The sequence below is a fragment of the Kribbella jiaozuonensis genome (assembly GCF_005233875.1).
Classification (GTDB): Bacteria; Actinomycetota; Actinomycetes; order Propionibacteriales; family Kribbellaceae; genus Kribbella; species Kribbella jiaozuonensis.
Map to the genome: position 1 here is coordinate 224,405 of NZ_SZPZ01000003.1, position 55,661 is coordinate 280,065.

Consider the following 55,661-nt stretch of genomic DNA (forward strand, 5'->3'; position numbering starts at 1 on the left):
GTGGTATCGCGTCCACCCCGGTCGCACCGAAAGGCCACAAGCTCACCAACGACGCCGTACCGAGTACGGCGGGCAAGCTCTTCTTCACCGACAACGGGCTGAACTACGTCTGCTCGGCGTCGACGATCAACAACAACTACAAGAACCTGATCATCACCGCCGGCCACTGCGTACACAGCGGCGCCGGCGGTGCGTGGCACTCGAACATCGTGTTCGCGCCGGCGTACTACAACGGCGAGTCCGGGTACGGCCTGTGGAACTGGAGCCAGGCGCGCACGTTCAACTCGTGGATCAACAGCAGCGACTTCACCCACGACCAGGCGTTCGTCACGCTCCAGCAGCGCAACGGCGCCAACCTGATCGACACGGTCGGCGGAAACGGCCTGGTCTGGGGTAACAGCCAGAACCAGCCGGGCACCCGGATCTGGGGCTGGCCGGCCGAACCGCCGTACAACGGCGAGGTGCCGTACTACTGCGACGGCGACACGTACGCCTGGGGCTCGGACGCGGCCCTGACCTGCTCGATGAACGGCGGCGCCAGCGGCGGCCCCTGGCTCAAGGACCGCATCGACACGAACCTCGGCTACGTCTTCGCGGTGACTTCACGCCGGACAACGAGCGGCACCCCGACCCTCCTGTCGACCCCGAACACACCCGACGTGAAGACGATGTTCGACGCTATGACGACCTGACCGCTTCCGCCTTCTCCTTGGCAGGCAGCCGCTTGCCAAGATTCACGAAGAAGAAGATCAGCCCGAGAGTGATGACGATGTGCCCCAGTCCGGAGACGCCGTCCAGCGCGGCCCCGGCCTGGCGGCCGAACACGGTCATCGTGCCCGCCGTCAGCGTGAACTGCTTCTCCAGCACCAGCACGATCAGGAAGAAAAGCATGCCCAGGGCAAGGATGTGGGTGCTGCCACGTAGATCTTCCGCATGGGCGGGAACCTACTACTTGAGGAGCTTAGAGAGCCTTCGGTCGGCGAGGGGCTTGCCGCCGGTCTGGCAGGTCGCGCAGTACTGGAGGGAGGAGTCGGCGAAGCTGACCTCGCGGACGATGTCGCCGCAGATCGGGCACTTCTCGCCCTTGCGGCCGTGGACGCGCAGGCCGGACTTCTTCTCCGACTTCAGGTCCTGTACGGCGAGACCCGCCGAGCGGTTGACCGCGTCCTGGAGGGTCTCGCGCATCGCCTCGTACAGCGTCTTGAGCTCGTCCTCGGACAGGTTCGACGCGGGTTTGAACGGGCTCATCTTCGCGACGTGCAGGATCTCGTCGGAGTACGCGTTGCCGATACCGGCGATCACCGACTGGCTCCGCAGGACACCCTTCAGCTGGACCCGGCCCTGGCGCTTGAGGATGTCGCTGAAGTCCTCGAGCGACAGCGTGAACGGATCCGGCCCGAGCCGCGCGATCCCGGGGACCTCGTTGACGTCGCGGACGACGTACACCGCGAGCTTCTTCTGGGTCCCGGCCTCGGTCAGGTCGAACCCTGAGCCGTCGTCCAACACCGTGCGGAGCGCGATCGGCCCCTTGCCCGGCCGGACCAGCCCGGTGTTCTGCTCCTCTTTCCACCGCAGCCAGCCGGCGCGGGCCAGGTGGATCACCAGGTGCACGCCCTGCGCGGAGATGTCCAGGAACTTGCCGTGCCGCTGAACGTCGTCGATCAACAGCCCGACCATGGCGGACACCGGCGGGTCGTACGTCTTCAGCGCACTGATCGCCGTGATGTCCGCCCGCACGAACGCATGCCCGACCGCACGTTCCCGCAGAAACGTGGCGAGCGACTCCACCTCCGGCAACTCAGGCACGCTCCTAGTGTGCCTGACGCCAGGGACAGTTCCGGCGGATCACCCATGGATGGGGGTTGTGGCGGACGGTAACGTCGTGGACAACAGAGTAGGGAGGCCCTGATGGGGTTCGTTAAGACATTGGTGAAGGGCGCCGTGGTCGCCAAACTGGTCCAGGTCGCCCAGCGCGAGCTGAGCAAGCCAGAGAACCAGCAGAAGATCAAGCAAGCATTCCAGAAGGTCCAGCAGCGCCGCGCTCAATAGCCGGTTTGCCCGCCCCGGCGCCCTGTCGTGCTCGTCGGGGGTAGAGGTAACTCCACCCCCGAAGAGGATTCAGCGTGAGTGCGCGTGGGGGTGCTGTGCTGTGTGCTGGAGGGTATGAGCCAGGTACTGGATCGGGCGCGTATTCAGGATATTGACGCGTTGCGTGGTTTCGCCCTGTTGGGCATCTTGGTTGTGAACATCACCTTTGCTGCTTCTGGGTTCCCGATTCATGTCGCGGAGGATCCGGCGTACGGCTCCTGGCTCGACGAAGTGGTGCGGTGGCTCTCGTCTGCCTTTGTGGACATGAAGTTCTACCTGCTGTTCTCGTTCCTGTTCGGGTACAGCTTCCAGTTGCAGGTGGAGGCGGCGCAGCGGGTGGGCGCGGCGTTCAGGCCGCGGATGCTGCGGCGGCTGGGTGGGCTGTTCGTGATCGGCGTGCTGCACGGAGTCTTCCTGATCACCGGCGACATCCTCAGCGTCTACGCGATCATCGGCCTTGTCCTGCTGGGCATGCGTCGAGTCAAGGACCGTACGGCGCTCATCGTCGCGGGAGCCATCTACGCGTATCTCTTCGTCACACTGAGCATCGCCTCGATGTTCCTCGACACGTCAGCGATCCTCGACCCGACCACCGCAGTCGCCGCCGCGCAGCAGACCACCGCGAACCTCGCCGGCTCGTTCAGCGACGTCATCGGCGAGCACGTCCGCGCCCTGCCGACGTACGGGCTGTCACTGCTGACCGTGCAAGGCCCGACCACCCTGGCCGCGTTCCTCGTCGGCATGGTGGTCGGACGACGCCGCCTGCTCAAGAACCTCAACGGCAACGAGGCGGTACTGCGACTCATCCAGCTGATCGGCTTCACCGTCGGCATCACCGGTGGCGTGTACTACGCGTCGCTCGGCGGCAACGCCAACACCCGCGCCGTACTGATCAGCGTGCTCACCGCGCCGTTCCTGTCGGCCGCGTACGCCGCCTCGCTGCTGCGGTTCATGCACACCGACCGCGGCGAGGACATCCGCCGTCTGCTGGCCCCGGCCGGCCGAATGGCCCTGTCGAACTACCTGGGGCAATCTGTGGCGACCCTGCTGCTCTTCACCGGCGTCGGCTTCGGCCTGGTGGGCCAGGTGTCGCCACTGGAGACGGTCGGCTTCGCGGTCGGGATCTTCGTCCTGCAACTGATCCTGAGCCACCTGTGGCTCAGCAACTTCCGCTACGGCCCCGTCGAAGGAGCACTGCGGGCGGTCACGAACGCGACCGCCCCCAGCTGGCGAAGAATCGATCAGGCCGCGTGACGGCCGTGGTGCAGCCGGGCGGTGCGGATCGAGTGCACGGTCCCGGTGGTCGATGCGGGCTTGTGGGCAAAGGGCTTGGCCGCTGCGCCGAGCGCGAGCAGGTCGAGCTTGGTTCGGGCCGTGTCGCGGTCGTCGGCGACCCAGGAGCCCTTCGGGCCGGCCGCCGGACCGGTCGAGTGGCGCCTGTTGCTGATCTCCAGCGCTGCGATGACAGCCAGCACGAGTACTGCGAAAACTACGTATCCGGTCATGGCAGTAATCATGCTACCACTCAGATCCTGCCACCAGTGGCACTATTGACATACTCCGACAAATTCCTGCCATACTGGCGGCATGCTGCAAAAAGTCGCCGTCGTGCTCATGGAGGACGTCGCGCTGTTCGAGTTCGGCGTACTCGCGGAGGTCTTCGGGCTCGACCGCACTGACGACGGGGTGCCGCCGTTCGACTTCAAGGTGTGTTCAACCACGCCCGGCGTACCGATGGAGACGAGCACGCACTCGCAGGTGATCGCGCCGTACGGGCTGGAGGAGCTCGAGGACGCGGACCTGATCGGCATCCCGGCGACCACCTGGCGGCACGAGTACGACGAGCGGGTCCTCGACGCGCTCCGCCGGGCCGAGGCGCGGGGCGCGATCCTGCTGACGGTGTGCTCGGGCGCGTTCGTGCTCGGCACCGCCGGCCTGCTCGACGGCCGGGCCTGCACCACCCACTGGCGGTACGCGAAGAAGTTCACCGAGCAGTTCCCGACCGCGAAGCTGGACCCGGACGTGCTGTTCGTCGACGACGGCAACATCATCACCAGCGCCGGTACGGCGGCCGGCATCGACGCCTGCCTGCACCTGGTCCGGCGCGAGCTCGGCAGCGCGGTCGCGACCCGGATCGCCCGCCGGATGGTCGTCCCGCCGCAGCGCGACGGCGGCCAGCGGCAGTACGTCGAGGTGCCGGTGCCCGAGTCGTCCGGGGAGAGCCTGCAGCCGGTGCTCGACTGGATGGTCGACAACATCAGCATCGATCACACCGTGCCGGCGTTGGCCCGGCGCGCCCAGATGTCCGAGCGCACCTTCGCCCGCCGCTTCGTCGCCGAGACCGGGACGACGCCGTTGAAGTGGGTCACCACCCAGCGTGTCCTGCGCGCCCGCACCCTGCTGGAGCAGACCCGGATGGGCATCGAGCAGATCGCCTCCGAGTCAGGCTTCGGCACAGCGGCCCTCCTGCGACACCACTTCCGCAGGGTCGTCGGCGTCCCGCCCCAGGACTACCGCCGTACCTTCCAGACCGCCAGCTGACTGCTCGGTCGATTTGCGTTGACACCCCCTGGTCTGGCTAAGGTCACAGGGGGGTAACGGTCAGCGATGTGTAACTGGAGTGAGTTTGTCGACGCCGGACCGCCCCCCGGGCAGGACCGCACGCAGGTTGAGCTGGGACGTGGTTCGCGTCGTGGCGGTGCTCGCGGTGATTTTCACGCACGTCACGTATCAAGGCCCGTTCCTGCATCCTGAGCTCGGTGCACCGCTCGGTCGGTACCCGTTCCAGGTCGGCGCGAGCATCCTGCTGGTGATCAGCGCGTACTTCGTCTGCGTGACGATCCGGAAGGGCTCCACGTCACGGTGGCTGTGGCGCCGGGTCTGCCGGGTGCTCCCGCCGTACCTGGTCGCCGTGCTGTTCACCTACACGGTGGTGGTGCTGTTCGGGCCGAGCAACTGGATCCTGCCGACGCGGCGCGATCTGTGGGGCAACCTGACGCTGGCAGCCTCGTTCGACTCGAGCATCCAGCTCATCGACGGCTCGTACTGGACGCTGCCGCTCCAGCTGATGGCGTTCGGCGCGGCCGCCCTGCTCTGGCCGCGTGGACTGGGGCCGCGGATCACCACGCTGTTGTGGATCATGATCATCGCGCCGGTGATTCTGCAGTGGAACGACCGGATCGGCCACAGCCCGCTCTGGGTCCAGCAGACGTGGAACGGCCTCGGCCTGCATCGACTGCAACTGTTCGCGATCGGCATCGCGATCTGGCTCTGGTCGCAGAGGCGGATCGGCGTACTGCATCTCGGCGCGCTGCTCGTCGCGACCGTCTTCGCCCAGCACGCGCACACGGCGGACCTGCCGTCGTCGCTGGGTATCGGATTGCTGCTGGGGTTTGTCGCGCTCGCCGCGCGGGGGCCGGACTGGACTGCTTTCACCAGATTCCAGCGGCCGATCCAGTTCCTGGCCCGGATCTCCTTCGGGCTGTACCTGCTCAACCAGGTGGTCGGCTACCTGATCGCGTACCGACTGATGGAGCTCGGGGCGGGCCGGCCGACCCAGATCGCCGGCGCCGTGATCGGTGTGATCGCGCTGGCCTGGCTACTGACGAAGTACGTCGAGGAGCCGGCGTACCGCGCTCTCGCCGCGCTCCGGGTCCGCGGGATCGGCGCCCGGGCGTTCGCCTGGCTCAATACTTGACATCGGATACTCGTGACCTAATACTCGATTTCGAGTAATCGAGATCGAGGAGGCCGCATGGCCAGGCGCAAGGTCGGCAATCCGCTGGCGTTCGCCGTGCTCGGGAGTCTGAACGAGCGGCCGATGCACCCGTACGAGATCTCCACGATGCTCAGGGCCCGCGGCAAGGACCAGAGCATCAAGGTCAACTACGGCTCGCTCTACTCGGTCGTGTCGGCGCTGGAGAAGCACGGCTTCATCGAGGCGCTGGAGACGGTCCGGGAGGGCAACCGGCCGGAGCGGACCGTGTACCAGATCACCGAGGCCGGTCAGGCCGAGTTCAACGACTGGCTGACCGAGCTGGTCGGCACACCGTTGCGCGAGTTCCACCCGTTGGAGGCCGGCCTCGCGTATCTCCCCGGTCTGCCGCCGGACCGTGCCGTCGAGCTGCTCGAGCAGCGGCTCGCGGCGGTCGATGCGGAGATCGAGGAAACCACGGCGCTGCACGAGCACATGACGACGATGGACTTCCCGCGGATCTTCTGGGTCGAGTCGGAGTTCCGGCTGGCGCTGCTGAAGGCGGAGTCGGCGTACGTTCACCAACTCGCGGAGGAGATCCGCACCGACAAGCTCGGCGGCGGGGTGTTCTGGCGCCAGGCGTGGAAGCACTTCCTGGAGGACGGCATCAGTCCGGCCGAGCAGTTGAAGGATCCGGTCAAGTACTTCGGTCAGGAGTTCGCCTGGATGAAGGCGGTCCCGCCGGAAGCCCAATAAAGATGCGGCCCTCGACCCGACGGTGCGGCAACACCAGGGTCAAGGGCCGCGGTTCCTCGAGTCGGTCCGAAGACCTGGCACCCAAGGCGCATCCATCAGGATAGCCAGCCCGGACCGGCTCCCAGCTCACAAGGGAGTCACCTGATGGCTACGCATGCCCTCGAAGCGGTCGACCTGGTCAAGACGTACCCGGCCGGCCGGAAGAAACCACCCCTGCGCGCACTCGACGGTCTGACCGTCAGCGTCCCGGAGGGCGTCGTCCTCGGCCTGCTCGGTCCGAACGGCGCCGGCAAGTCCACCACGGTCAAGATCCTCACCACGCTGTCCCGGGCAGACTCGGGTACGGCGCGGGTCGCCGGGTACGACGTCGTCCGCGACCAGGATCGCGTCCGGCGCTCGATCGGGTACGTACCGCAGAAGTCCAGCTCGGACCCGATGGCGACCGGTCTCGAGAACCTGGTGCTGAGCGGACGAATCTTCGGACTGTCCCGGCAGGACGCCGCTCGCCGGGCCGCTGAACTGCTGGAGCGATTCGGCCTCGCTGAGCACGGAAGCCGACCGGTGAAGACGTACTCGGGTGGCATGCAGCGCAAGCTGGATGTCGCGCTCGGTCTCGTCCACCAGCCTCGCGTGCTGTTCCTCGATGAGCCGACCACCGGTCTGGACCCGGAGGCGCGTGCCGACCTGTGGAACGAAGTACTCCGGTTGTCCGGTCAGGAAGGTCTGACCGTGCTGCTCACCACGCACTACCTGGAGGAAGCCGACCGGCTGGCCGGTCAGCTCGCGATCGTCGACCACGGCAAGATAGTTGCCGAGGGCACCCCTGAGGCGTTGAAGTCGGCGTTGCGGGGTGACTCGGTGCAGGTCGAGCTGGTGGATCCGGATACTGATGGTTCTGTGGGCACGTTGCTGAAACAGTTGCCCGGTGTCGGCGAGATTGTTGTCGAGGGCAACACTCTGCGCGCGCGGGTGGATCGTGGGGCGACCGCGGTTCCCGCCGTACTGGGAGTCCTTGAGGACAAGGCGATTCCGGTGGTGGCGGTCACGGTGTCGCGTCCTTCGCTGGACGACGTGTACCTGCAGCACACCGGTCGTTCGTTCCGGGTTGCCGAGGAGGCGGCGTGATGTCGACACATACGGCTCTGGTGTTCGGTCGGTGGACGCGGGCGTCGTACCGGCAGCCGGCGTTGATCGCGTTCACGTTGATCCAGCCGGCGATCTGGTTGCTGCTGTTCGGGCAGTTGTTCCAGGGCGTCGTACGCATCCCGGGCTTCGGCGACTCGTCGTACATCGCGTTCCTGACGCCGGGGATCGTGATGATGACCGCGTTGATGACCAGCGGCTGGAGCGGTACGGCGTTCATCCAGGACATGGAACGCGGCGTGATGGACCGGCTGCTGGCGTCACCGGTGAGCCGCGGCGGGCTGATGGCGGGGCAGCTGCTCAGCAACGCGTCGACCACCTTGATCCAGACGATCCTGGTGTTCGCGATCGGCTTCGCCGCGGGAGCGCGGTACGACGGTGGCGTCGGCGGCTACCTGATCACGATCGTCGCGTCGATGCTGATCGGGACGGCCTTCGGGTCGCTGTCGAACGCGGTCGCGTTGCTGACCCGGCAGCAGGAGGCGCTGATCGGGATCTCGCAGTTCGTCTCGCTGCCGCTGACCTTCATGTCGTCGATCATGATCGACCCTTCGGTGGCACCGCACTGGGTCAACGTCGCGGCCCGCTACAACCCGGTCGACTGGGCCACGATCGCCGCCCGCGAGTCCCTGGCCGCCAACCCGGACTGGTCGTCGGTGTGGCGGCATGGCGCTTACCTACTGGCTTTCACCTTGGTAGTCGGCTGGCTGTCGACGCGGGCCTTCAGGACCTACCAACGGTCAGTGTGAGGCGTACCGAACCTCTCCTCACCCTCCTTCCTTCAGTTCGAGGCGTACCAAGGCTTGATCACGTTGTCGATCAGCGCGAGGCGTTCGTCGAACGGGATGAAGGCGGACTTCATCGCGTTGATCGCGAACCAGCGGAGGTCGGCGAGGTCGTAGCCGAACGCCTCGGCGAGCAGGGCGAGCTCGCGGCTCATCGACGTACCGCTCATCAGGCGGTTGTCGGTGTTGACCGTGACCCGGAAACGCAGCTTGGCGAGCAGGCCGATCGGGTGTTCGGCGATCGACGCGGCCGCGCCGGTCTGCAGGTTCGAGCTCGGGCACATCTCCAGCGGGATCCGGCGGTCGCGGACGTACGCCGCGAGCAGCCCGAGCTCGGCCTTCTCGCCTGCCTCGTCGTACGTGATGTCGTCGATGATGCGTACGCCGTGACCGAGCCGGTCGGCACCGCACCACTGGATCGCCTGCCAGATCGAGGGGAGACCGAACGCCTCGCCGGCGTGGATGGTGAAGTGCGCGTTCTCGCGCTGCAGGTACTCGAACGCGTCCAGGTGCCGGGTGGGAGGGTAACCGGCCTCGGCGCCGGCGATGTCGAACCCGACCACGCCGGCGTCCCGGTACCTGACCGCGAGCTCGGCGATCTCCATCGACCGCGCCTTGTGCCGCATCGCGGTCAGCAGCTGCCGCGCGACGATCGGCCGCTCCGCAACCGCCGTACCGTGCTCGAACCCTTCCCGGACCGCATCCACGACCTGCTCGAGCGTCAGCCCTCGGGTCAGATGCTGCTCGGGCGCGTAGCGGACCTCGGCGTACACCACGCCGTCGGCCGCAAGGTCCTGCACACACTCGCTCGCCACCCGCGTGATCGCCTCGGCCGTCTGCATCACGGCGACCGTGTGGTCGAACGTCTCCAGATACCGCTCCAACGACCCCGAGTCCGCCGACTCGACGAACCACGCCCCCAGCGCCGGCGCATCGGTCCGCGGCAACGGATGCCCGATCTCGGCCGCCAGCTCCAGCACCGTCTCTGGCCTCAGGCCCCCGTCAAGATGGTCGTGCAGGAGGACCTTGGGCGCCGCGTTCAGCTGCTCCGGAGTGATCATCCAGCCATAGTGCCATCCGGCAAACGTTCAAGAATTCGTCGGCGGGCGGTGGCATGGTGAGGGGATGGTGAAGCGGCTGCGTCGGCGACCTGAGTGGGAGTTCTTCGGTGTCCTGCCGCGCGCTGATCCGAAGCTGGCCTTGGCCTGGTGGGGGTTGCTGTTGGCGCGGGGCGCTTTGCCTGCGGTGTTTGCGATCGCCATGGGGTTGGTGATTGGGGCGGTGCAGCATGGGGATGCGTTGGCGGGGCCGTTGAGTTTGATGGGCGTGACGTTCATCCTGCTGCAGGTGCTGACGCCGGTGCATCAGGCGGTCAGCGCCAACCTCGGCAGCCGCGTGTCGGCGTACCTGAATGACAGGCTGGCGGAGGCTTGTGTCGGGCCGCCGGGGATCGGTCACCTCGAGGACCCGGGTCTGAGTGAGGACCTGACGGTCGCGCGGGAGTTCGATCACGGGCAGACCGGGCCGCCGATGTATCTGAATGTCGACTTCGTCGCGGGCAGTCTGGTCGAGCTGGTCGGCGGGATCGCCTCCGCGGTGGTGTTGTTCGGATTCAGCTGGTGGGCGCCGTTGCTGCTCGTTGCGGCGTGGGCGTCGACGCACTGGTTGCTGCGCGAGAGCGGGGTCTGGAAGGACCGGAACACGGCCGAGGTCCGATCGGCGCAGCGGCATGCCAACTACGCGTACCAGCTGGCGGTCGAGCCGGATCCGGCGAAGGAGCTGCGGCTGTTCGGCCTCGCGGACTGGACCGTGCAGCGCTTCACCGATCGGCGCCGCCGGCTGTTCGAGTTGCAGTACGCCGCAACCCGATTGCGGGAGCGGCCAATGATCTGGAGCTTGCTGATCATCGCCGTCGCCAACGGTGTCGTCTTCTGGGCGCTCGGCGCGGCGGCCATCGGCGGCCGGCTGGAGCTCGACCGGCTGGTCGTGTTCGCCCAGGTCGCGATCGGCGTCGGCATGATCGCGTTCGGCGGACTCAACTGGGCGCTCGACGGAGCTGCCGCGCCGGTTGCCGCCGTACACCGTCTCGAGCCTGCGATGGCTCCGGCCGGTGCGCTGACCCCGGGGAGCCTGACAGTTCCGCGGGGCGCGGTCGAGCTCGATCTCCGAGGGCTGAGCTTCCGTTATCCACATGCGGATCGGCCGGTCTTCGACGGGCTGGATCTGACCATCCCGGCCGGGTCGTCGCTGGCCGTCGTCGGGCAGAACGGCGCGGGGAAGACCACGCTGGCCAAGCTGCTCTGCAGGTTGTACGACCCTGATTCCGGGACCATCCGCGTGGACGGAAGCGACCTGCGCGACCTCGACGTCGACGCCTGGCGCACCCGGGTCGCCGCAGTCTTCCAGGATTTTCTGAAGCTCGAGCTGCCGCTGCGGGACAACGTCGCGCCCGGCGGCGCTCCCGAGGCGGACATCCGAGCCGCGCTTGTCGACGCCGGCGCCGACGACCTGGCCGACCTGGATACCCGGCTGGCCACGGGGTACGGCGACGGCACCGATCTGTCCGGCGGCCAATGGCAGCGGGTCGCGTTGGCGCGGGCGCTGTGCGCAGTACGGCAGGGCGCCGGTCTGGTGCTGCTCGACGAACCGACGGCCCAGCTGGACGTTCGCGGCGAGGCGGCGATCTTCGACCGGATCCTGACCGCGACCCGCGACGTCACCACGATCCTCATCTCGCACCGGTTCTCGACGGTCCGGCATGCCGACCGGATCTGCGTCCTCGAGCACGGCCGGGTCGTCGAGCTCGGCAGCCACGACGAGCTGATGCTGCTCGGCGGGCGGTACCGGACGATGTTCGAGTTGCAGGCCAAGCGCTTCACGGCTGAGGTCGACGAGGAAGGGCTCAGCTATGACACGCTCTGAAGTCGACGAGCCGAAGGCCCTCGCCGCGATGTGGCGGCTCTGCAAGCTGGGCTACCAGCACGAGCCCTGGCTGCTGGTCGCCGCTTTCCTGATGACGCTGCTGGCCGCACTCCCCGATGCCCTACTCGCGTTGTGGCTCAAGATCCTCGCCGACGGCGTACTGGCCGACGACCGGCGCGCGACCCTGCTCGCCGCGACCGGCCTCGCGGTGTCGGTGACGGCGACGTGGTTGCTGCGGACGCTGTCGACCCGGATCTCCAGGCGCTTCCGCGACCGCGTGACGATCATGCTCGAAGCGCACGTCGCGCGATTGCAGGCGTCCGTCGCCACAGTCGAGCATCACGAACGCCGCGACTACCTCGACCGCTTGTCGGTACTGCGCAAGCAGGTGTTCGTGCTCGACCACATGTACATGTCGCTGTTCTCGACCTGTGGCTGGATCCTGCGCCTCGGCGTGACGGTCGTCCTGCTGATGTCGATCAGTCCGGTCCTCGCGCTCCTGCTCGTGTTCGCGCTGCCGACGGTCGTCAGCTCGAGCTGGCGACCCGGCGTCGAGCGTCAGGTCGAGGAGCGGTACGCCACTCACAGCCGTCTGGCCGATCACCTGTTCAAGACCGCGACGACACCCGCGCCGGGCAAGGAGGTTCGGGTCATCGGCATCGGGCGTGACCTGGTGGAGAATCGTCGCCGCGAGTGGGAGCAGTGGTACGGGCCGATCGCTTCCGCGCGTTGGGTCAGTGCCGCGTGGCACGCCGTTGCCTGGGCGATCTTCGGCGCGGCGTACGTCGGGGCGGTGTTCTTCGTCGCGACCGGGCTGCACGGCTCGGTGGGCAACGTGTTGCTGATCCTCGCGGCCGGCGCACGGTTGTCGTCGTACATCGGAGCGACGGTCGGCGAGATCGGCTTCCTGCGCGGGATCTGGCTGGACGGGTCGCGGCGGCTGGTGTGGCTGGAGAACTACGCGGCCTCGTTCAACTCGGCGGGCGACCTCCCCGTGCCGTCACATCTCACGGATGGCATCCGATTGGACCACGTCTCGTTCACGTACGCCGGATCCGAGCGGCCGGCGTTGGAGGACGTCAACCTGAAACTGCCCGCAGGCAAGGTGATTGCGGTCGTGGGTGAGAACGGTGCGGGCAAGTCCACGCTGGTGAAACTCATCTGCAAGCTGTACGAGCCGACCGATGGACACGTGCTGCTCGACGATCAGCCGCTGGACCGGATATCGACCGAGGCCTGGCGGGAGAAGATCGCGGGCGCGTTCCAGGACTTCTTCCGGTTCGAGTTCCGCGCGGCGCACAGCGTCGGACTAGGTGATCTGCCGCGGCTGGACGACGTACCGGCTGTGACGACTGCTGTCGGACGGGCCGGCGCTGAGGATGTTCTGGAGCGGCTCGAGTCGGGGTTGGACACCCAGCTCGGTTCTACCTGGCCGGACGGGGCGGAGATCAGTTTCGGTCAGTGGCAGAAGCTGGCGCTGGCGCGCGGCTTCATGCGGGACCGGCCGCTGCTGCTCGTCCTCGACGAGCCGACCGCTGCGCTCGACGCGGAGACCGAGCACGCGCTCTTCGAGCGGTACGCGGCGGCAGCCAAGGACAGCGCGGACGGCCGGATCACGATCCTGGTCTCGCACCGGTTCTCGACGGTGCGGATGGCCGATCAGATCGTGGTCCTCGACGGCGCCCGGGTGGTCGAGACCGGTACGCACGACGAGCTGATCGCCCTCGACGGGCAGTACGCCGAGCTGTACCGGATCCAGGCCGCGTCGTACCACTAGCTGATCTTGAAGACGGGGACGCCGGGGGCGATGTGGTGGAGGACCTCGTCGGGGGAGTTCTTGGTGACGTCGCCGCTGAAGAACGTGCCGACCTCCCAGGCCCACTTCTTCAGGTACATCCGGAGCGCGGGGATCTTGTCGGCGTCGGCGAGCTCCTCGGCGTGGAACGTCTCGACCTTGCCGCCGAGCTGAAGGCGGCCGGTGCCGCTGGCGCGCAGGTTCTTCACCCACTGGGTGTGGCCGCGCGGTGCGACCAGGTAGCGCTGGCCGTCGACGACGAGCAGGTTCACCGGCGTACTGCGCCACTCGCCGGACTTGCGGCCCTGCACCGACAGCACCCGGCTGCCCATCAGGCTCAGACCCAGCTTCGTCATCCGGGCGACGATCTTGTTGAACACCCGCATGCTGCCCTCGGAGGCGGTGATGACGCGCTTGTTGTCGTAGGTCTGCTTGTACTCAGTCATGGCGGTGAACTCTTTCTGCTTTGCGAGAGCGGTGCTCTCTGTTGTGATCAGTGAACATCAGATCGCTGCTCACTGTCAAGAGCACTGCTCTCGATTCTGTGGCACACTGGCTGCATGAACGCCGGACGTACTGCCCGTGAACGTGCCCGGGCCGAGCTGACCGAGGAGATCAAGGGCGCCGCACGCCGGCAGCTCGCGACCGTCGGGGCGGAGGCGCTGTCGCTGCGCGCGGTCTCCCGCGAGCTCGGCATGGTCTCGTCGGCGCTGTACCGGTACTTCCCGAGCCGCGACGAGCTGCTGACCGCGTTGATCATCGACGCGTACGACGCGCTCGGATCGGCCGCCGAGGCCGCTGCCGGCGGTGACGACCTGCTCTCGGAATGGGTTTCGATCTACGGCGCCGTCCGGGATTGGGCGCGCGCTCATCCACAGGAGTACGCGCTGATCTACGGCTCGCCGATCAGCGGCTACAAGGCTCCACAGACCACGGTCGAGCCTGCGATCCGGGTGCCGCTACTACTGCTCGGGCTGCTGCAGCGGGCTCAGGCCTCGGGCCGGCTGGTGCCGCCGGCCGACGCGCCGTCACCTTCAGGCTTGCTGGCGCAGCAGGCCGAGGTGCTGGTGGCGTTGGCGCCGGACGTGCCGCCGGCGGTGCTGGTGCGGACGGTGATCGTGTGGACGCAGCTCTTCGGCATGATCAGCTTCGAACTGTTCGGCCAGCTCGTCGGCTCGATGGACCCGGCCGACGAGTTCTTCGAGTCGGCGTCGCGCCAGATGGCCGCGTTCGTCGGACTTACATGAACGCCTTCGGCAGCGGTACGTCGATAGCGCGCGCGACCCGGCGTACGTAGGTCTCTCGCGGGATCGACACCGCGCCGAGGGTGGCGAGGTGGTCGGTGACCCATTGGATGTCGAAGACCCGGTCGGCGGCGTACTCGTCGTCCAGCAGCTCGATCGTCCCGGCGACGGCCGCCTTCGAGCCGTCGGTCTTGTGGTGGAACATCGACTCACCCGCGAACAGCCCGCCGATCGCGACGCCGTACAACCCGCCGGCCAGCTCGTCGCCGTCCCAGGCCTCCACCGAGTGCACCCAACCGAGCCGATGCAGCTCGGTGTACGACGCGATGATGTCGCGATCGATCCACGAACCGGGCCGGCGCGGATCCGCACACGCGCGGATGACCTGGTCGAACGCCGTGTTCACCCGGATCTCGAACTTCGCCCGAGCCCGCCGCAACGAGCGAGACCGTTGATAGCCCGCGATGTCGATCACACCACGGTCGACCGGCGACCACCACAGGATCGAGCCGCGGTGGTCCGGCATCGGGAACAACCCCCGCCGGTACGCCGCCAGCACGGTGCCCGGCGCCAGGTCCGCACCGCCCGCAACCACGTCGCTCGCCCCCGCGACCCCCACGGGCGGGAACTCCCATTGGGTCGGGATAGGTTCAACTGGCACGAGACCATCCTGGCGCACGTCTCACCTAGGGGACACCAAGGGTTTCTCCCGAGTGGCGGGGATCGGGGAGCCACGTACAGTTGAAGCACGTCCGGGTTCTCCCCGTGGGGCCGGGCGGGAAGGAGCACCGTGGCCGGAGTAGCCAGGTTCGTCGCCAGTAGTCTCGCGCCCGCCGCCCAGAGGTTCGCGCCGGCGGCCGCGGGTGGTGTGCTGCGCCAGATCCTCGAGATCGCGATCGACGGGTACCAGCGGTTCCCCGGCGCCGAGCGGGTCGCGGAGAACAAGCTCGAGCGATGCGGCGGCAGCACGGACGTCGCCATCGAGGCTGTGATCGACCAGCACATCCGGCTGGCCGGCGTACAGGGCTTCGCCACCGGCCTCGGCGGTCTCGTCACGCTCCCGGTCTCGCTGCCCGCGAATCTGACCGGCATCGCGATTGTGCAGGCCCGGATGGTGGCCGCGATCGCACACCTGCGCGGGTACGACCTCGACGATCCACGGGTCCGGACCGCGGTCATCACCTGCCTGCTTGGCGAGGAGGGTGTCGCCGACCGGCTGAAGAAGTCGAGCCTGCCGACGTCGCCGCTCGCGATCGCGACCGCCCCGGTGTTCGACCCGGAGCTGGATCGGCACGTCTCCAACGAGGTCGTCGCCGAGCTGATCGCACGGATCAGCGGCAAGAAGATGGCGCTCACGATCACCCGCCGGATCCCGCTGCTCGGCGGCGCGGTCGGCGCCGGCGTGGACGGCTGGTCGACGTACCGCGTCGGTCAGTTTGCCGACAAGAGCCTGATCCGCCGGATCCGGCCGTCGATCGAGCCGTGAGCTAGGCCGATTGGTCGACCCGCTCGCGTCGTGTGAGCGGGAGTTTGGCGCGGGTGTCCTCGTCGGCCGGCGTCTCGACGAAGAGGACGAGGTCCGGGTGGGCCGGGATGGCCAGCTCGGTGACGGTGAACTGCAGTTCGCCGACGGCGGGGTTGACGACACGGCGGTGTCGCGGCGTACAGGCAGCGACCTCGTGGCGCGACCAGAGCTGCGTGAACTCGGGGCTGATCGCCTGCAGTCGCTCGAGGTCGGTCTCCCAGTCCGGGTCGCCGATGTGTTCGGCGTACGCCGAGCGCAGGCGACCGGCGATGTACGGGACCTCGGTGTCGTAGTTGAGCAGCTGGGCGCGGGCGGCGGGCTCGGTGATGATGCACCAGAGCACGTTCTTGTGGATGCAGGGCAGCTGGTGCCAGTCGTGGAACAGGTCGTTGTACGCACGGTTCGCCCGGACGATGTCGAACCGGGTGTTGGTGATCACCGCGGGCAACGGGTCGAGCGCCTCCACGATCTCGACGAACACGGCCTCGCTGGCGCAATCCGTCGTACGCGGTAGCCGCATCGGGGTCGCCTCGGCCAGGCGGTAGAGGTGTTCGCGCTCGACCGGGCTGAGTTTGAGCGTCGTCGCGACGGCGTCGAGCACCTGGCCGCTCGCGTTGATCGGCCGGCCCTGCTCGAGCCACGTGTACCAAGTCACGCCTACGCCGGCGAGCTGCGCCAACTCCTCGCGCCGCAATCCAGGCGTACGTCGGCGCCCGCCGCCGGGAAGCCCGACATCCTCAGGAGCTACCCGCGCCCGACGCGCCTTCAAGAACTCCCCGAGCTCAGCCCGCTGCGCACTCACCCCACCAGTCTGAGGTGCGGCACCGACAGTTTTCAGCCGGCGAGCGCCTGTACGACGCGGCTGGGCGACGGCTTGCCCAGTTGCTTGGCCATCCACGCGCTCGTGGTCACCAGCTTCTCCAGGTCGACGCCGGTCTGGATGCCCAGGCCGTCGAGCTGCCAGAGGAGGTCTTCGGTGGCGAGGTTGCCGGTCGCGCTCTCGGCGTACGGGCAGCCGCCGAGACCGCCGGCGGAGCTGTCGACCGTGGTCACGCCCGCGCGGAAGGCAGTGAGGGTGTTGGCGAGCGCCTGGCCGTAGGTGTCGTGGAAATGCACCGCCAGCTTGTCCACACCCACGCCGGCCTGATCGAACGCTGTGATCAGCGCGGTGACCTGGCCGGGGGTTGCGACGCCGATCGTGTCGCCGAGAGACAGCTCGTGGCAGCCGAGATCGACCAGACGCGCGCCGACCTTGACCACCTGGTCGATCGGTACGTCGCCCTCCCACGGATCGCCGTAGCACATCGAGACGTAGCCGCGGACCGTCAAGCCTTCGGCCAGCGCCCGCTGGACGGTCGGGGTGAACATCGCGAACTGGTCGTCGAGCGTGGAGTTGAGGTTCTTCGCCGCGAACGTCTCGGTCGCGCTGGCGAAGATCGCGATCTCACGTACGCCGGCCGCCAGCGCCCGGTCGAGGCCGCGCTCGTTCGGGACCAGTACCGGGGCACGAACGCCGTAGGGCAGGTCGAGCTGCTCAAGCAGTTCGGCTGCGTCGGCCAGCTGGGGGACCCACTTCGGGTGCACGAAACTCGTCGTCTCGACTGTCGTCAGCCCGGCCTCGACCAGCCGGTTGATGAACTCGGCCTTGACCGCGACGTCGACGATCGCCGACTCGTTCTGCAACCCGTCCCGCGGCCCGACCTCGTAGATCGTGACCCGGTCCGGCAACCCCTCGGCCTTCACCAGCTGCGGTTTCCGCATCGTGCTGCCTCCGTGGCGTCTGAGCGTGACACGGGATCTCCGCGACAATGCTCGTGATGACAACTCTTGCTGACATTCTGCGCGGCGTCGAAAACGGCGTCTTCCCGGCCCCGGACCTCGGCGTCAGCGTCGTACCGGCGCCGTCGGAGCGCGAGTCCGCCGTGGTCGCGTTCACCGGCCACATCGTCATCGCCGCCGATGTCAGCCCTTCGTGGGTCGCCGAACGGCTACCGGCCGGCGACCTGGCCGCACCGACGAACCCGCCGTTCCTCACCGCCCTGGCCGAGCTGACCGGCCGCCACGTCAGCTCGAACGACGCGATGCTCGTCGCCCCCGCCATCACCGACCCGGCCAAACGCGCCGCGGCCATCAAGGACCTCACCGTCCTGACGGACCTCGACCACCCCCGCGTCCAGTGGGCGCTCGAGTACCGATCCGACGTGCATGTGTACGGCGACGTGCATGGCGGACTCGTCATCACCGGCCACGGCCTGGCCGGCCGGATCGAATGCGCCATCGAACTCCCCGACGCCCACCACAATCAAGGCCTCGGCCGCCATCTGGCCCGCGCCGCCCGAGCCCTGATCCCGCCGAACAGCTCGATCTGGGCCCAGATAACCCCCGGCAACGCCGCCTCCCTCCGAGCCTTCCTGGCCGCGGGCTACAAGCCGGTCGGGTCCGAGGCATTGTTGGTCAAGTGACCATCAGGTGAACAGGCAGCAGATTGTTGCTTGCAGCACCGAATTCACAGCTGTGGACAAACCTGGGGATAGCCGGCTTCAGGGCCGGCGGTGGTAGCCGAAGTCCGTGTTGTTGTAGAGGTCGGTCCGGTAGATGCCGTGGATGATTTCGGCCTCGTAGCCGTCCAGTTCCGGCATTCCGAGCTCGCGGGCGACAGCCAGCTCGGCGTGGGCGTCGTACGGGACCCGGACGAACTGGACCGAGAACGGCGCAGGATCGGGTGAGTCGATGAAGCCTTCGAGGATCACGTAGAGCGGGGTCGGGTCGCCGAGGTTGTTGCCGACCGAGCCGGTGTTGAAGAGGGTGCGGCCGCGGTCCTCCTCGTAGTACGCGTCGTGGATGTCGGCGTACCCGACCACTGAAGGCACCGGCCCGTCCCCGGTGGCCGGCGTGTTCTCGAAGAAGCTCAGGTGCTGCGGTTCGTCGTGATCGAACGAGATGCGGTGGTGAACGCTCTTCGAGGAGGCGTGGAACAGGCGGACCTGGCGGCCGCTCATCAGGAAGTCGTGGGAGAACGGCAGCGCTCGCAGCCAGGTCCACTGGTCCTCGCGCAGTTCGTTCTTCCACCACCTCAGCGCTTCGCGGTCGTCGACGCGGTCGGGATCGGGGAGGAGGTCGTCCCAGTTCCCGAGGAGGTTCACCTCGCAGACCTCGCGGCACCGATCCACCACCGCCTGACCGCGCGGACCCTTGCCGACGTAGTCGCCGAGGTTGAAGATCCGGGTGATCCCTCGCGCCGAGATGTCCGCCAGGACCGCCTCCAACGCCGTCAGGTTCCCGTGCACGTCGGAGATCAGCGCAATCCGGTCCATCGCATCATGCTTTCATCCGCCAGGACGACCGAGCCGGGCCGGGCGGCGATCACCTGGCGCCGGTTGGGCCTACGGGTTCGGGGGTGCGCTGTTGTGCCGGTGAGTGCGAGCGCGAGCGGCCGGACATTGGGCCGTGGGCGGAGGCTGGGGTGATCGCGCCGCCTCCGGACTCGCCGGCCGAGTGCGCCGCTGCTCCGGCGACGGAGCCTCCGACCTTCCGGGCGGCCGCGAGGCCGAAACCCGCAGGGCCGGCGACGGCTCCGGCCGCCTTGGCTCCGACAGCCGTCGCACCGGTCGCACCCGCCCCGGCGCCACCCGCGGCGGCGCTCCCGGCAGAGCTCCCCCGTCCGCCGAACCCTGCGCCGGAGCTGCCGACGTTGACCGCACCGGTCGCCATCCCACCGGGGTCGGCGACCGAACTGCCCATCCCCGCGCTTCCGCCGGCCGCCGCCGCGGTGACCGGAACCATGAACCGCATCAGCGCCGGCAGCGCGAAGATCGCCAGCACCAGCATCATCATCCCGGCCATCGCCTGCATGACGGCGTCGCTCGAGCTCGAGGCGCTGTCGTGCCCCATCTTCATCGCCGCCGCGTAGACCAGCGCCGCCGCCGGCTTGTAGGCGACGAACGCCAGCGACCAGCCACAGAACTTCTTGAACCACGTTCGCCCGATCTCGGTGTTGGTCGCGGCGGCGGCCAACGGGAACGCGCCTGCGAGCAGCACCAGCATCGCGGAGCGGATCAGCATCAGCACAATCTGGACCGCCGAGGCGACGATCACCGCCAGGCCGGTCATGATGGCGACGAACCCGGGCATCGCAGTGGCGAACAACTCATGGGGCGAGCTGCCGCCGAACGCCGTCTGCAGCTTGATGCCGCCGGCGACGTGATTGATGATGCCGACCGAGAACGCGTCCGACCACGACGCCAGCACCTGCAGAGTGGCCGTCCCGGCCGCTCCCACCACCACGAAGGTCACGACAGCCTTCAGCAGCTCCTGCAGTGGTCGCGCCCGCTGCTCCCAGGCGATCCGCATGCCGGCCACGAGCACGGCGACGACGAACACGGCCGCCGTGACACTGAGCAGGTTGCTCTGCAGGAAGTCGACCGTGCCGCTGTTCGTCCAGGAGTCGCCGTGCTCCTTGGCGAGCAGGTCCGTGGTGTCGGGCTTCAGCCAGAAGGTCATCGCGTTCAGCGTGTTCAGCGCGCCATCCGTGACCGCCTGCTCGAGCTGGTCCATCGCGCTGGTGGCGACGGACTGGAAGCCGTCCTGGATGTAACAACCGAGGTCCATTTTTCCGCACATCAGACACCACTCCAGGCAACGAAGTCGGACAGGTCACGGTGCTGGGAGAACGGCGCGCCCACCGGCTCGCCCACCGCCGGTGGTTGCAGGAGCCAGTCGCCGTCATGCCAGACGAGCGTCAGCGTGAGGCTCATGTACGCCGTGTTGACCGAGGTGGCGAGCATCAAGCTGACGCGGTCCGGGCCGGCGTCGATCACGCGGTACCCGGCGAGCTGCGGCACGGTGTACCCGCTGGCGGACTGGTCGGTCTGCAGCTCGCGGATCAGCGCGTCCGTCCCCGGGCCGGGCACCATCAGCTTGCGCGCCGTGGCGACCACCTTGTCCTGGTCGGCCATCGCGGCGTACGCGCTGTAGGCGGCGTACACCGCCCCGGTCGGTGAGTGCGCGAAGCAGCGACGGAACCCGTCGGCGTCGGTCTTCGCCGGGCCGAACCCGGACGAACGCGGTACGACGATGCGGCTGCTCACCTCCCAACCGTCCACGGCGGGCGGCTGCTGCGGCACCGACTGATCGCCGGCAGCGCGGTTGCAGCCGCCGGACTTCGCCGGCCGCGCGCCGGCCGGGGTCGTGGGCACGGCCGGCTCCCCGCCGCCAGGCTCAGTCGCCGGGACCGTCGGCACAACGGCTTGCTGCTGGGCCTGAGCCGGGGTGGCGCCAGAGGACGTCAGATTCCCGATCAGCAGGACCGCGCCGCAGAGCACCACCGCGCCGATGACGATGCTCGCCGCGATGAACCCGCGGCCGAACGGTGACTTTTCTTCGCTGGTGTCGCTCATCTGACTCCCCGATCCGCCGGTGGACAACCTCACGGCAGAAGCCTGGCAAAAATCGCGGGACTGCCGCGGAAGTTATCCACAGGCACCCTCACTCCGCGCTAGACCAGATGCTCCGTTACGCTCAGGGGTCTTGCGATTGCGGGTCGATCTGTAGCCGAAGGGTCACCCCGTGTAGCGAAGTGACCTAGTCAGCTAATAGAGTCCGCGCATGACCATCGCGCCTTCGCTTTGCTCGCCCCTAGCGCTCGCCGATGCAGAACCCACTCGCGCCGCCGAACCCTGGGAAAGCGACGTGCTGACGGCCTACGGGCTGCTGCGAGAAGCAGCAGCCGAGCTGGATCACCTGATGCGCCATTCTCTGAAGCGCAGTGGACTGCAAATGGCAATGTTCGAACTGTTGCTGCGGCTTGCCCGCAGCCACGGTGAGAAGCAGCGTTTGACCTCGCTTGCCCGGGAGTTGACCGTCACCACCGGCGGCATCACCCGGCTGGTCGACCGAGCCGAGAACCTCGGGCTGGTACGCCGGGAGCCCTGTCCCGACGACGCCCGCGGCTCGTTCGCAGTCCTGACCGAGGAGGGGAAGCGGCGGTTGCGCGAAGCACTGCCGGACCACCTGCTCGAGATCGACAGCCTCTGGATGTCCCAGTTGGCCGACGAGCGGGACCTCGTCCTCGGCCGGCTCCGCCGGGTCCGGGACAACGCCCGCCGCTGGCCGAACGGCCGACCGGGGCTCGGACCCATCACCCCTGACCGAATCTGAGATCAAGCATTACCCGCGACTAACGAATGGGGCGCCCGGCTGGTGTCGGGCGCCTCGTCGCGCAATGGTTGAGAAGTGAAGCAACAAGCTGACCCGAAGGCCCCCGGCGGAACCAGGTGGCGTGGAGCCGTCGGCGGCATACTCGCGGCACTCGCAGGACTCGCGGTCGGCAGCGTGGCGGCCGGCTTCCTCGGCACCCCGCAGACGCCGGTCGTGGCGATCGGGTCGGCATTCATCGACCGCGTTCCGCCGTGGCTCAAGGACCTCGCGATCTCGTGGTTCGGCACCCACGACAAGACCGCGCTCCGGGCCGGCATCCTGATCGTTGTCGTCATCCTCGCCGCGGTCGGCGGAATTCTCGCCGTACGGCGGTATTGGGCCGGCGCGCTGATCACCATCGGGCTGAGCGCGGTCGCGATCGTCGCGGCCTTCACCCGCGCGGACTCCGGGCAGACCGGCTTCCTCCCGTCAGCACTCGCCGGCGGTACGGCGCTGCTGGTCCTGCGCCTGTTCAGCCGACGGCTCGAACCGCTCATCGATCATCCCGACGACGGTGTCAGCCGCCGCGGCTTCCTGCAGCTCTCGGGCGGCGTCGCGCTCGGCTCCGCCGCATTCGCTCTGCTCGGCAAGGTCGTCGGCGGGAACCGCGCCGCGGTCGCCAGCGCGCGCAAACAGCTCCGGCTTCCGCAACCGCCGAGCCTCACTCCGCCGCCCGGCGTCCAGGCCGATGGCGCCGTACCGTGGGTCACTCCGAACGACGACTTCTACCGCATCGACACCGCGCTCTCCGTACCGCAGATCGTGCCCGCGGACTGGAAGCTGCGCCTTCACGGGATGGTCGACCGCGAGCTCACCTTGAGTTTCGACGACCTGATGAAGCGCCCGGTCGTCCACAAGTGGGTGACGCTCACCTGCGTCAGCAACGAGGTCGGCGGCGACCTGATCGGGAACGCGCTGTGGTCCGGCGTACTGCTGAAGGACCTGCTCGAAGAGGCCGGTCCGTCCAAGGACGCGGACGCGATCCAGTCGACGTCGAAGGACGGATTCACCGCCGGTACGCCGCTGCCGACGCTGCTCGACGACCGGCAGGCGATGCTCGCGTTCGCGATGAACGGGCAGCCGTTGCCGGTCGAGCACGGGTTCCCGGTGCGCATCGTCGTACCCGGGCTGTACGGCTACGTGTCGGCGACGAAGTGGCTGGTGGATATCGAGGTGACGCGGTTCGATCAGTTCGAGGGGTACTGGACGCCGCGCGGGTGGTCCGAGCTCGGACCGATCAAGCTGTCGTCGCGGATCGACGTACCCGGTGGCAAGAAGCTCGACCCCGGTCCGGTGACCGTGGCCGGCGTGGCGTGGGACCAGCACGTCGGGGTGTCGAAGGTCGAGGTCCGCGTCGATGGTGGCCCATGGCAACAAGCGACGCTGGCGACGGACGCGTCGATCGACACCTGGCGCCAGTGGCACTGGACCTGGGACGCGCCACGCGGCTCGCACGTCCTGCAGGTGAGGGCGACCGACGACAAGGGCAACGCCCAGATCGAGTCCTCCGCGCCCCCGGCCCCGAACGGCTCGACCGGCCTGCACACCGTCAACGTGAAGGTCGGCTGACCGCTTCCAGGACCATCGGCAGGAAAGTGTGCTCGAGCTGGCCGGCCGGGAGTTTGCGGGGCTCGAGGAGGCTCTGGGAGCGGGCGCCTTCGTGGAGGGCGATGATGAGGCGGACGAACTGCTCCGCGGGCACGGTGAGGATGAGCCCGCTGGTCTCGGTGATCTGCTCGACCAGCTTGGTCAGGCTTTCGCGGAACATTGCCCGCTGCTTGTTGAGCGCCCGCGCCGCCTCCGGGTCGCGGAGCGCGTGCAGCGTGAACTCGGTGGAGATCAAATGCCACTGCCGCTGATCAGGCGCGGTCTCGTCGAGCAGCCCTAGGACGGCGTCCAGCAGCGTGCCGGGCTGGTTCGCCAGCTCGGGGAGCAGCGCCTCGATCTGCTCGAGCAGCCGGTCGGTCGTGGCCTGGAACAGCGCGAGGACGAGCTCGTCCTTGGACGCGAAGTTCGAGTAGAAGGCGCCGCGGGTGAAGCCGGCGCGTTCGCAGATGTCCTCGACCGAGGCGCCGTGGAACCCGCGCTCGGCGAACACCTCCGACGCACCTTCGAGCAGGCGGGCCCGGGTGTTGGAGCGGCGGCGCTTGGGCGTTTCCATACGAGTAGGATACAGCTCTGTATTGAATACACAACCGTATTGAATCGGGGAACGCAGGATGGAGCTCGAAGCCACCAGGATCAGCGTGCAGGGTCCGCACGCGACGATGCTGCACGCCACGTCGGTGTCGGTCGCAGATCATCAGGTGGTGTTGCTGACCGGATACCCGGGCGCTGGGCACGTTGCGGCGGCACTGGGTCTGTCGGGGCGCCTCAAGCCGGACACGGGGACTGTGCGGCTCGACGGCCAGACCGACCCAGCTCTGCTGCGGCGACGGGTCGCAGTGGTCGACGCACCGGGAATCACCGAGCCGGATGACGCTCTGCCGGTCCAGAGGGTTGTAGGCGAGGAGCTGGCGATCGCCGGTCGCAAGGCGGGGCGGAGGGCCGTGCTGGAGTGGCTGGAGGAGCATGACGCCGCGGAGCATGCAGGCAAGCGATTCGAGCACCTACCAGTCGCAGTACGGACCAGACTGCTCGCGGAGCTGACTGTGGCGCGCCCCGACGTACAGGTGGTCATTCTGACGATGCCGGATCGACATGGTGGTGATCCGCACGGCTGGTTCGCGCTCGGGCGCGATCTGGCGGCTCAGGGGTACGGCGTGATCATTACGTGCGCTGACGCCTCCGCCAGGTTGCTGGACGTGAAGGCGGCGCAGATGGGTGAGACGGATCAGCCCGACCCGGTGCAGGTCACTCCGGTGGCTCCGGTTGCGCCAATCGAGGCAGTCGAGGAGGCGGACGCGTGACCGCGCTGCGGATGGCTCTGAGCGAGCTACGGCGTCTGACGGCCGGGCGGTTGCCCAAACTGGCCGTCGTTGCGCTGTTGCTGGTGCCGGTCTTGTACGGCGGGCTGTACCTGTACGCGAACCACGATCCGTACGGCCGGCTCGACAAGATCCCGACCGCGGTTGTCGTCGAGGACGCCGGTACGACGCTGGCCACCGGCGAGAAGCTGAACGTCGGACCCGAGGTCGCAACGGAGCTGGTGAAGTCCAAGAGCTTCGACTGGCACGAGGTGAGCCGTGCGGACGCGACGGCTGGGGTGTCGGACGGGAAGTACGAGTTCGCGCTGGTACTGCCGAAGTCGTTCTCGTCCGATCTGGCGTCGAGTGCGGAGTTCACGCCGCGGCAGGCGCAGTTGGAGCTGCTGACGAACGACGCCAACAACTACATCGCACACACGATCGCCAACCAGGTCGTTGCGCAGGTGACGAAGACGGTTGCGTCGCAGGTGAGTGAGACGGCGGCCTCGCAGCTGCTGGCGGGGTACAACACCATTCACAAGCAGGTGGGCTCCGCGGCGGCGGGTGCTGCGAAGCTGGAGAACGGGCTGGCCTCGGCGGCGGCCGGGGTTGGGAAGCTGCAGACGGGTGCCGCTCAGCTCAACACTGCGCAGAAGCAGTTGTCTGCTGGTGCGACGCAGCTGGCGACGGGTACTGCGCAGGCGTCGCAGGGTGCGACCTCGCTGGCTTCCGGCGCGTCCAAGCTGGACGACGGTCTGGGTACGTTGAAGCGGAAGACGGCGACGCTGCCGAAGCAGACCAAGTCGTTGGCCGCCGGTGCGGATCAGGTTGCCGATGGCAACGAGAAGATCGCCGGCGCCGGCAAGCAGGTCGCCACGGCGTCCAGCACGTTGGTGAAGGATCTCTCGACGTTCGACACCCAACTCGCTGCCCGGTTGAAGGCGCAGGGGTTCAGCCAGCACCAGATCCGCGAGGTTCTGCTGGAGACGGCGAAGCTGCGGGCTCCCGTCGTACAGGCGAACACCAAGATCCAGTCGACGTCCAAGCAGCTCAACCAGCTCGCTGTCGGTGCGCGGAAGGTGTCGAACGGCGCGGCTGCGCTGGCGGATGTGACGCCGGCGCTGACGAACGGGATCAGCTCGGCGGCCGATGGGGCGGATCAGCTCGATAGGGGTGCTGGTCAGCTGAAGACCGGGTTGGGCAGTCTGCAGACCGGTGCGCAGAAGCTCGCGGCCGGAGAGAAGCAGGCTGTTGTGGGTCAAGGGCAGTTGCTGACCGGGGTGAACAGTGCGGCCACTGGAGTGGGTCAGCTGAAGACCGGTGCGACGCAGCTGAACACCGGGTTGGCGAACGGCGTGAAGCAGATCCCCAACCCGTCCGCCGACCAGCGCAAGGCTGTTGCCGAGACGCTGGGTGCACCTGTCACGTTGCAGAACGTCTCGCAGGCGACGGCTGACAGCTATGGCGCTGGTCTGGCGCCCTTCTTCCTCAGCCTGGCGTGCTGGATCGGTGCGTACGTGTTGTTCCTGCTCGTCCGGCCGCTGTCACCGCGGGCGCTCGCTGCACTGCAGTCGCCGTTCCGCGTCGCCCTTGGCGGTTGGTTGCCTCCGGCCCTCTTCGGCGCGATCCAGGCGACGCTCGTGTTCGTTGCCGTCGTGCTCGGGCTCGGCATCCACGCTGCCCATCCCTGGCTGACGGTCGGCTTCCTGATCCTGACGTCGTTCACCTTCGTCGCGATCCTGCATGCTTTGTCGGCCTGGTTCGGTGCTGTGGGCAAGTTCCTTGGTCTGGTGCTGATGGTTGTCCAGTTGGTCAGCGCCGGCGGTACGTTCCCGTGGCAGACGATTCCCGCGCCGTTGTACTTCTTCCACCACGCGCTCCCGATGAGCTACGCGATCGACGGCGTACGGCACCTCATGTACGGCGGGCCTGGGACATCGTTGGGCCGGGACCTGCTTGTTCTGGGCGCATGGTTGGCCGTCGCGCTGGCGGCGTCGACATTGGCCGCTCGCAAGCAGCGCGTCTGGCCGGCCAAGAAGCTCCAGCCGGAACTGGTGCTATAGCGTCCTCACGTGGAGGATTTGGTCCGTACGGCGGGAGAACGCGAAACCCTGGAAGCCTTCCTGGACTCGCACCGACAGGTCACGGTGGACAAACTCCGTGGCCTGTCGGAAGCAGACGCCCGACGAAGGCTCGTACCCTCCGCGACCACACCGATCGGCCTGGTCAAACACCTGACCGGCGTCGAACGCAACTGGTTCCAGCACATCCTCGCCGGCCGCCCCCGAGCCGACATCCCCGGCGAATCAGCCGGCGTCCACCTCATCCGAGAACACGCCCGCCACAACGGCCACGCCGACATCCTCCGAGAACAGTTGGACGGCACCACCGGCGCCTAGCTGTTGACGAAGGTGGCGGTGGTGGTGAGGAGGGTGTTGGTGGTGGGTTGGTCGAAGAAGGTTATTAGGGCTTCGTAGGTGCCGGCTTCGGCGGCTGAGGGATCTACTACGTAGCCGTAGTAGCCGTCGGTGTAGCCGATTACTCGGGTTATGGGGTGGGTGCTGTCGGACTGGAGGCAGGCGCCGTGGACGGCGAAGAGTTCTACCGGGAGGTTGATCCAGCAGACGTCGCCCATGGTGATGGCGCTGACGGAGAGGTCCAGGGCCGGGGGGAGGACGGCGGCGGCCATCAGGGCCTGGCCGCGGGCTCCGTCGAGGCGGGTCTGGGAGATGCGGCCGGAGGGGTCGTCGGTGCCGGTGGCGCGGGATTCGGCGGCGGTGACGAGTCTCTCGGAGTCCTCGGCCGACGGGATGTTGCGCACCGGCAGAGTCAGCGTCGTACGGCGGATCCTGGGCGGCGACTGGGGTAGCTCCAGCCCGGGCCCGGCCAACGCCTCGCGGACGCGGCCTGCCATCAGACTGCCCAGGCGGATAACTTCGGCGGCGCCGCGGCCCTGGCGGGTGAAGCGGGGGCTGACATCGCCGGCGGCGCCCTGGAGGAAGCCGACGACGGCCGGCGCGAGGGCCGCGCGGGTGGCGCCCGGCCAGTCGGCGGAGTACTTCATGTTCTCGGGGCCGTACGTCGTCGGGTGGCACGCGAAGTCGAACAGCACCGCCTCGAGCGAACCGGACAGCGAGTGCATCGCGAGGATGCCGGCCGTGTTGTCGTGCGGACCGTTGCGACGATGCCGGTTGGTGCCGACGCCGATCACCTCGATCGAACGCCACGACGCCGTCACCGGCTGCCGGTCGAGCCGAGCGCCCCGCACGGCGCAGATCAGCGAGTCGACGAGATCCCGCTCTCGCGATGCCGGGATGATCGGGTGGATCTCGCCGGTCCACCCGGACGGCCCGGAGTGCGTGTGCGACGCGGAGACGACGACATGCGACGGCGGGATACCGGCCGCGGCGCCGGCGGCCTCTGCGAGTTCATGACAGAGCGCCGCACCGACCGCGATCGCGTCGAGCGTGAGCCAGAGCACACCCGGGTCGTCCGCGCTCGACAGCCAGATCATCGTGGCTCGCAGCGGGTCCGCAGTACCGGTTGCGACACCGGCGCGAGCGGCGTACCCGTCGAGCCGATGGCCGGGGGGCGGAGTGACGTCCAGGGACGTCGCAGCCAGGAGGAGTTCGGTCACGTGGGGGCTCCAACGGTCATACCGGCACTGATCTGACGATGAAAGCCAAGATAAACGGCCAACACCGGAATTATCGAGGTCGTCTCAGCGGCGAGCATGATGACAAGTCTCTATCGGACCGCAAGGGCGCCCACGAGGCGGGCAGTGATGTCCCTCGGGTTCGTGATCGCGGTGCCGACCACGACGGCGTACGCCCCGGCATCGCGGACGCTCATGACATCTTCGGCCGTCCAGATCCTGCCTTCGGCGATGATCGGGCAGTCCAGCCGCGTCGCGAGTTGCCGGACCAGCTCGACGTCAGGTCCGGTCGGCGTACGCCCGTCGGTGTACCCGGACAGCGTCGTCGCGACGAAGTCGGCGCCTGCTTCCCGGGCCGCGAGACCGGCGTCGAGGCTGTCCACGTCGCCCATCACGGGTACGCCGAGCTCGTCGTGGATCCGCGTGATCTGTTCGTCCAAGCGCTCCGGCCGAGGTCGGAGGGTCGCGTCGAGCGCGACCAGGTCCGCACCTGCGGCGACGACACCGGCGGCCGACCCGTACGTCGGCGTGATGAAGACGCCGGCCGGATCGCCCAGCTTGTGCAGCCCGACGATCGGCAGGTCGGTCACCGCACGGATCGCGGCGATATCGTCCGGCCCGTTCGCCCGGATCGCGCCCGCGCCGCCGGCCTCCGCGGCCTGCGCCATCAGCGCCATCGCAGCGGGTCCGTGGATGGGATTCTCGGGGCCCGCCTGGCAGGACACGACGAGGCTGCCGCGGGCGAGAGTTCTCATCGCCGGTGCGTCACGATCAGGTCGGCGTACGTCCCGGCCGGTCCGGTGGCGAGCCGTTCGGCACCATCGAGCGAGTTGCCGGCCGCGGGCGTGAGGCGTGCGCGCGACGGAAGGGCATCCCGGACCGGGGCCAGCAGTTGTTCGCCGGCGCCCGCGAACAGACCGCCGACGCACGCGACCGGGACAGGTCCCTCGCCGGCCAGTTGAGCGACCGCGGCCTCGATCGTCTCGGCGATGTCCCCGGCTGCGCGTACGACGAGTTCGTGCGCGACCGGATCGCCCTCGGCCGCGCAACGCAGTACTTCGGGAGCGAACCGGGCGACGTCGTCGACCAGCGTCGAGGAGCGGTACAGCGTGACCGGATCGAGCGCGGTGTCGGCGAGCTTGGTGACCGGCCCGCGACCGTCGCGTGCACGCTGTACGGCGACCAGCCCGGCGCGCCCGATCGCGAACGCGCTGCCCGCGTCCCCGAACAGGTACCCGTGCCCGTCGAGCTTGCGCCAGGTGCCGTCACGGTCGACCGCGAGACAGACCAGTCCGGTGCCAGCAGCAACCACCACGCCGTACCCGTCAGGTAACGCTCCGGCGTGCGCGGTGACCATGTCCTGGGTCAGCCGGACCTCGTCGGCGTCCAGCAACTCGCCGACGTCGGCGGCGAAGGCTTCCGCGGATGCCTGCGGATATCCGGTGAGACCGAGAGCGACGAGCTCGACCGGACCGGTCACGTCCGCCGCGACCGCGGCGGTCCGGATCGCGTCGAGCATCCGGTGCAGAGCGTCCGGTCCGTGCGTGTAACCAGGTCCCTCACCGGTCCGGCCGGACGGAAGAACGCGGAGTCGAAGGGCGGACTGACCGCCGTCAATGGCAATGCGGGTCATGATGCGTGCAGGTTACTGCGCCCATAGAGTCGTGGCCTATGGGTGACTTCAACGGGCTCGACGTTCATCTCGGCAACGTGGCGCGACTCTCGTCCGCGCGGTCCTACTCGATCAGCGCGGAGAACCCGGACGGCGCGAAGGCCGGCGGCGCACGGGCGACCGAGGGGATCCTGTCCAAGCACGCGCGCGACCTCGGCCCGGGCTGGAAGATCCAGCCGTGCATCAACCTCGCCCCCGGGTCGACGACGACACTCGCAGAGATCGAGGGATCCGGCGCGATCACGCACCTCTGGATCACGGTCGACTCGAACACCTGGCGGTCGCTCGTCCTGCGGGCGTACTGGGACGACGAGGAGACGCCGTCGGTCGAGGTACCGCTGGGCGACTTCTTCTGCAACGGGTGGGGACGGCACTGCCAGATCAGCTCGGTGCCGATCGCGGTGAACCCGAAGGGCGGGTTCAACAGCTACTGGCAGATGCCGTTCCGCGCCGGGGCCCGGATCACGATCGAGAACCTGCTCGAGACCGAGATCGAGAACTTCTTCTACCAGGTCGACTTCCTCCGCACCGACGTACCGGACGACATGGCGTACTTCCACGCGCAGTTCCGTCGCAGCAACCCGGTCCCGTACGGCGAGGTGCACACGCTGCTCGACGGCGTCCGCGGGCAGGGGCAGTACGTCGGGACGTACCTCGCGTGGGGCTGCAACAACTCCGGGTGGTGGGGTGAGGGCGAGTTCAAGTTCTACCTCGACGGCGACGACGAGTACCCGACGATCTGCGGCACCGGCACCGAGGACTACTTCGGCGGCGCGTGGGCGTTCGAGCATCCGCAAGGGCAGTACGCGACGTTCACCACGCCGTACCTCGGGATGCCGCAGGTCATCGAGCCGAGCGGGTTCTCCGACAACCAGCAGCGCTTCGGGCTCTACCGCTGGCACATCCAGGACACGATCCGCTTCACCGAGGACCTACGGGTCACCGTCCAGGCGCTCGGCTGGCGGCGCGACGGCCGGTTCCTGCAACTCCAGGACGACCTGGCGTCGACGTCGTTCTGGTACCAGACCGAGCCGCACGCGCCGTTCCCGCAGCTACCCGGGAAGGACTACCTCGAGGTGATCTAGTCCTCGATGTTCGACATCACGTGCTTGATGCGGGTGTAGTCCTCGAGGCCGTACATGGACAGGTCCTTGCCGTGGCCGGAGTGCTTGAAGCCGCCGTGCGGCATCTCGGCGACGATCGGGATGTGCGTGTTGATCCACACGCAGCCGAAGTCGAGGCGGCGGCTCATTCGCATCGCGCGCGCATGGTCGCGGGTGAACACGGACGACGCCAGGCCGTACTCGACGCCGTTCGCCCACCGCAGCGCTTCGTCCTCGTCGGTGAAGCGCTGGACGGTGATGACCGGACCGAAGATCTCCTGCTGGATCGCGTCGTCGTTCTGCTGCAGGCCCGAAACGACGGTCGGCGCGTAGAAGTAGCCGCGCTCGCCGACAATGGCGCCACCGGTGCGGACGCTGGCGTGGTCGGGCAGATTGCGGACGAATCCGTCCACCCGGTGCAGCTGCGCCTCGCTGTTCAGCGCGCCGTACGTCGCCTGCTCGTCGTCCGGCGCACCGGTGCGGGTCTGGTTGGCCTGCTCGGTCAGCGCGTCGACGAAGTTGTCATGGATCCGCGGACCGGCCAGCACGCGGGTCGCCGCCGTACAGTCCTGGCCGGCGTTGAAGTACCCGGCGATCGCGATCGCCTCCGCCGCCTTGTCCAGGTCGGCGTCGTCGAAGACCACGACCGGCGCCTTGCCACCGAGCTCGAGATGGGTCCGCTTCAGCTTCCTCGCCGCCGACGACGCGACCTCCATCCCGGCCCGTACCGACCCGGTGATCGCGACCAGCTGCGGTACGTCGTGATCCACCAGCGCCCGGCCGGTGTCGCGATCGCCGCAGACGACGTTCAGCACGCCCGGCGGCAGGAACTCCTGCGCCACCTCGGCCAGCAGTACGGTCGACATCGGCGTCGTGTCGCTCGGTTTGAGTACGACGGTGTTCCCGGCCGCCAGCGCCGGCGCGATCTTCCAGACCGCCATCATCAACGGGTAGTTCCAGGGCGTGACCTGACCCACGACGCCGATCGGCTCCCGCCGTACCCACGACGTGTGCCCGGCCAGGTACTCACCTGCCGACCGGCCTTCGAGCAACCGCGCAGCGCCCGCGAAGAACCGCAGCTGGTCGACGCACGGCGGGATCTCGTCGGTCACCGTGACCGCCAGCGGCTTGCCCGTGTTCCGGCTCTCGACCGCGACGAACTCGTCCGCCCGCCGCTCCATCGCGTCCGCGATCCGCAGCAACGCCAGCTGCCGCTCGGCCGGCGTCGTGTCCCGCCAGCTCTCGAACGCCCGCGCCGCCGCGGTCATCGCCTGGTCGACGTCCTCCGGGCCCGACAACGGCGCCCGGGCGTACGCCGTACCGATGGCCGGCGCGATCACGTCGTACGTCGCGCCGCTCAGCGCACTCGTCGGCTTGCCGTCCACGATGTTGCTGATGGTGTCCATGACGGTTCCTATCTGGTCGATGCGTAGACACGCTCTCCTTGCACGTACGTCTCCCGAACCCGTGCCGCTGCGATCTCGTCGGGCGGTGCTCTGAACGGATCGCGGTCCAGCACCACCAGATCCGCGAGCGCACCCGTCTCGATCCGGCCGGTATCGTCCGCGTGGTTCACCCACGCGCTCCCGCGCGTGTACGCCGTGAGCGCGGTCGCGAGGTCGAGCGCCTGCTCGGGGAAGAACGGCTCGGCCGTGGACTCGTCGCGCCGGTTGACCGCGACGTGGATTGCCGCGAGCGGATCCGGGCTCGAGACCGGCCAGTCCGACCCGGCTGCGAGTCGCGCGCCTGACCCGGCCAGCGCGCCGAACGGGTACTGCGTTCTGGCGCGCTCAGGGCCGAGGTACGGGACGGTGAGGTCGACCATCTGCTGGTCGTACATCGCCCACAGCGCCTGGATGTTCGCGGTCACGTTCAGCTGGACGAAGCGGGCGATGTCGTCGGAGTGGACCACCTGCAGGTGCGCGAGGTGGTGGCGGCGGTCCGTGTCGCCGTTCTGCTGTCGGGCGTGCTCGAACGCATCGAGTGCTTCGCGGACCGCGCGGTCGCCGATCGCGTGGACGTGGACCTGGAACCCGGCCGCGTCGAGCCGGGTGATGTCGTCGCGCAGCTCGATCGGGTCGACGAACGACAGTCCGGTGTTCGTGGTGCGGCACCCGCAGCCGTCGAAGTACGGCTCGAGCATCCCGGCGGTGAAGTTCTCCGCGACGCCGTCCTGCATGATTTTCACCGTGCCGGCGCGGAACCGCCCGTGGTCTGCGGCTTTCCGCCGTACGACGAGGTCCGGGATCTGCTCGGCGCCGCGATCGCGCTGCCACCACAGCGCACCGTTGACGCGGGCGGTGAGACGGCCGGCCCGAGCGACTTCGAGGTACGCGTCCGTTGCGTCGGGCATGTTGGCGTAGTCGCCGAGGATCGCGTCCTGCCAGCCGGTGATGCCGAGCGAGTGCAGGTACGACTGGGCGTCTTCGAGGGCCGCGACGAGCTCTTCGTGGGTGGTCGGCGGGACGTGCCGGCTCACGAGGTCCATCGCGCCTTCGTGCAGGGTGCCGGTCGGTGCGCCGTCGGGTCCGCGTTCGATCCGGCCGTCGGGCGGGTCCGGCGTACTGCGGTCGATGCCGGCGAGTGTCAGCGCTTTCGAGTTGACCCAGGCGCCGTGGTGGTCGGCGTTCACCAGGAACGCGGGGCGGTCGCCGGTGACCGCGTCGAGATCGGCCGCCCGCGGCGCACCGCCGGGGAAGTCGGGCTGGTGCCAGCCGCCGCCGAGGATCCACGGGACGTCCGGGTGCTGGTCGACGTACCGCTGGACGACCTCCCGGTACGCCGGGAGTCCGTGCGCCGGCGCGAGATCGCACCGACCGCGCTCGAGCCCGCCCTGCACCGGATGCACATGCGCGTCGACGAACCCGGGCAGCAGCAGACCGCCGTCGAGATCGACGACCTCGGTCGTGCTCGCGCGGTCCCCGGCCGCGACGATCCGGCCGTCCCGGACCCCGACGTCCGTCCCCGGGCGGTACGACGTCCCGTCGAAGACCGCGCCGTTGACGAACAGGAGGTTCACGCAGCTCCCCTACGGATTCCGCAACGGATATGGGCATGCAGTGCTGACATCGACAGACTACCGGCTCTCCTGGCACGAAATCACTTGCTTGGACGCGATTTTCCGGGCACGATGTCGGCTACTGGCCAGCCTGGAGAAGAGGGGAAGCCCTATGCCGTCCGAAACCGACTTCGCCCACCTGCAGCAGTCGGCGCGCGACCACCTGTGGATGCACTTCACCCGGTTGTCGAGCTATCAGACCGGCGAAGTCCCGGTGATCGTGCGCGGCGACGGCGTCTACATCTACGACGCCCGCGGCAAGCGGTACCTGGACGGTCTCGCGGGTCTGTTCGTCAACCAGCTCGGCCACGGGCGGACGGAGCTCGCCGAGGCGGCGGCCAAGCAGGCGTCGGAGCTGGCGTTCTTCCCGCTCTGGTCGTACGCACATCCCAAGTCGATCGAGCTGGCCGAGCGGGTCGCGGCGTACGCACCCGGCGATCTGAACCGGGTGTTCTTCACCAGCGGCGGCGGCGAAGCGGTCGAGTCGGCGTGGAAGCTGGCCAAGCAGTACTTCAAGCTCACCGGCAAACCGGGCAAGCACAAGGTGATCAGCCGCGCGATCGCGTACCACGGTACGACGCAGGGGGCGCTGTCGATCACCGGACTGCCGGAGCTCAAGGAGCCGTTCGAGCCCCTCGTGCCGAGCACCTTCCGGGTGCCGAACACGAACATCTACCGCGCCCCGATCCACGGAGACGACCCGGTCGCGTTCGGCCGCTGGGCCGCCGACCAGATCGCGGTCGCGATCGAGAACGAAGGCGCGTCGACAGTCGCCGCCGTCTTCCTGGAACCGGTGCAGAACGCCGGTGGTTGCTTCCCGCCGCCACCGGGGTACTTCGAACGCGTCCGCGAGATCTGCGACGAGTACGACGTCCTGCTCGTCAGCGACGAGGTGATCTGCGCCTTCGGCCGGCTGGGCCACATGTTCGGAGCCGAGCGGTTCGGATACCAGCCGGACATCATCACCTGTGCGAAGGGCATCACGTCGGGCTACTCGCCGCTCGGCGCGATGATCACGACGGACCGGCTGATCGAGCCGTTCCTGCACGGAGACACCATGTTCGCCCATGGCTACACCTTCGGTGGCCATCCCGTATCAGCCGCGGTCGCCGTCGCCAACCTGGACATCTTCGAGCGCGAAGGCATCAACGAGCACGTCCGGAGCCGGGAGGGGGATTTCCGGGCGACACTCGAGAAGCTGCTCGACCTGCCCATGGTCGGCGACGTCCGCGGCGCGGGCTACTTCTACGGAATCGAACTCGTCAAGGACAAGACCACCAAGGAAACCTTCAACGACGAGGAGTCCGAACGCCTCCTCCGAGGCTTCCTCTCCAAAGCCCTCTTCGACGCCGGCCTCTACTGCCGAGCCGACGACCGCGGCGACCCCGTCATCCAACTCTCCCCACCCCTGATCTGCGACCAACCCCACTTCGACGAAATAGAATCCATCCTCAGATCCGTCCTCAAGGAAGCCGAATCCCAGCTGTAGGTCGAGCCCGCGAGGAAGGTAAGTCCAGCCCGCGCGTGCTACGCGGCGCTTCCTTCGTCGCTCCGCTCCTCAGCGCACCGCTCCACACACTCCCACCCACCCCCGGCTCATCGCCGTGCATCCCATCCGGCTATCGCCGGACCGTGCGCGCTCATCGCGCGGCGACTACTCAGCCGGCGTGCTGATTCGAACAACTCCACGCGAGGACCGCCCGTGCCGGTACTGGGGCGATTAAGCGTCCGGAGCCGATCCGAAGCTCGTCCGGGCCGTCTCGTGCCACGACACCGCGCCGAGCCAGGTCCCAGCCATGGTGACCTGCTGCTCGGCAGCTCCGCACCGGAGACTCACACCTGACACCATCAGGGCCCGCCGAACCGACCTGACGAAGTGGTCGATCAAAGCTCGCACATCCCGCACCGACACCGCGTAGCAGCACCCGACTGCGCAGCCTGCACGCCCCGAGCGCTGGCGCAAGCCCGCTTAACTGTCGGTCGTCCCCCGGCCGCGGTGTCGATGCAGGGCCAGGCGCTGCACCGGCAGATGGCGGCCAGGCGCGCCGTCATGCATCCGATGCTATCGACACAAATCACTGTCGTCATATTTCTACCAACAGACATACGACGCGTGAGAAAGTTTCATCGATTGCAGCCTGTAACGTTCCGCTTTGCGTACCGATAGCTTGGGCAGGGTCGGAACCTTTTTTGGGGGGAGTATGCGCGCACGCTCGCGCTCAATTCTTGCGGTGGTCGCCTCTGGGCGAGGCAATGATGTCAGATAAAAAGAAGGGCAAGCCGCGGAAGCGGTCGAAGCGGTTCGGAGTCGTCATCGTGCTGCTGACCAGCAGCGCTAGCTTCATTGCAGGGGCGGTGGTTGATCCAGTTCGCGACCGCTACCTGCCCGGACTCCTGGACCAGGTCGACGACAGGCGCGGCAACGGCGTGCTATTCGCCTCCCGGGAATGGCCGTACAACGGCTGTTCACCTGTTCCGATGGCTCCGGCCGGACAGGCTGGAGCACTCGCCAGTTACCGGAAAGGTCGTCCTGACACGACTTCGCTGTTTGCTGCCGGCGTCGGAGTCCCGTATCGGGAGGGCCAGATCGACCTTGTCCTGTCCAGCCGGACATCGGACACCTTGACGATCACGGACATCTCGGCGGATGTGCATCGCGCCGATCCGTCACAACCCTTGTGGGCGGTGACTGACGCATCTGGTGGCTGCGGAGACACACCCATCCGGCTGTTCGACCTCAATCTCGACAAGACGGTCGGGGTCGGGACCCGACGCCTCAAGGACCGCGGGGTCGAAAATCCCAATAAACAGACGCCAGAGCCAGAGGTGAATGCCAACCCGTTGGGTTCAGCATTCACAGTCTCGCAGGAAGATCCTGCAGAGGTCTTCATAAATGTCAATGCCTGCGACAACTACTTCGAATTCAGCATCGTCATCACATATGCCGTCAACGGAGCCAGTCACACGGAGACCATCCGGCCCGAGGACGGGGATTACAAGGTCGTCGGCGGAAAGGCTACGAACTACTTCTTGGCGAACCTTGGCGATCCAGGTCCTGATTCACCACCGCCGTTGGAGCCTGCTGATCCGAGCATGTTCGGTAAGTGCACGTAGCAGTCACCGATGGTCCAAGGCTGCGGTGTGAGTTGGGTCTGAGGCTACAAGTCGCTGCCGCTCGCGGACCAGGCGTGGTCGCCTGAGCGCGTCGCAGCCGGTCAGCTTGCTAGGAGCGGTCGGCGGGGTAATCGACGCGCGATAAGCGCGCACGGCGGGCGGCAGCCCGCTGACTGCGGCGGCAGCCGCCGCGCCCGGCGATAGCCGGAAGGGATGCACCGCGATGAGCGGGGGGTGGGTGGGTGCGCGCGGAGCGGGTGCGCTGAGGAGCGGAGCGACGAAGGAAGCACCTGCGTAGCGCGCGGGGGCCTTCCCTTCCCCACCTACCGTGCGCGGGGGGCTCTTCCCCCGGAGTACCTAGAAGTCGAAGCCCAGGCCCATCGCGTCCAGGGTGCGGAGCCAGAGGTTTCGGTGGCCGGCGTGTTTGTCGGCTTGGTGCATGGACCAGCGGGTGAGGCGGATGCCGGCGGTGCGGAGGGGTTCGGGTGGGAAGGGGAGGGGGCGGTCGCGGACCATTTGCAGGTGGGTGCGGTCGGTTGATTCGCCGTACAGGAGGTCGAGGATGACGTCGGCGCCGAAGCGGGTGGCGGCTACGCCGAGGCCCGTGTAGCCGAGGGCGTAGGCCGTGTGGCCGGCGTGGGCGGTGCCGTAGAAAGCGCAGAAGCGAGTGCTGGTGTCGATGACGCCGCCCCACCGGTGGGTGAAATGGAGGCCCTCCAATTGAGGGAAGGTCTGGAAGAAGTGGCGGGCCAGCATCGTGTGGATGGAGTTTCGTTGCTCCAGGCCTGGGTCGATGCGGCTCCCGAAGTAGTACAGCGGCAGGTAGCCGCCCCACAGGATGCGGTTGTCCCGGGTGAGGCGGTAGTAGTGGAAGAGGTTGGACGCATCGCCGACCCCCTGCCGACCACGCCAGCCGACGGATGCCAGTTGGGCGTGGGACAACGGCTCGGTGACCAGCACCAGGTCGTAGACGGGGACCGTGTAGAGGCGCAATCGACGCAGCAGCGAGGGAAACGCGTTCGTCGCCAGCGCAATCCGGTCGGCACGGACCGATCCCGTTGCCGTGTGCAACGAGCGCGAGTGCAAGCGCGTGACGGCACTGTGTTCGTGGATGCGTACACCGTGGTCGAGGCAGGCCTGACGCAATCCCCAGGCCAGTCGGGCGGGCTCGACCAGAGAAGTGCGGGACGGGTCGAACAGAGCGCCCAGGTAGGTAGGGGAATGGATCTCCGCGCGCGCCGCGTCCTGGTCGAGCAGCCGTGCGTCGGGACGATCGGCGGCCTCGGCTGCGAGTTCCTCGAGATGGTGAGGTTCGGTGGCAACCGTGAGTTCGCCGGTGAGTTGCCAATCGCAGTCGATCCGGTACCGCCTGATGGTCTCGCCGAGGGCACGATGGTTCTCGAGCCCGAGACGTTCGAGTTCCTCGATCTCGGACGGCCACCGAGCCACCCCGTTCGCATACCCGTGCGTCAGGCTCGCGTCGCAGAAACCACCGTTCCGCCCGCTCGCGGCCGAGCCGCAGACATCGCCTTCCAGCAGTACGACGTCCAGCGACGGATACCGCTCCTTCGCGCGCAACGCCGTCCACAGGCCGGTGTAACCGCCGCCGACCACGGCCAGGTCGGCCGTGGTCGGACCGAGCAGTGCGGGCAGCGGCTCCGGTGCCGACTTGTCCTCGAGCCAGAAGACTCGCGGTTCGGCCCCGGCAAGCGCTGCCAGTTTCATCGGGTACGCCGGCGTCGCGCCAGCTCACCCCCCAGGACGAGGACGAGCGCCAGCAGGAACATCGCCGTACCGACGACGTTGATCTGCGGCGGGATGTCGCGCTGCGCCGATCCCCAGACGAACATCGGGAACGTCACCGTCGTACCCGCGTTCAGGTTCGTGATGATGAAGTCGTCGAACGACAACGAGAAGCTCAGCAGCGCCGCGGCCAGGATGCCCGGGAACACCAGCGGGAACGTGACCCGCCAGAACGTCTGCCACTCGTTCGCATACAGGTCCATCGCCGCCTGTTCCAGCCGTGAATCCATGCCGGTCAGCCGCGCCTTCACGGTCACGACCACGAACGACAGGCAGAACATCACGTGCGCGATCAGCACCGTCCAGAACCCGAGCCGGCCGCCGAACCCGCTCGACACGAACAGGGCGAGCAGCGACGAGCCGAGCACGATCTCCGGCGAGGCCATCGGCAGGAAGATGAACTGGTTCGCGCCGGCGCGGCCGCGGAAGCGGTGCCGCACCATCGCGAACGCCATCAACGTTCCCAGCGCCGTCGCGATCACCGTCGCCAGCAACCCGATCCGCAGCGAGGTCGACACCGCGTCGCACAACCCGTACGGACGGCACGGGTGCTGCCAGTTCTGCCAGGTGAACCCGTCGAACGTGTACGACAGCTTGCTCTTCGGCGCGTTGAACGACATCAGCATCACGACGACGATCGGCGCGAACAGATAGAGCAGAACGAGCAACGCGACGAAGACGACCAATCGCTGCCTGATCCACCTCATACCAGGTCCTCCGTCCCCGCCCGCCAGACGTACAGGAGGACCAGCACCACGATCGCCGCCATCAACGTCACCGACAACGCGGCCGCGGTCGGATACGCGCCGGCGGAGAAGAGCCGTTGGATGTCGTTCCCGATCATCCGCTGCTTCGGCGTACCCAGGAGCTGCGCATTGATGTAGTCGCCCGCCGCCGGGATGAAGGTCAGCAGCGTCCCCGCCACCACACCCGGCATCGACAGCGGCAAGGTCACCGTCCGGAACGTCGTGAACGGATTGGCGAACAGGTCACCGCCCGCCTCGATCAATCGTGGATCGATGCGCTCGAGCGAGGCGTACAGCGGCAGCACCATGAACGGCAGGAAGTTGTACGTCAGCCCGGTCACCACCGCGGTCGTTGTCGCCAGCAACCGTCCGTCCGGGCCGAGGATGTGCAGCCACTTCAACGCGTCGACGACGAACCCGTTGTCCGACAGCAGCAGCTTCCACGACAGCGTACGGATCAGGAAGCTGGTGAAGAACGGCGCGATCACCAGCGCGAGCATCAGGTTCTTCCACCGGCCGGCCTTCATCGCGATCGCGTACGCCAGCGGATACCCGAGCAGCAGGCAGAACACCGTCGTCAGCAGCGAGTACCACAACGACCGTCCGAATGGCCGCGCGTAGTCGGCCATCGTGTCGACGAAGTTCTGGAAGTGCCAGGTCATCTTGAACCCGGACTCGATCGACCCGTTCGGATCGTACAAACTTGCCGCCAGCAACGAAACGAGCGGTACGACGAAGAACAGCAGCAACCACAGCCCGCCCGGCAACAGCAACAGGTACCCGGTGAACCGCCGGCCGGACCGTTCCACCTTCGCCGGCGGTGCCGCCGCGGCTGCCCCGAGCTGGCCGACCGCGCTCATCAGGCGCCATCCGGATCATCGATGTCCCCGACCCCGGCCCGGGCGTCCTGTTCCGCATCCAGCACGAACGTGTGCATCGGCAACCAATGCAGATCAACGGTCTCACCGACCCCGAACGTCCCCCGCGCACCGGTGTTCTGCTCGAAGATCGTCAGCTCCTGATCCCACGGCAGCTTCACCAGGTACTGCGTACTCACGCCGACGTAACTCACATCCGTCACGACCGCGCCGCGCAACTGGTTCGACCCGTTGCTCTGCTCGGTCCCGGCCGCGGCGATGAACACCTTCTCCGGACGGATCCCCATCCAGACATCGCCCTCGGTGACCCGGCACCGCGGCAGCGGCACGGTCACCTTGCGACCGTGGACGTCGACGGTCAGGTCGTCCTCGGACTGTCCGATGATCGAGGCCCGGATCAGGTTCGACTGGCCGAGGAAGTTCGCCACGAACGTCGTCGCGGGCAGGTCGTACAGCTCGGCCGGGGAACCCATCTGCTCGATCACGCCGCCGTTCATCACCGCGATGGTGTCGGCCATCGTCATGGCCTCTTCCTGGTCGTGGGTGACGTGGACGAACGTGATGCCGACCTCGGTCTGGATCCGTTTCAGCTCCAGCTGCATCTGCCGCCGCAGCTTCAGGTCGAGCGCGCCGAGCGGCTCGTCCAGCAACAGCACCTGCGGCCGGTTGATCAGCGCGCGGGCCAGCGCGACCCGCTGCTGCTGCCCGCCGGACAGCTGCGACGGCCGCCGCTTGCCGTACGTCGAGAGCTCGACCAGGCTGAGCATCTCCTCGACCTTCGGCTTGAAGTCCTTGACCCCGCGCCGCTTCAGCCCGAACGCGACGTTCTCGAAGATGTCGAGGTGCGGGAACAGCGCGTAGTTCTGGAAGACCGTGTTGACCGGGCGCTTGTACGGGCGCAGGCCGGTGATCTCCTGCTCGCCGAGGCGGATGCTGCCGGCGGTCGGCTCCTCCAGACCGGCGATCATCCGCAGCGTCGTCGTCTTGCCGCACCCGGACGGGCCGAGCAGCGCGAAGAACGAGCCGGACGGGACCGTCAGGTCGAGGTTGTCGACCGCTCGGTGTCCACTGAACTGCTTGCTGATTCCGTGGAGAACTAGGTCACTGGTCATCTATCAGCCCCCGATCGCGAGGTTGAAGTCGGTTTCGTAGAGGGCTGCCTTGGCTGTGTCGAGCGGCATGAACGACGCCGTCTTCGCCAGCGTGGCCTGGTCGGGGAAGATCAGCGGGTCGTCGACCACATCCGGATCGACGGTCTCCATCGCCTTCTTCGCACCCGTCACGGGGCAGATGTAGTTGACCCAGTCGGCCAGCGTGGCGGCGACCTCGGGTTCGTAGTAGTAGTTCATCAACGCCTCGGCGTTGGTCTTGTGGGTCGCCTTGTTCGGAATCAGCATGTTGTCCGACCACAACATCAGGCCCTCTTCCGGCACCACGAACTTGATGTCGGGGTTGTCGGCCTGCATCGCGATCACGTCACCGGACCAGGCCTCGCAGGCGGCGATGTTGCCGGCGTTCAGGTCCTGGACGTAGTCGTTGCCGGTGAACCGGCGGACCTGCCCGGAGCCGACGTACTCCTGCAGTTTGTCCAGCGCCTTGCTCCACTCGGCGTCGTTGAACTTCCCCGGGTCGGCGCCGACCAGCTTGAGCATGAACGACATCGTGTCCGGCATCTCCGAGAGCAGGGTGACCCGGCCCTTCAGATCGCCGCGGGTGAGCAGGTCGGTGAAGCTGCCGACCTCCTGGGTGACCTTCGCGTTGTACGCGATCCCGGTCAGTCCGCTCTGCCACGGCACGCTGTAGTCGCGGTTCGGGTCCCAGGCCGGTGCCTTGAGCTGTTTGAGCAACTGCTTGTCGACGTTCGGGATCTTGCTGTGGTCGAGCTTCTGGATCCAGCCCAGCCCGACCATCCGGGCCGCCATCCAGTCGGTCAGTACGAAGATGTCCCGGCCACAGGACTGGCAGCTGCCGAGCTGGTCGCGGACCTTGGCGTAGAACTCGGCGTTGTCGTTGACGTCGGCGGTGTAGGTGACCGTGATCCCGGACTGCTTCTGGAAGTCCTCCAGCGTCGGCAGGACGGTCTTGCCGTTCACCTTCTCGTCGGACTCGTCCATGTAGCTCGGCCAGTTGGAGAAGTTCAGCGTCTTCTGCGACGACGAAAGGTCTGTGCTGACGCAACTGCCCGCGCTCTGCCGAGCCGGCGGGATCCCGCAGCCCGCCAGCACCCCTCCGACCCCGAGCGCGGACAGCGACATCCCCTTCAGGACCGCGCGACGCCCCACGACGCGCTGTTGCCGAGGACTCATGGAACCCCCTAGGAACCGTCTGTCGCGGGCGATACTGTCAAACCTTGGCGATCTGAACAAGGGATTCCGAAGCTAAACGGTCATCTCGCAACGAATTCCGCTTCCGCAGCTTGCTGACGCCCCAGCCGGGTGAAAAGATCCTGAGGTGGCAGTGCGAACGGGAAACCCCGACAAGAACCAGACCCTGCTGGACGACACCGCGAAGGCGATCATCGAGCAGTTGCAGCTCGACGGACGGCGTTCGTACGCCGCGATCGGCAAGGCTGTCGGCCTGTCCGAGGCCGCGGTCCGGCAGCGGGTGCAACGGCTGACCGAGGCCGGGGTGATGCAGGTTGTCGCGGTCACCGATCCGCTCGAGCTCGGGTTCGACCGGCAGGCGATGATCGGGATCAAGGCCGAGGGCGCGCTCGAGCCGATCGCCGACGAGCTGGCCAAGATGGACGAGGTCGAGTACGTCGTGGTGACGGCCGGCTCGTTCGACATCCTGGCCGAGGTGCTGTGCGAGAGCGACGAACACCTGCTGCAGGTGCTGTCCGAGCGGGTCCGGGCGATCGAGGGCGTGAAGGCGACCGAGACGTTCGTCTACCTGAAGCTGGTGAAACAGACCTATTCGTGGGGTGTCCGCTGAACCTCTGGTCGGCTCCCGATCCGCTCCCGGAGCGTCCTGGGCTCGCGGGCGACCGGCAGGCCGACGTGGTGATCGTCGGCGCCGGGTACACCGGGCTGTGGACGGCCTATTACCTGGCGAAAGCGGATCCGTCGCTGCGCATCGTCGTACTGGAGGCCCAGATCGCCGGATTCGGGGCATCCGGGCGCAACGGCGGGTGGTGCTCGGCGCTGTTCCCGGTCTCGTCGAAGCGGTTGGCTGCGTTGCCGGGGTCGAGCCGGGAGGCGGCGATCGAGCTGCACCGGGCGATGCAGGCAAGCGTGAACGAGGTCGGCCTCGTGAGCGCGGCCGAGGGGATCGATTGCGACTACCACAAGGGCGGGACCGTCGTACTGGCGCGGACCCCGGTGCAGCTGGCACGGGCGCGGGCCGAGGTGGACGCGGCAGCCGAGTGGGGACCGGGAGACCTTCAGTTCCTGACACCGGACGAAGTCGCGGCCAAGGTCCGGGCGACAAAGGTGCTGGGCGCAACGTTCACACCGCACTGCGCCGCGATCCATCCGGGGAAGCTGGCGCGCGGGCTGGCTGCGGTGGTCGAGCGGCTCGGGGTCACGATCCACGAGCAGACGCCGGTGACCCGGATCCTGCCCGGGCGAGCGGTGACGCCGTACGGCGTGGTGCGCGCGGAGGTCGTCGTCCGGGCGACCGAGGGGTTCACGCCCGGACTGGCCGGGCAGGAGCGGGCCGTCGCGCCGGTGTATTCGTTGATGGTGGCAACGGAGCCGTTGAGTGCCGAGGTGTGGGACCGGATCGGGCTGGCGGACCGGCCGACGTTCAGTGATCAGCGGCATCTGATCATCTACGGACAGCGGACCGCTGACGGGCGGCTGGCGTTCGGCGGGCGCGGGGCGCCGTACCACTTCCGGTCGCGGATCGAGCCCGGGTTCGACGACGTACCGCGGGTGTTCAAGGGGTTGCAGAAGACGCTGCGGGACCTGTTCGACATCTCGCCGGAGTTCACGCATGCGTGGGGCGGGCCGTTGGGTGTGCCGCGGGACTGGTGCGCGTCGGTCGGGCTGGAGCGCGGCGTCGCCTGGGCGGGTGGGTACGTCGGGGACGGCGTGAGTACGACGAACCTCGCGGGGCGCACGTTGCGCGACCTGATCCTCGAGCGCGACACCGCGTTGACGCGCCTGCCGTGGGTCGGGCACCGGTCGCGGGCGTGGGAGCCGGAGCCGTTGCGCTGGCTGGGGATCAACGCGGGATTGCGGGCGATGACGCTCGCGGACGTCGAGGAGCGGGTGACGCGACGGGAGAGCGTGATCGCGCGGTTGATGGCTCCGCTACTTGGCGGCTGAGACCGGCACGCGGCCGGCCTCCATCAGCGGTACGCCGGTGAGCTGGATGCTGGGCTGGACCCAGTCGTTGAGGATCGGGTCCTCGGTGGCGAGGTGGCCGGAGAGCTCGGTCTGGCTGAGTTCGAAGACGTGCGCGGGGTTGCCGGTGAGGTCGACGACGGTCTGCATCAGCCGGCCGACCTGCTCCTCCCAGAGCACGTCGACGAACTCGTGCCGGTCCGGGCGGATCAGCAGCAGATCGACGTCGCTGTCCAGATCACCGTCGCCACGCGCGATCGCGCCGTACACGCCGGCGTGCACCGGCGGGATCCGCCAGCCGCTGATCTCGTCGGCGAGCCGGCTGACCAACGTACTGCGGAGGTCCGCGAGCTGCTCGACGATCGCCGCGACGAGGTGCTTGCGATTGAGGCGATAGAGCAACGAATTGCCGAGATCGTCGACGTGTACGAGCCCGGTCGCGGCCAGCCGTTGCAGCACGAGCCGCACGCCCCCGACGCTTCCGGACTCGGCCAGCTTGTGGATCTGGCGCCCGGACAGGCCTTCCTCGGCCCGCGCCAGGACCAGCAGCACCGGGCCGTCGAGGGACGGCACCACTGTGCTGATCGGGCTCTTCAGATCCATAACCCGTCTCACCCTAGTGATCACCCCGACAGGTCAAGTAATCACCGTGACGCGTCAGAGACCCTTGGCGTTGGCGCGAGGGCTCGGGGTGGCGGTACGGAGCTCGGTGGTGAAGGCGTAGCGGTCGCCGCGGTAGACGGCCGAGGTGTACTCGAAGACGCGGTCGCGGCCGTCGAAGCTGATGCCGTGCAGGGCGAGGCACGGCTGCGTGGTCGGGATGTCGAGCCAGCCGGCCGTCTTCGCGTCGGGCATGACCGGCTCGAGTCGCGACGTACCGCTGGCGACGTCGATGCCGTAGCGGCTGGTGAGCAGGTCGTAGAGGGAGCCACTGAGGTCGTCGGCCCGCAGACCGGGTACGTACGCCGCGGGCAGCGTGGTGCGCTCGACCACCATCGGGTGGTCGTCGGCGAGCCGCAGCCGGGTGAACGCGATGATCGGATCACCCACCGGGATCCGCAGACGCCGGGCCGCGGCCCGCTCGGCCCGCTGGTGCCGGAACTCGAGCATCGTGCTGCCCGGCCGCATCCCGCGCCGGCGGATGTCCTCGGAGAACCCGATCATCCCGAGCCATCGCGCCACCTTCGGCCGGGACGTATACGTGCCACTCCCGTGCCGCCGTACCAGCAACTCCTCGATCACCAACTCGTCCACGGCTCGTCGCAGAGTCATCCGCGCGACGTTCCACCGCACCGCCAACTCCCGCTCAGGCGGCAGCGCGGCTCCCTCCGGCAACGTGTCGATCAGGCTCAGCAACAACGCCCGGATCTCAGCGGCCTTCCCCGGCAACGAACCATGCATGGGTCCTGGGTAACACCTGACTAGACCTCTTCGACACCCTTTCGATCACCACCGAAGCAAAAACAAGCACGCTTGATTCTTTCTGGTGGGCGTGGGACGCTCGGCGCACGGTCTCCTGGTGAGGGAGTGCAGCGTGCAACTGGATGTCGTACTGGCTGATTTGTGGGCCGAGAGTGCGGAGCTGGATCGGTTGGTCGGTGGGCTGGCGGCGGACGAGTGGTCCACGCCGACGCCGGCCGAGGGGTGGACGGTCGCGCATCAGATCGCGCACCTCGCCTGGACCGACGAGGCCGCGCACCTGGCCGCGACCGATCCGGAGGGCTTCAAGGCCTCGTTGCGTACGGCGGCCGCCAGCCCCACGACGTACGTCGACGATGGCGCGGCCGAGACCGCGGCGCTGCCGCCGGAGCAACTGCTGCCGTACTGGCGGGAGACTCGCGCGGACGTCGCCGAGGCGCTGAAGAAGGTGCCGGCCGGCGAGAAGGTGCTTTGGTACGGCCCGCCGATGAGCCCGACCTCGATGGCGACCGCGCGGCTGATGGAGACCTGGGCGCACGGCCAGGACGTGTTCGACGGACTCGGCGTACGTCGACTGCCGAGCAACCGGCTGCGCCACGTCGCGCATCTGGCGGTGCGCACGCGGGACTTCGCGTACCTGCTCAACGACCGCACGCCGCCGAGCGAGCAGTTCCGCGTCGAGCTGACCGGGCCGGATGGCGATGCATGGTCGTGGGGACCCGAGGACGCTGAACAGCGGGTGAGTGCGCCGGCGCTGGACTTCTGCCTGCTGGCGACGCAACGACGGCACCGCGATGACCTCGCCGTGGAGGCCGAGGGGGCGCAGGCCGAGGAGTGGCTGGCGATCATCCAGGCGTTCGCCGGGTTGCCTGGGAAGGGCCGGCGGCCGGGGCAGTTCGCATGACCGAACCGATCCGCATCGGGAACGCGTCCGGGTTCTACGGAGACCGGTTCAGCGCGGTACACGAGATGCTGACCGGTGGACCGCTGGACGTGCTGACCGGCGATTACCTGGCTGAGTTGACGATGCTCATCCTCGGTCGCGATCGGCTGAAGGATCCGTCGCTCGGCTACGCGCGGACGTTTCTCAAGCAGCTCGAGACAGGGCTGGGCGAGGCGCTGGATCGGGGCGTGAAGATCGTCAGCAATGCGGGTGGACTCAACCCGGCCGGGCTGGCGAAGGCGATCGCGGAGCTTGCGGACAAGCTGGGTTTGCAGCCGAAGATCGCGTACGTCGAGGGCGACGACCTTCTCCCCAGGGCCGAAGAGCTGGGGTTGGGGCAGCCCTTGACCACCAATGCCTACCTGGGTGCTTGGGGGATCGCCGAGGCGTTGCAGGCTGGTGCGGACGTCGTGGTGACGGGGCGGGTCACCGATGCGTCGGTGATCGTCGGGCCGGCGGCGGCGCATCACGGCTGGAAGCGAACGCAGTACGACGAACTTGCCGGCGCGGTCGTCGCGGGACATGTGATCGAGTGCGGCTGCCAGGCGACCGGTGGGAACTACGCGTTCTTCAGCGAGATCCGCGACTTCGGGCGGCCGGGGTTTCCGATCGCGGAGATTGACGCGGACGGCAGCAGCGTGATCACCAAGCACGACAACACCGGCGGCGCGGTCACGATCGACACGGTCAAGGCGCAGCTGCTGTACGAGATCACCGGCGCCCGGTACGCCGGTCCGGACGTCACGACCCGCCTCGACACGATCGAGCTTTCCGCGGACGGCCGCGACCGCATCAGGATCTCCGGCGTCCAGGGCGAGGCACCGCCGCCGACGTACAAGGTCTCGCTGAACAGCGTCGGCGGGTTCCGCAACGAGGTCGACTTCGTGCTCACCGGGCTGCAGCTGGAGCAGAAGGCCGAGCTGGTCCAGCGACAGCTCGAGCAGGCGCTGCCGAAGCGGCCGGCCGAGCTGAAGTGGTCACTGGCCTGGACCGAGAAGCCGAACGCCGAGTCCGAGGAGGAGGCGAGCGTCTTCCTGCGCTGCGCGGTGAAGGACCCGGATCCGAAGGTCGTCGGCCGGGCGTTCAGCAGCGCCGCGGTCGAGCTGGCGCTGGCGAGCTACCCCGGCTTCCACGTCACCGCGCCGCCCGGCGACGGTTCGCCGTACGGCGTGTTCCGGGCCGGGTACGTCGACATCCACGAGGTGGAGCATGTAGTCGTACTCCCCGACGGCACCCGCACGGTGATCGAGCCGGCCGCCGAGACCGAACCGCTGGCTCCCGTCGACGACATCGAGGAGCCGATGCCGCTGCTCCAGCTGTCGAGCGGGCCGCCGCGGACACGAGAGGTCCCGCTCGGCCGCATCGCCGGCGCGCGTTCCGGCGACAAGGGCGGCGACGCGAACGTCGGCGTGTGGGTGCGCGACGAGAAGGCGTGGCGCTGGCTCGCGCACACGCTCACGGTCGACCTCTTCAAGCAACTCTTGCCCGAGACGCAGCCGCTGACTGTGACTCGCTATCTTCTCCCCAACCTGTGGGCGGTGAACTTCGTCGTCGAGGGACTGCTGGGCGAGGGTGTTGCGGCGCAGGCCCGGTTCGACCCGCAGGCGAAGGCGGTCGGCGAGTGGTTGCGGTCCCGGTATGTCGACGTACCAGAGGTCCTGCTGTGAACGACTACCGAGACTCCGTGCGGCACTTCATGGACGCCGAGGTGCTGCCTCAGCTCGACCAGTGGGAACGGGACGGCGAGCTGCCGCGGGAGCTGCACAAGAAGGCGGGCGCAATCGGCCTGCTCGGCGTCGGCTTCCCGGAGTCGGTCGGTGGCGGCGGGGGATCATTGCTTGACGCAATCGATGTGGTCGAGGAGATGCATTACGCGGGTGGGTCCGGTGGGTTGGTCGCCTCGCTTCTCACCTGCGGGATCGCGCTTCCGCATATCGTTGCTGCTGGCAACGAGCAGCAGATCGAGCGGTGGGTTCGTCCCACGTTGAGCGGTGAGTTGATCGGGGCGCTGGCGATCACGGAGCCGGGTGGCGGGTCGGATGTGGCGTCTCTACGGACGACGGCTCGGCGCGAAGGTGATGTGTTCGTGGTGAATGGCGCGAAGACGTTCATCACGTCGGGGTGTCGGGCGGATTTTGTGACGACAGCCGTCCGGACCGGTGGTCCGGGTGCGCACGGGATCAGTCTGTTGGTGATCGAGCGCGGGTTCGAGGTGTCGCGGAAGCTGGAGAAGATGGGATGGCTGTGCTCGGACACAACTGAGCTGTCGTTCGCCGATGTTCGTGTGCCGGTCGAGAATCTGGTCGGGGCCGAGGGCTCGGGGTTCGTGCAGCTTGCGGTGAACTTCGTGGCTGAGCGGCTGACGCTGGCTGTGCAGGCGTATGCGGGTGCTCAGCGGGCGCTTGATCTGGCGGTGGCCTGGTGCCGGGACCGGGAGACGTTCGGCAGGCCGTTGATTTCGCGGCAGACCGTGCAGCACACGCTGACCGAGATGGCTCGGCGGATCTCGGTCGCGCGGGTTTATGTGCGTGACGTGGCGCGGCGTGCGGATGCGGGCGAGGACGTCATCGCCGAGACCTGTTTCGCGAAGAACACCGCGGTCGAAGCCGGGCAGTGGGTCTGCGATCAGGCGCTGCAGTTGCACGGCGGTCTCGGCTACATGCGGGAGGCCGAGGTCGAACGCCAGTACCGCGACCAGAAGATCCTCGCGATCGGCGGCGGCACCACGGAGATCCTGACGGGCCTGGCATCGAAGAGACTGGGGTTCACCGCATGAGTAACCGCGAGGCGATGCTGGAGAAGCTCGTCGCCCTCGACGCCGAACACGCGAAGGCACTGGCCGGCGGTGGCGAGAAGTACGTCGACCGCCACCACAAGCGCGGCAAACTGCTCGCCCGGGAGCGGATCGAGCTGCTGCTCGACCCCGACTCGTACTTCCTCGAGCTGTCCCCGCTGGCCGGCTGGGGTTCGGACTTCACCGTCGGCGCGAGCCTGGTGACCGGGATCGGCGTCGTCGAGGGTGTCGAGTGCCTGATCACCGCGAACGACCCGACCGTCAAGGGCGGCGCGAGCAACCCGTGGACGCTGAAGAAGGCCCTGCGGTCGGACGAGATCGCACGGGCGAACCGGCTGCCGGTGATCAGCCTGGTCGAGTCCGGTGGCGCGGACCTGCCGACGCAGAAGGAGATCTTCATCCCCGGCGGCGCGATGTTCCGCAACCTGACCCGGCTGTCCGCCGAGGGGATCCCGACGATCGCGCTGGTGTTCGGCAACTCGACCGCGGGCGGTGCGTACATCCCCGGCATGAGCGATTACGTGGTGATGGTCGACGGCGGCGCGAAGGTGTTCCTGGCCGGGCCGCCGTTGGTGAAGATGGCGACCGGTGAGGACGCGGACGACGAGTCGCTCGGCGGCGCGTCGATGCACGCGCGACAGTCCGGGCTTGCGGATTACTTCGCCGTCGACGAGCAGGACGCGATCCGGCTCGGGCGGCAGATCGTGTCCCGGCTGAACTGGCGCAAGCAGGGTCCGGCGCCCAAGCCGTCGTACGACGAACCGCTGCTCGACTCCGACGACCTGCTGGACATCGTGCCGGATGACCTGAAGATCCCGTTCGACCCGCGGGACGTGATTGCTCGCGTCGTGGACGGATCGGTGTTCGACGAGTTCAAGCCGCTGTACGGGTCGTCGCTGGCGACCGGGTGGGCGTCGGTGCACGGGTACCCGGTCGGCATCCTCGCGAATGCGCGCGGCGTGCTGTTCAGCGAGGAGTCGCAGAAGGCCGCGCAGTTCATCCAGCTGGCGAACCGCGCGAACACGCCGCTGATCTTCCTGCACAACACCACCGGCTACATGGTCGGGCAGGAGTACGAGCAGGGCGGGATCATCAAGCACGGCGCGCAGATGATCAACGCGGTCTCGAACTCGAAGGTCCCGCATATCTCGATCCTGATGGGCGCGTCGTACGGCGCCGGGCACTACGGGATGTGTGGGCGGGCGTTCGATCCACGGTTCCTGTTCGCCTGGCCGTCGGCGAAGTCGGCGGTGATGGGGCCGCAGCAGCTGGCCGGCGTACTGTCGATCGTCGCGCGGGCCGCCGCGGAGGCGAAAGGGCAGCCGTACGACGAGAAGGCCGACGCGCAGATGCGGGCGTACGTTGAGGGGCAGATCGAGGCGGAATCGCTGCCGATGTTCCTCTCCGGCCGGTTGTACGACGACGGCGTGATCGACCCGCGCGATACCAGAACGGTGCTCGGCATCTGCCTGTCCGCCATCCACTCAGCCCCGGTCGAAGGCACCTCGTCCTTCGGCGTCTTCCGGATGTGAGGCGCATGTTCACAACTGTGTTGGTGGCGAACCGGGGTGAGATCGCTCGGCGGATCTTCCGTACGGCGCGATCGTTGGGGCTGTCCACGGTCGCGGTGTACTCGACGGCTGATGCGCGGATGCCGTTCGTGGACGAGGCGGACGCGGCGGTCGAGCTGCCCGGGAACACGCCTGGTGAGACGTATCTGCTGGCCGAGCTGATCGTCGAGGCGGCGGTGCGGGCGGGGGCGGACGCCGTACATCCGGGGTATGGGTTCTTGTCGGAGAACGCCGGGTTCGCGCGGGCGGTGATCGACGCGGGGCTGACGTGGATCGGGCCGCCGGTGGATGCGATCTCGTCGATGGGCTCGAAGATCGAGGCGAAGAAGCTGATGGCGGCGGCTGGGGTCCCGGTGCTGGCCGAGCTGACGCCGGCGGAGGTGTCGGCGGACGACCTGCCGGTGTTGGTGAAGGCGTCGGCCGGTGGTGGCGGGCGTGGGATGCGGGTGGTGTCGCGGCTGGAGGATCTGGCGGCGGAGATCGACGCGGCGCCGGCGGAAGCGCTGTCTGCCTTCGGGGATGGGACGGTGTTCTGCGAGCGGTACTTGGCTGGTGGTCACCACGTCGAGGTGCAGATCCTGGCGGACCAGCACGGGACGATCTGGGCGGTGGGCGAGCGTGAGTGCTCGATCCAGCGCCGGCACCAGAAGGTCGTCGAGGAGGCGCCGAGCCCGCTCGTCGAGCGGATCCCGTCGATGCGCGCTGAGCTGTTTGAGGCGGCGCGCAAGGCTGCAGCCGCGATCAACTACGTGGGCGCGGGGACGGTCGAGTTCCTTGCGGACGACGCGGGGAGGTTCTACTTCCTGGAGATGAACACCCGCCTCCAGGTCGAACACCCGGTCACCGAGGAGACCACCGGGCTGGATCTGGTCGAGCTGCAGTTCGCGGTCGCAGCCGGCGAGCAACTCCCGGCGAACCCACCGCCAACAGTCGGCCACGCAATCGAGGTCCGCCTGTACGCCGAGGACCCGTCAAACGACTGGACCCCGCAAACAGGAACCCTCCACCGCTTCGAGGTACCGCCGAGCCTGCGGGTGGACTCGGGGGTTGTGGATGGCTCTGAGGTGACGCCGCACTACGACGCGATGTTGGCGAAGGTGATTGCGTCCGGGCCTGATCGGACCTCAGTCGCCAGGCAGCTCGCGGGTGCTCTGGAGCGGTCCAAGATCCACGGGCCTGGGACTAACCGGGATTTGCTGGTGTGGATTCTTCGGCATCCTGCGTTTCTGGCTGGTGAGACCGACACCGGGTTCTTCGACGAGCACGGGGTCGGGGAGAAGCTGGATGACGGCGTGGTGCGGGTTTCGGCGCTCGCCGCCGCGTTGGGTGATGCGGCGGGGCGCGTGGGGCCGGTGCGGGTGCCTAGTGGCTGGCGGAATCTGCGGTCGCAACCGCAGCGGAAGAGCTTCCGTGTGGGTGATGCGGTGCACGAGGTGGAGTACCAACTGACCCGTGAGGGACTAGTTGCTGAGGGCAACGTGCAGTTGGTGGAGAGCGGCCCGGCGCGGGTGGTGTTGCGGGTTGACGGCGTACGGCGGGTGTTCGACGTGGCGTCGTACGAAGGGCTGGTTTGTGTGGACTCGGCGCTGGGGAGTGTGAGTCTCACGCCGGTCGAGCGGTTCACGGATCCGGCGCTGCAGGTGGCGGCGGGGTCGTTGGTGGCGCCAATGCCGGGGACGGTGATCCGCGTCGGCGTACAGATCGGCGACAAAGTTACCCAAGGGCAACCGCTGTTGTGGCTGGAAGCGATGAAGATGGAACACACGATCGCTGCTCCGGTCGACGGTGTGGTCGGTGAGCTCAAGGTGGAAGCGGGACAACAGGTCGAGGTCGGCGCCGTACTAGCGGTGGTTGGGGAGGAAGCATGAGCTTCGTCGAGTCCGAGGAACGCCGGGAGCTGCGGAAGGTCGTCAGCGACCTGGGCAAGAAGTACGGCTACGAGTGGTTCAACCGCCAGGCGCGATCCGGCGGGCACACGACCGAGCTGTGGCTGGAGGCCGGCAAGCTCGGGTACCTGGGCGTCAACCTCCCGGAGCAGTACGGCGGCGGAGGCGGCGGCATGGCCGACCTGTCGATCGTCGGGGAGGAGCTCGGCGCGGCCGGCTGCCCGCTGCTGATGCTGGTCGTCTCGCCGTCGATCTGCGGCACCGTGATCTCCCGCTTCGGCACCGACGAACAGAAGCAGACCTGGCTGCCCGGCCTGGCCGACGGTACGACGATCATGGCGTTCGCGATCACCGAGCCCGACGCCGGCTCGAACTCGCACCAGATCACCACGACCGCCCGCCGGACCGACGACGGCTGGTCGCTGACCGGGCGCAAGGTCTTCATCTCCGGCCTCGACGTGGCGAAGGCGGTCCTGGTCGTCGGCCGGACCGAGGATGCGAAGACCGGCAAGCTCAAGCCGGCGTTGTTCATCGTGCCGACCGATGCGCCGGGCGTCGAGTTCAAGCAGATCGAGATGGACCTGATCAGCCCGGACAAGCAGTACGCCTTGTTCCTGGACGACGTACAGCTCCCGCGTGAAGCGCTCGTCGGCTCCGAGGACGCGGCGCTGATGCAGCTGTTCGCGGGACTCAATCCCGAGCGGATCATGGCGTCGGCGTTCGCGATCGGGATCGCGCGGCATGCGCTCGACAAGGCCACGGCGTACGTCAAGGAACGGCAGGTCTGGAAGACCCCGATCGGCGCTCATCAGGGTCTCGCGCATCCGCTCGCGCAGATCAAGATCGAGCTCGAACTGGCCCGGCTGATGATGCAGAAGGCCGCCGCGCTGTACGACGCGGGCGACGACATGGGTGCTGGCGAGGCCGCGAACATGGCGAAGTACGCCGCCGGCGAGGTCGCCGTACGGGCCACCGACCAGGCCGTCCAGTCGCTCGGCGGCAACGGTATGACGATGGAGTACGGCGTCGCGTCGCTCGTCTCGGCCGCCCGCGCGACCCGGATCGCGCCGGTCAGCCGGGAGATGATCCTGAATTTCGTAGCACAGCACAGCCTGGGACTGCCCAAGTCGTACTAAGGAGTGGGGCCAATGATCATCACCAGCGAGTTCCCGCCGGTCGAGGTGCTCGACGTACCGATCCATGACGCGGTCCTCGGCAGAGCCCAGGAGTTCGGCGATCGGCCCGCGATGGTCGACGGGGTCACCGGCGAAGAGATCAGCTACGCGCAGCTCGACCAGATGACCCGGCGGGTCGCGGCCGGCCTCGCCGAGCTCGGGATCCGGCACGGTGATGTGATCGCGCTCTACAGCCCGAACACGATCCTCTATCCGGTGGTGTTCTACGGCGCCACGCGCGCCGGCGCGACCGTGACCACGGTGAACGCGCTCTACACGGCGGACGAGCTGCACAAGCAGTTGGTCGACTCGAAGGCGAAGTTGCTGGTGACGATTTCGCTGTTCCTGCCGGTCGCGACCGCGGCGATCGAGGGCACGGACGTGTCAGAGATCTTCGTCTGCGACCAGGCCGAGGGCTATCGCTCGGTGACGGAGCTGCTTGCCTCCACGGCCCCGGAGCCGGAGGTGACGATCGATCCGGCTGAGGACGTTGCCGTGCTGC

54 protein-coding genes (2 of these 54 running past the window's edge) are annotated in these 55,661 nt (G+C 67.9%); 30 read left to right on the forward strand and 24 right to left on the reverse strand.

The window, feature by feature from the left end:
- On the forward strand, window positions 1-692 hold the 3' portion of the coding sequence (locus FDA38_RS20710; RefSeq protein ID WP_137255754.1) for a trypsin-like serine peptidase. 250 nt of this gene lie to the left of the window's left edge; only the last 692 of its 942 coding nucleotides appear in the window; its start codon lies beyond the left edge, outside the window; it ends in the stop codon at window positions 690-692.
- Here the strand turns inward: FDA38_RS20710 and FDA38_RS20715 are convergent.
- Window positions 679-891: a DUF2871 family protein gene (locus FDA38_RS20715; RefSeq protein WP_137255755.1), complete on the reverse strand. Its 213-nt coding sequence runs from the start codon at window positions 889-891 to the stop codon at window positions 679-681. The genes FDA38_RS20710 and FDA38_RS20715 overlap by 14 nt on opposite strands.
- 57 nt (window positions 892-948) lie before the next feature.
- Window positions 949-1,806: a DNA-formamidopyrimidine glycosylase family protein gene (locus FDA38_RS20720; RefSeq protein WP_137255756.1), complete on the reverse strand. Its 858-nt coding sequence runs from the start codon at window positions 1,804-1,806 to the stop codon at window positions 949-951.
- A gap of 102 nt (window positions 1,807-1,908) precedes the next feature.
- Between FDA38_RS20720 and FDA38_RS42290 the strand changes: the two genes are divergently transcribed.
- Window positions 1,909-2,049 (forward strand): hypothetical protein, encoded by a 141-nt coding sequence (locus FDA38_RS42290; protein WP_170989816.1) that lies wholly within the window; start codon window positions 1,909-1,911, stop codon window positions 2,047-2,049.
- Between the two features lie 114 nt (window positions 2,050-2,163).
- Window positions 2,164-3,342, forward strand: a complete 1,179-nt coding sequence (locus FDA38_RS20725; protein WP_137255757.1) for a DUF418 domain-containing protein — start codon at window positions 2,164-2,166, stop codon at window positions 3,340-3,342.
- On the opposite strand, the gene FDA38_RS20730 is transcribed toward FDA38_RS20725, so the two are convergent.
- On the reverse strand, window positions 3,330-3,593 hold the full coding sequence (locus FDA38_RS20730; RefSeq protein WP_137255758.1) for a hypothetical protein: 264 nt from the start codon (window positions 3,591-3,593) through the stop codon (window positions 3,330-3,332). The two genes, FDA38_RS20725 and FDA38_RS20730, sit on opposite strands and share 13 nt — an antisense overlap.
- 82 nt (window positions 3,594-3,675) lie before the next feature.
- Between FDA38_RS20730 and FDA38_RS20735 the strand changes: the two genes are divergently transcribed.
- The 5 genes from FDA38_RS20735 (at window position 3,676) to FDA38_RS20755 (ending at window position 8,430) form a co-directional block, all read left to right on the forward strand.
- Window positions 3,676-4,629: a helix-turn-helix domain-containing protein gene (locus FDA38_RS20735; RefSeq protein ID WP_137255759.1), complete on the forward strand. Its 954-nt coding sequence runs from the start codon at window positions 3,676-3,678 to the stop codon at window positions 4,627-4,629.
- A gap of 139 nt (window positions 4,630-4,768) precedes the next feature.
- Window positions 4,769-5,785, forward strand: a complete 1,017-nt coding sequence (locus tag FDA38_RS20740; RefSeq protein WP_170989817.1) for an acyltransferase family protein — start codon at window positions 4,769-4,771, stop codon at window positions 5,783-5,785.
- Window positions 5,786-5,842: 57 nt separating this feature from the next.
- Complete coding sequence (locus tag FDA38_RS20745) at window positions 5,843-6,538, forward strand: PadR family transcriptional regulator (RefSeq protein WP_137255761.1); 696 nt, start codon at window positions 5,843-5,845, stop codon at window positions 6,536-6,538.
- Window positions 6,539-6,682: 144 nt separating this feature from the next.
- A complete protein-coding gene (locus FDA38_RS20750) occupies window positions 6,683-7,663 on the forward strand; it encodes an ATP-binding cassette domain-containing protein (protein ID WP_137255762.1) in 981 nt (326 codons plus the stop codon).
- Window positions 7,663-8,430, forward strand: coding sequence for an ABC transporter permease (locus FDA38_RS20755; RefSeq protein WP_137255763.1), 768 nt, complete (start codon window positions 7,663-7,665; stop codon window positions 8,428-8,430). Before FDA38_RS20750 ends, FDA38_RS20755 begins: the two co-directional genes overlap by 1 nt.
- A 32-nt stretch (window positions 8,431-8,462) precedes the next feature.
- Here the strand turns inward: FDA38_RS20755 and FDA38_RS20760 are convergent, their stop codons facing one another.
- Complete coding sequence (locus tag FDA38_RS20760) at window positions 8,463-9,527, reverse strand: adenosine deaminase (protein ID WP_137255764.1); 1,065 nt, start codon at window positions 9,525-9,527, stop codon at window positions 8,463-8,465.
- A 64-nt stretch (window positions 9,528-9,591) separates the two neighbouring features.
- Here FDA38_RS20760 and FDA38_RS20765 point away from each other — a divergent pair, with 64 nt between their 5' ends.
- Window positions 9,592-11,388 (forward strand): ABC transporter ATP-binding protein, encoded by a 1,797-nt coding sequence (locus FDA38_RS20765; RefSeq protein WP_137255765.1) that lies wholly within the window; start codon window positions 9,592-9,594, stop codon window positions 11,386-11,388.
- Window positions 11,375-13,165 (forward strand): ABC transporter ATP-binding protein, encoded by a 1,791-nt coding sequence (locus tag FDA38_RS20770; protein WP_137255766.1) that lies wholly within the window; start codon window positions 11,375-11,377, stop codon window positions 13,163-13,165. The genes FDA38_RS20765 and FDA38_RS20770 overlap by 14 nt, the downstream gene beginning before the upstream one ends.
- Here FDA38_RS20770 and FDA38_RS20775 read toward each other — a convergent pair.
- Window positions 13,162-13,629 (reverse strand): nitroreductase family deazaflavin-dependent oxidoreductase, encoded by a 468-nt coding sequence (locus FDA38_RS20775; protein WP_137255767.1) that lies wholly within the window; start codon window positions 13,627-13,629, stop codon window positions 13,162-13,164. The two genes, FDA38_RS20770 and FDA38_RS20775, sit on opposite strands and share 4 nt — an antisense overlap.
- Before the next feature lie 114 nt (window positions 13,630-13,743).
- Between FDA38_RS20775 and FDA38_RS20780 the strand changes: the two genes are divergently transcribed.
- A complete protein-coding gene (locus FDA38_RS20780) occupies window positions 13,744-14,430 on the forward strand; it encodes a TetR/AcrR family transcriptional regulator (RefSeq protein WP_137255768.1) in 687 nt (228 codons plus the stop codon).
- On the opposite strand, the gene aat is transcribed toward FDA38_RS20780, so the two are convergent.
- Window positions 14,423-15,088, reverse strand: coding sequence for a leucyl/phenylalanyl-tRNA--protein transferase (aat, locus tag FDA38_RS20785; RefSeq protein ID WP_137255769.1), 666 nt, complete (start codon window positions 15,086-15,088; stop codon window positions 14,423-14,425). The genes FDA38_RS20780 and aat overlap by 8 nt on opposite strands.
- 129 nt (window positions 15,089-15,217) lie before the next feature.
- Between aat and FDA38_RS20790 the strand changes: the two genes are divergently transcribed.
- Window positions 15,218-15,913 carry an EcsC family protein gene (locus FDA38_RS20790; protein ID WP_137255770.1) on the forward strand — a complete coding sequence of 232 codons (696 nt, stop codon included), beginning with the start codon at window positions 15,218-15,220 and terminating at the stop codon, window positions 15,911-15,913.
- Window position 15,914: 1 nt separating this feature from the next.
- Here FDA38_RS20790 and FDA38_RS20795 read toward each other — a convergent pair whose 3' ends face one another.
- A complete protein-coding gene (locus tag FDA38_RS20795; RefSeq protein WP_137255771.1) occupies window positions 15,915-16,754 on the reverse strand; it encodes a helix-turn-helix transcriptional regulator in 840 nt (279 codons plus the stop codon).
- A gap of 32 nt (window positions 16,755-16,786) precedes the next feature.
- On the reverse strand, window positions 16,787-17,713 hold the full coding sequence (locus FDA38_RS20800) for a hydroxymethylglutaryl-CoA lyase (RefSeq protein ID WP_137255772.1): 927 nt from the start codon (window positions 17,711-17,713) through the stop codon (window positions 16,787-16,789).
- Between the two features lie 56 nt (window positions 17,714-17,769).
- Here FDA38_RS20800 and FDA38_RS20805 point away from each other — a divergent pair, with 56 nt between their 5' ends.
- Complete coding sequence (locus FDA38_RS20805; protein ID WP_137255773.1) at window positions 17,770-18,414, forward strand: GNAT family N-acetyltransferase; 645 nt, start codon at window positions 17,770-17,772, stop codon at window positions 18,412-18,414.
- Window positions 18,415-18,492: 78 nt separating this feature from the next.
- On the opposite strand, the gene FDA38_RS20810 is transcribed toward FDA38_RS20805, so the two are convergent.
- The 3 genes from FDA38_RS20810 to FDA38_RS20820 are packed head-to-tail and all read right to left on the reverse strand — an operon-like array spanning window position 18,493 to window position 21,348.
- Window positions 18,493-19,266, reverse strand: coding sequence for a metallophosphoesterase family protein (locus tag FDA38_RS20810; protein WP_137255774.1), 774 nt, complete (start codon window positions 19,264-19,266; stop codon window positions 18,493-18,495).
- 49 nt (window positions 19,267-19,315) lie between these two features.
- Window positions 19,316-20,560 (reverse strand): hypothetical protein, encoded by a 1,245-nt coding sequence (locus FDA38_RS20815; RefSeq protein WP_233714824.1) that lies wholly within the window; start codon window positions 20,558-20,560, stop codon window positions 19,316-19,318.
- Window positions 20,561-20,571: 11 nt separating this feature from the next.
- Window positions 20,572-21,348 (reverse strand): hypothetical protein, encoded by a 777-nt coding sequence (locus FDA38_RS20820; protein WP_137255776.1) that lies wholly within the window; start codon window positions 21,346-21,348, stop codon window positions 20,572-20,574.
- Between the two features lie 208 nt (window positions 21,349-21,556).
- Between FDA38_RS20820 and FDA38_RS20825 the strand changes: the two genes are divergently transcribed.
- Window positions 21,557-22,108, forward strand: a complete 552-nt coding sequence (locus tag FDA38_RS20825; protein ID WP_233714825.1) for a MarR family winged helix-turn-helix transcriptional regulator — start codon at window positions 21,557-21,559, stop codon at window positions 22,106-22,108.
- A 75-nt stretch (window positions 22,109-22,183) separates the two neighbouring features.
- The gene (locus FDA38_RS20830) at window positions 22,184-23,716 is read left to right on the forward strand and encodes a molybdopterin-dependent oxidoreductase (protein ID WP_137255777.1); all 1,533 of its coding nucleotides are present in this window, start codon (window positions 22,184-22,186) and stop codon (window positions 23,714-23,716) included.
- On the opposite strand, the gene FDA38_RS20835 is transcribed toward FDA38_RS20830, so the two are convergent.
- A complete protein-coding gene (locus FDA38_RS20835; protein WP_137255778.1) occupies window positions 23,697-24,308 on the reverse strand; it encodes a TetR/AcrR family transcriptional regulator in 612 nt (203 codons plus the stop codon). The two genes, FDA38_RS20830 and FDA38_RS20835, sit on opposite strands and share 20 nt — an antisense overlap.
- 58 nt (window positions 24,309-24,366) lie before the next feature.
- Here FDA38_RS20835 and FDA38_RS20840 point away from each other — a divergent pair, with 58 nt between their 5' ends.
- From FDA38_RS20840 to FDA38_RS20850, 3 genes are read left to right on the forward strand one after another with little or no spacing between them, the layout of a single operon-like run.
- On the forward strand, window positions 24,367-25,056 hold the full coding sequence (locus FDA38_RS20840; protein WP_137255779.1) for an ATP-binding cassette domain-containing protein: 690 nt from the start codon (window positions 24,367-24,369) through the stop codon (window positions 25,054-25,056).
- On the forward strand, window positions 25,053-27,116 hold the full coding sequence (locus tag FDA38_RS20845) for a YhgE/Pip domain-containing protein (RefSeq protein ID WP_137255780.1): 2,064 nt from the start codon (window positions 25,053-25,055) through the stop codon (window positions 27,114-27,116). The genes FDA38_RS20840 and FDA38_RS20845 overlap by 4 nt, the downstream gene beginning before the upstream one ends.
- A gap of 9 nt (window positions 27,117-27,125) precedes the next feature.
- Window positions 27,126-27,452, forward strand: a complete 327-nt coding sequence (locus FDA38_RS20850) for a mycothiol transferase (protein ID WP_137255781.1) — start codon at window positions 27,126-27,128, stop codon at window positions 27,450-27,452.
- Here FDA38_RS20850 and FDA38_RS20855 read toward each other — a convergent pair.
- The 3 genes from FDA38_RS20855 to FDA38_RS20865 all read right to left on the reverse strand — a co-directional run bounded on the left by FDA38_RS20855 (window position 27,449) and on the right by FDA38_RS20865 (window position 30,341).
- Window positions 27,449-28,690 carry a hypothetical protein gene (locus tag FDA38_RS20855; RefSeq protein ID WP_137255782.1) on the reverse strand — a complete coding sequence of 414 codons (1,242 nt, stop codon included), beginning with the start codon at window positions 28,688-28,690 and terminating at the stop codon, window positions 27,449-27,451. The genes FDA38_RS20850 and FDA38_RS20855 overlap by 4 nt on opposite strands.
- A 110-nt stretch (window positions 28,691-28,800) precedes the next feature.
- Window positions 28,801-29,463 carry an N-acetylmannosamine-6-phosphate 2-epimerase gene (locus FDA38_RS20860; RefSeq protein WP_137255783.1) on the reverse strand — a complete coding sequence of 221 codons (663 nt, stop codon included), beginning with the start codon at window positions 29,461-29,463 and terminating at the stop codon, window positions 28,801-28,803.
- Complete coding sequence (locus FDA38_RS20865; protein WP_137255784.1) at window positions 29,460-30,341, reverse strand: N-acetylglucosamine kinase; 882 nt, start codon at window positions 30,339-30,341, stop codon at window positions 29,460-29,462. Before FDA38_RS20865 ends, FDA38_RS20860 begins: the two co-directional genes overlap by 4 nt.
- A gap of 38 nt (window positions 30,342-30,379) precedes the next feature.
- On the opposite strand from FDA38_RS20865, the gene FDA38_RS20870 reads away from it, so the two are divergent.
- Window positions 30,380-31,465, forward strand: coding sequence for a glycoside hydrolase family 172 protein (locus FDA38_RS20870; RefSeq protein WP_137255785.1), 1,086 nt, complete (start codon window positions 30,380-30,382; stop codon window positions 31,463-31,465).
- Here FDA38_RS20870 and FDA38_RS20875 read toward each other — a convergent pair.
- Together FDA38_RS20875 and FDA38_RS20880 are read right to left on the reverse strand one after the other, a co-directional pair.
- Window positions 31,462-32,889 (reverse strand): gamma-aminobutyraldehyde dehydrogenase, encoded by a 1,428-nt coding sequence (locus FDA38_RS20875; protein WP_137255786.1) that lies wholly within the window; start codon window positions 32,887-32,889, stop codon window positions 31,462-31,464. The genes FDA38_RS20870 and FDA38_RS20875 overlap by 4 nt on opposite strands.
- An 8-nt stretch (window positions 32,890-32,897) precedes the next feature.
- A complete protein-coding gene (locus FDA38_RS20880; RefSeq protein ID WP_137255787.1) occupies window positions 32,898-34,502 on the reverse strand; it encodes an amidohydrolase in 1,605 nt (534 codons plus the stop codon).
- A 151-nt stretch (window positions 34,503-34,653) separates the two neighbouring features.
- On the opposite strand from FDA38_RS20880, the gene FDA38_RS20885 reads away from it, so the two are divergent.
- Window positions 34,654-36,030, forward strand: coding sequence for an aspartate aminotransferase family protein (locus tag FDA38_RS20885; protein ID WP_137255788.1), 1,377 nt, complete (start codon window positions 34,654-34,656; stop codon window positions 36,028-36,030).
- A 767-nt stretch (window positions 36,031-36,797) separates the two neighbouring features.
- Window positions 36,798-37,655: a hypothetical protein gene (locus FDA38_RS20890; RefSeq protein WP_137255789.1), complete on the forward strand. Its 858-nt coding sequence runs from the start codon at window positions 36,798-36,800 to the stop codon at window positions 37,653-37,655.
- 357 nt (window positions 37,656-38,012) lie between these two features.
- Here FDA38_RS20890 and FDA38_RS20895 read toward each other — a convergent pair whose 3' ends face one another.
- Genes FDA38_RS20895 through FDA38_RS20915 form a run of 5 tightly spaced genes read right to left on the reverse strand, consistent with a single transcriptional unit; the run spans window position 38,013 to window position 43,388 of the window.
- Window positions 38,013-39,380: an NAD(P)/FAD-dependent oxidoreductase gene (locus FDA38_RS20895; RefSeq protein WP_137255790.1), complete on the reverse strand. Its 1,368-nt coding sequence runs from the start codon at window positions 39,378-39,380 to the stop codon at window positions 38,013-38,015.
- On the reverse strand, window positions 39,377-40,165 hold the full coding sequence (locus FDA38_RS20900) for an ABC transporter permease (RefSeq protein WP_137255791.1): 789 nt from the start codon (window positions 40,163-40,165) through the stop codon (window positions 39,377-39,379). The genes FDA38_RS20895 and FDA38_RS20900 overlap by 4 nt, the downstream gene beginning before the upstream one ends.
- On the reverse strand, window positions 40,162-41,064 hold the full coding sequence (locus FDA38_RS20905; RefSeq protein WP_137255792.1) for an ABC transporter permease: 903 nt from the start codon (window positions 41,062-41,064) through the stop codon (window positions 40,162-40,164). Before FDA38_RS20905 ends, FDA38_RS20900 begins: the two co-directional genes overlap by 4 nt.
- Complete coding sequence (locus FDA38_RS20910; protein ID WP_137255793.1) at window positions 41,064-42,194, reverse strand: ABC transporter ATP-binding protein; 1,131 nt, start codon at window positions 42,192-42,194, stop codon at window positions 41,064-41,066. Before FDA38_RS20910 ends, FDA38_RS20905 begins: the two co-directional genes overlap by 1 nt.
- 3 nt (window positions 42,195-42,197) lie before the next feature.
- A complete protein-coding gene (locus tag FDA38_RS20915; RefSeq protein WP_137255794.1) occupies window positions 42,198-43,388 on the reverse strand; it encodes a polyamine ABC transporter substrate-binding protein in 1,191 nt (396 codons plus the stop codon).
- Window positions 43,389-43,533: 145 nt separating this feature from the next.
- Here FDA38_RS20915 and FDA38_RS20920 point away from each other — a divergent pair, with 145 nt between their 5' ends.
- Both FDA38_RS20920 and FDA38_RS20925 read left to right on the forward strand, forming a co-directional pair.
- A complete protein-coding gene (locus FDA38_RS20920) occupies window positions 43,534-44,016 on the forward strand; it encodes an Lrp/AsnC family transcriptional regulator (RefSeq protein ID WP_137255795.1) in 483 nt (160 codons plus the stop codon).
- Window positions 44,001-45,353, forward strand: a complete 1,353-nt coding sequence (locus tag FDA38_RS20925; RefSeq protein WP_137255796.1) for an NAD(P)/FAD-dependent oxidoreductase — start codon at window positions 44,001-44,003, stop codon at window positions 45,351-45,353. Before FDA38_RS20920 ends, FDA38_RS20925 begins: the two co-directional genes overlap by 16 nt.
- Here FDA38_RS20925 and FDA38_RS20930 read toward each other — a convergent pair.
- Window positions 45,339-45,974, reverse strand: coding sequence for a hypothetical protein (locus FDA38_RS20930; RefSeq protein ID WP_137255797.1), 636 nt, complete (start codon window positions 45,972-45,974; stop codon window positions 45,339-45,341). The genes FDA38_RS20925 and FDA38_RS20930 overlap by 15 nt on opposite strands.
- Before the next feature lie 54 nt (window positions 45,975-46,028).
- Window positions 46,029-46,772 (reverse strand): GntR family transcriptional regulator, encoded by a 744-nt coding sequence (locus tag FDA38_RS20935; protein ID WP_137255798.1) that lies wholly within the window; start codon window positions 46,770-46,772, stop codon window positions 46,029-46,031.
- A 133-nt stretch (window positions 46,773-46,905) separates the two neighbouring features.
- On the opposite strand from FDA38_RS20935, the gene FDA38_RS20940 reads away from it, so the two are divergent.
- The 7 genes in view from FDA38_RS20940 to FDA38_RS20970 are tightly spaced (at most 12 nt apart) and all read left to right on the forward strand, a layout consistent with a single transcriptional unit that may run on beyond the window.
- A complete protein-coding gene (locus FDA38_RS20940; protein ID WP_137255799.1) occupies window positions 46,906-47,694 on the forward strand; it encodes a TIGR03084 family metal-binding protein in 789 nt (262 codons plus the stop codon).
- A complete protein-coding gene (locus tag FDA38_RS20945) occupies window positions 47,691-49,400 on the forward strand; it encodes an acyclic terpene utilization AtuA family protein (RefSeq protein WP_137255800.1) in 1,710 nt (569 codons plus the stop codon). Before FDA38_RS20940 ends, FDA38_RS20945 begins: the two co-directional genes overlap by 4 nt.
- On the forward strand, window positions 49,397-50,509 hold the full coding sequence (locus FDA38_RS20950; protein WP_137255801.1) for an acyl-CoA dehydrogenase family protein: 1,113 nt from the start codon (window positions 49,397-49,399) through the stop codon (window positions 50,507-50,509). Before FDA38_RS20945 ends, FDA38_RS20950 begins: the two co-directional genes overlap by 4 nt.
- Entirely contained in the window at window positions 50,506-52,059 is a 1,554-nt protein-coding gene (locus FDA38_RS20955) for an acyl-CoA carboxylase subunit beta (protein WP_137255802.1), read from the forward strand. Before FDA38_RS20950 ends, FDA38_RS20955 begins: the two co-directional genes overlap by 4 nt.
- 5 nt (window positions 52,060-52,064) lie before the next feature.
- The gene (locus FDA38_RS20960) at window positions 52,065-53,966 is read left to right on the forward strand and encodes an ATP-binding protein (protein ID WP_137255803.1); all 1,902 of its coding nucleotides are present in this window, start codon (window positions 52,065-52,067) and stop codon (window positions 53,964-53,966) included.
- Window positions 53,963-55,120: an acyl-CoA dehydrogenase family protein gene (locus FDA38_RS20965; protein WP_137255804.1), complete on the forward strand. Its 1,158-nt coding sequence runs from the start codon at window positions 53,963-53,965 to the stop codon at window positions 55,118-55,120. The genes FDA38_RS20960 and FDA38_RS20965 overlap by 4 nt, the downstream gene beginning before the upstream one ends.
- A gap of 12 nt (window positions 55,121-55,132) precedes the next feature.
- Window positions 55,133-55,661, forward strand: the start of a protein-coding gene (locus FDA38_RS20970; RefSeq protein ID WP_137255805.1) for an AMP-binding protein. The gene runs 1,028 nt beyond the window's last position; the window shows 529 of its 1,557 coding nt (coding positions 1-529); its start codon is at window positions 55,133-55,135; its stop codon lies off the right edge, out of view.

Excerpts from the sequence above, each read along its gene's own strand:
- FDA38_RS20715 (WP_137255755.1), bottom strand. The coding sequence starts at position 891 with ATGCTTTTCTTCCTGATCGTGCTGGTGCTGGAGAAGCAGTTCACGCTG.
- FDA38_RS42290 (WP_170989816.1), top strand. The coding sequence starts at position 1,909 with ATGGGGTTCGTTAAGACATTGGTGAAGGGCGCCGTGGTCGCCAAACTG.
- FDA38_RS20725 (WP_137255757.1), top strand. The coding sequence starts at position 2,164 with ATGAGCCAGGTACTGGATCGGGCGCGTATTCAGGATATTGACGCGTTG.
- FDA38_RS20730 (WP_137255758.1), bottom strand. The coding sequence starts at position 3,593 with ATGACCGGATACGTAGTTTTCGCAGTACTCGTGCTGGCTGTCATCGCA.
- FDA38_RS20735 (WP_137255759.1), top strand. The coding sequence starts at position 3,676 with ATGCTGCAAAAAGTCGCCGTCGTGCTCATGGAGGACGTCGCGCTGTTC.
- FDA38_RS20745 (WP_137255761.1), top strand. The coding sequence starts at position 5,843 with ATGGCCAGGCGCAAGGTCGGCAATCCGCTGGCGTTCGCCGTGCTCGGG.
- FDA38_RS20750 (WP_137255762.1), top strand. The coding sequence starts at position 6,683 with ATGGCTACGCATGCCCTCGAAGCGGTCGACCTGGTCAAGACGTACCCG.
- FDA38_RS20755 (WP_137255763.1), top strand. The coding sequence starts at position 7,663 with ATGTCGACACATACGGCTCTGGTGTTCGGTCGGTGGACGCGGGCGTCG.
- FDA38_RS20760 (WP_137255764.1), bottom strand. The coding sequence starts at position 9,527 with ATGATCACTCCGGAGCAGCTGAACGCGGCGCCCAAGGTCCTCCTGCAC.
- FDA38_RS20765 (WP_137255765.1), top strand. The coding sequence starts at position 9,592 with ATGGTGAAGCGGCTGCGTCGGCGACCTGAGTGGGAGTTCTTCGGTGTC.
- FDA38_RS20770 (WP_137255766.1), top strand. The coding sequence starts at position 11,375 with ATGACACGCTCTGAAGTCGACGAGCCGAAGGCCCTCGCCGCGATGTGG.
- FDA38_RS20775 (WP_137255767.1), bottom strand. The coding sequence starts at position 13,629 with ATGACTGAGTACAAGCAGACCTACGACAACAAGCGCGTCATCACCGCC.
- FDA38_RS20780 (WP_137255768.1), top strand. The coding sequence starts at position 13,744 with ATGAACGCCGGACGTACTGCCCGTGAACGTGCCCGGGCCGAGCTGACC.
- FDA38_RS20800 (WP_137255772.1), bottom strand. The coding sequence starts at position 17,713 with ATGCGGAAACCGCAGCTGGTGAAGGCCGAGGGGTTGCCGGACCGGGTC.
- FDA38_RS20805 (WP_137255773.1), top strand. The coding sequence starts at position 17,770 with ATGACAACTCTTGCTGACATTCTGCGCGGCGTCGAAAACGGCGTCTTC.
- FDA38_RS20810 (WP_137255774.1), bottom strand. The coding sequence starts at position 19,266 with ATGGACCGGATTGCGCTGATCTCCGACGTGCACGGGAACCTGACGGCG.
- FDA38_RS20815 (WP_233714824.1), bottom strand. The coding sequence starts at position 20,560 with ATGGACCTCGGTTGTTACATCCAGGACGGCTTCCAGTCCGTCGCCACC.
- FDA38_RS20820 (WP_137255776.1), bottom strand. The coding sequence starts at position 21,348 with ATGAGCGACACCAGCGAAGAAAAGTCACCGTTCGGCCGCGGGTTCATC.
- FDA38_RS20825 (WP_233714825.1), top strand. The coding sequence starts at position 21,557 with ATGACCATCGCGCCTTCGCTTTGCTCGCCCCTAGCGCTCGCCGATGCA.
- FDA38_RS20835 (WP_137255778.1), bottom strand. The coding sequence starts at position 24,308 with ATGGAAACGCCCAAGCGCCGCCGCTCCAACACCCGGGCCCGCCTGCTC.
- FDA38_RS20840 (WP_137255779.1), top strand. The coding sequence starts at position 24,367 with ATGGAGCTCGAAGCCACCAGGATCAGCGTGCAGGGTCCGCACGCGACG.
- FDA38_RS20860 (WP_137255783.1), bottom strand. The coding sequence starts at position 29,463 with ATGAGAACTCTCGCCCGCGGCAGCCTCGTCGTGTCCTGCCAGGCGGGC.
- FDA38_RS20865 (WP_137255784.1), bottom strand. The coding sequence starts at position 30,341 with ATGACCCGCATTGCCATTGACGGCGGTCAGTCCGCCCTTCGACTCCGC.
- FDA38_RS20870 (WP_137255785.1), top strand. The coding sequence starts at position 30,380 with ATGGGTGACTTCAACGGGCTCGACGTTCATCTCGGCAACGTGGCGCGA.
- FDA38_RS20875 (WP_137255786.1), bottom strand. The coding sequence starts at position 32,889 with ATGGACACCATCAGCAACATCGTGGACGGCAAGCCGACGAGTGCGCTG.
- FDA38_RS20885 (WP_137255788.1), top strand. The coding sequence starts at position 34,654 with ATGCCGTCCGAAACCGACTTCGCCCACCTGCAGCAGTCGGCGCGCGAC.
- FDA38_RS20890 (WP_137255789.1), top strand. The coding sequence starts at position 36,798 with ATGTCAGATAAAAAGAAGGGCAAGCCGCGGAAGCGGTCGAAGCGGTTC.
- FDA38_RS20895 (WP_137255790.1), bottom strand. The coding sequence starts at position 39,380 with ATGAAACTGGCAGCGCTTGCCGGGGCCGAACCGCGAGTCTTCTGGCTC.
- FDA38_RS20900 (WP_137255791.1), bottom strand. The coding sequence starts at position 40,165 with ATGAGGTGGATCAGGCAGCGATTGGTCGTCTTCGTCGCGTTGCTCGTT.
- FDA38_RS20905 (WP_137255792.1), bottom strand. The coding sequence starts at position 41,064 with ATGAGCGCGGTCGGCCAGCTCGGGGCAGCCGCGGCGGCACCGCCGGCG.
- FDA38_RS20910 (WP_137255793.1), bottom strand. The coding sequence starts at position 42,194 with ATGACCAGTGACCTAGTTCTCCACGGAATCAGCAAGCAGTTCAGTGGA.
- FDA38_RS20915 (WP_137255794.1), bottom strand. The coding sequence starts at position 43,388 with ATGAGTCCTCGGCAACAGCGCGTCGTGGGGCGTCGCGCGGTCCTGAAG.
- FDA38_RS20930 (WP_137255797.1), bottom strand. The coding sequence starts at position 45,974 with ATGGATCTGAAGAGCCCGATCAGCACAGTGGTGCCGTCCCTCGACGGC.
- FDA38_RS20935 (WP_137255798.1), bottom strand. The coding sequence starts at position 46,772 with ATGCATGGTTCGTTGCCGGGGAAGGCCGCTGAGATCCGGGCGTTGTTG.
- FDA38_RS20945 (WP_137255800.1), top strand. The coding sequence starts at position 47,691 with ATGACCGAACCGATCCGCATCGGGAACGCGTCCGGGTTCTACGGAGAC.
- FDA38_RS20955 (WP_137255802.1), top strand. The coding sequence starts at position 50,506 with ATGAGTAACCGCGAGGCGATGCTGGAGAAGCTCGTCGCCCTCGACGCC.
- FDA38_RS20960 (WP_137255803.1), top strand. The coding sequence starts at position 52,065 with ATGTTCACAACTGTGTTGGTGGCGAACCGGGGTGAGATCGCTCGGCGG.
- FDA38_RS20965 (WP_137255804.1), top strand. The coding sequence starts at position 53,963 with ATGAGCTTCGTCGAGTCCGAGGAACGCCGGGAGCTGCGGAAGGTCGTC.